This window comes from Pseudonocardia sp. KRD291, from assembly GCF_019263595.1.
Taxonomy (GTDB): domain Bacteria; phylum Actinomycetota; class Actinomycetes; order Mycobacteriales; family Pseudonocardiaceae; genus Pseudonocardia.
On sequence record NZ_JADQDD010000009.1, the window covers coordinates 1 to 52,798 of the forward strand.

The 52,798-nt window shown below is 73.3% G+C and carries 50 protein-coding genes, 1 tRNA gene and 2 pseudogenes; 24 read left to right on the forward strand and 29 right to left on the reverse strand.

What is annotated here, in order from left to right:
- From I4I78_RS02770 to I4I78_RS02780, 3 genes and pseudogenes are all read right to left on the reverse strand, one after another.
- A pseudogene (locus I4I78_RS02770) lies at positions 1 to 408 on the reverse strand (hypothetical protein); the annotation flags it as partial.
- Positions 409 to 575: 167 nt separating this feature from the next.
- The gene (locus I4I78_RS02775; RefSeq protein WP_218609574.1) at positions 576 to 1,493 is read right to left on the reverse strand and encodes a hypothetical protein; all 918 of its coding nucleotides are present in this window, start codon (positions 1,491 to 1,493) and stop codon (positions 576 to 578) included.
- Between the two features lie 165 nt (positions 1,494 to 1,658).
- The gene (locus I4I78_RS02780) at positions 1,659 to 2,756 is read right to left on the reverse strand and encodes a LytTR family DNA-binding domain-containing protein (RefSeq protein ID WP_308251864.1); all 1,098 of its coding nucleotides are present in this window, start codon (positions 2,754 to 2,756) and stop codon (positions 1,659 to 1,661) included.
- A gap of 268 nt (positions 2,757 to 3,024) precedes the next feature.
- Here I4I78_RS02780 and I4I78_RS02785 point away from each other — a divergent pair, with 268 nt between their 5' ends.
- The gene (locus I4I78_RS02785; RefSeq protein WP_218609575.1) at positions 3,025 to 4,128 is read left to right on the forward strand and encodes a CE1758 family FMN-dependent luciferase-like monooxygenase; all 1,104 of its coding nucleotides are present in this window, start codon (positions 3,025 to 3,027) and stop codon (positions 4,126 to 4,128) included.
- A 190-nt stretch (positions 4,129 to 4,318) separates the two neighbouring features.
- Entirely contained in the window at positions 4,319 to 5,536 is a 1,218-nt protein-coding gene (gene mftD, locus I4I78_RS02790) for a pre-mycofactocin synthase MftD (protein WP_218609576.1), read from the forward strand.
- A 6-nt stretch (positions 5,537 to 5,542) separates the two neighbouring features.
- On the opposite strand, the gene I4I78_RS02795 is transcribed toward mftD, so the two are convergent.
- On the reverse strand, positions 5,543 to 6,445 hold the full coding sequence (locus tag I4I78_RS02795) for an oxidoreductase (protein WP_218609577.1): 903 nt from the start codon (positions 6,443 to 6,445) through the stop codon (positions 5,543 to 5,545).
- A 146-nt stretch (positions 6,446 to 6,591) separates the two neighbouring features.
- Here I4I78_RS02795 and I4I78_RS02800 point away from each other — a divergent pair, with 146 nt between their 5' ends.
- Positions 6,592 to 7,794 carry a homogentisate 1,2-dioxygenase gene (locus I4I78_RS02800; RefSeq protein WP_218609578.1) on the forward strand — a complete coding sequence of 401 codons (1,203 nt, stop codon included), beginning with the start codon at positions 6,592 to 6,594 and terminating at the stop codon, positions 7,792 to 7,794.
- A 6-nt stretch (positions 7,795 to 7,800) separates the two neighbouring features.
- On the opposite strand, the gene I4I78_RS02805 is transcribed toward I4I78_RS02800, so the two are convergent.
- The 3 genes from I4I78_RS02805 to I4I78_RS02815 form a co-directional block, all read right to left on the reverse strand.
- Entirely contained in the window at positions 7,801 to 9,234 is a 1,434-nt protein-coding gene (locus I4I78_RS02805; protein WP_218609579.1) for a PepSY domain-containing protein, read from the reverse strand.
- Between the two features lie 120 nt (positions 9,235 to 9,354).
- Positions 9,355 to 10,128 carry a DUF5134 domain-containing protein gene (locus tag I4I78_RS02810; RefSeq protein WP_218609580.1) on the reverse strand — a complete coding sequence of 258 codons (774 nt, stop codon included), beginning with the start codon at positions 10,126 to 10,128 and terminating at the stop codon, positions 9,355 to 9,357.
- Positions 10,129 to 10,251: 123 nt separating this feature from the next.
- The gene (locus I4I78_RS02815) at positions 10,252 to 10,839 is read right to left on the reverse strand and encodes a sigma-70 family RNA polymerase sigma factor (RefSeq protein WP_218609581.1); all 588 of its coding nucleotides are present in this window, start codon (positions 10,837 to 10,839) and stop codon (positions 10,252 to 10,254) included.
- Between the two features lie 101 nt (positions 10,840 to 10,940).
- Between I4I78_RS02815 and I4I78_RS02820 the strand changes: the two genes are divergently transcribed.
- Positions 10,941 to 11,783 (forward strand): zf-HC2 domain-containing protein, encoded by an 843-nt coding sequence (locus I4I78_RS02820; RefSeq protein ID WP_218609582.1) that lies wholly within the window; start codon positions 10,941 to 10,943, stop codon positions 11,781 to 11,783.
- Positions 11,784 to 11,814: 31 nt separating this feature from the next.
- The gene (locus tag I4I78_RS02825; RefSeq protein WP_226378984.1) at positions 11,815 to 12,498 is read left to right on the forward strand and encodes an adenine nucleotide alpha hydrolase; all 684 of its coding nucleotides are present in this window, start codon (positions 11,815 to 11,817) and stop codon (positions 12,496 to 12,498) included.
- 40 nt (positions 12,499 to 12,538) lie between these two features.
- Here I4I78_RS02825 and I4I78_RS02830 read toward each other — a convergent pair whose 3' ends face one another.
- Positions 12,539 to 13,750, reverse strand: coding sequence for an aminotransferase class V-fold PLP-dependent enzyme (locus I4I78_RS02830; protein ID WP_218609583.1), 1,212 nt, complete (start codon positions 13,748 to 13,750; stop codon positions 12,539 to 12,541).
- A 63-nt stretch (positions 13,751 to 13,813) separates the two neighbouring features.
- Here I4I78_RS02830 and I4I78_RS02835 point away from each other — a divergent pair, with 63 nt between their 5' ends.
- The 3 genes and pseudogenes from I4I78_RS02835 (at position 13,814) to I4I78_RS32495 (ending at position 15,731) form a co-directional block, all read left to right on the forward strand.
- Positions 13,814 to 14,995, forward strand: coding sequence for an acyl-CoA dehydrogenase family protein (locus I4I78_RS02835; RefSeq protein WP_218609584.1), 1,182 nt, complete (start codon positions 13,814 to 13,816; stop codon positions 14,993 to 14,995).
- A 59-nt stretch (positions 14,996 to 15,054) separates the two neighbouring features.
- The gene (locus tag I4I78_RS02840) at positions 15,055 to 15,315 is read left to right on the forward strand and encodes a type II toxin-antitoxin system Phd/YefM family antitoxin (RefSeq protein ID WP_218609585.1); all 261 of its coding nucleotides are present in this window, start codon (positions 15,055 to 15,057) and stop codon (positions 15,313 to 15,315) included.
- 20 nt (positions 15,316 to 15,335) lie between these two features.
- A pseudogene (locus I4I78_RS32495) lies at positions 15,336 to 15,731 on the forward strand (type II toxin-antitoxin system VapC family toxin).
- Positions 15,732 to 15,776: 45 nt separating this feature from the next.
- On the opposite strand, the gene I4I78_RS02855 reads toward I4I78_RS32495, so the two are convergent.
- Entirely contained in the window at positions 15,777 to 16,904 is a 1,128-nt protein-coding gene (locus I4I78_RS02855) for a DegT/DnrJ/EryC1/StrS aminotransferase family protein (RefSeq protein ID WP_218609587.1), read from the reverse strand.
- Positions 16,905 to 17,092: 188 nt separating this feature from the next.
- On the opposite strand from I4I78_RS02855, the gene I4I78_RS02860 reads away from it, so the two are divergent.
- Complete coding sequence (locus I4I78_RS02860; RefSeq protein WP_218609588.1) at positions 17,093 to 18,748, forward strand: FAD-dependent oxidoreductase; 1,656 nt, start codon at positions 17,093 to 17,095, stop codon at positions 18,746 to 18,748.
- A gap of 36 nt (positions 18,749 to 18,784) precedes the next feature.
- On the opposite strand, the gene I4I78_RS02865 is transcribed toward I4I78_RS02860, so the two are convergent.
- The 3 genes from I4I78_RS02865 to I4I78_RS02875 form a co-directional block, all read right to left on the reverse strand.
- Entirely contained in the window at positions 18,785 to 19,036 is a 252-nt protein-coding gene (locus I4I78_RS02865) for a hypothetical protein (RefSeq protein WP_218609589.1), read from the reverse strand.
- 163 nt (positions 19,037 to 19,199) lie between these two features.
- Complete coding sequence (locus I4I78_RS02870) at positions 19,200 to 20,339, reverse strand: DICT sensory domain-containing protein (RefSeq protein ID WP_218609590.1); 1,140 nt, start codon at positions 20,337 to 20,339, stop codon at positions 19,200 to 19,202.
- Positions 20,340 to 20,456: 117 nt separating this feature from the next.
- On the reverse strand, positions 20,457 to 21,971 hold the full coding sequence (locus I4I78_RS02875) for a DHA2 family efflux MFS transporter permease subunit (protein ID WP_218609591.1): 1,515 nt from the start codon (positions 21,969 to 21,971) through the stop codon (positions 20,457 to 20,459).
- 180 nt (positions 21,972 to 22,151) lie between these two features.
- Between I4I78_RS02875 and I4I78_RS02880 the strand changes: the two genes are divergently transcribed.
- Entirely contained in the window at positions 22,152 to 23,636 is a 1,485-nt protein-coding gene (locus I4I78_RS02880) for a S10 family peptidase (protein ID WP_218609592.1), read from the forward strand.
- A gap of 52 nt (positions 23,637 to 23,688) precedes the next feature.
- Positions 23,689 to 25,233: a GMC family oxidoreductase gene (locus I4I78_RS02885; protein ID WP_226378985.1), complete on the forward strand. Its 1,545-nt coding sequence runs from the start codon at positions 23,689 to 23,691 to the stop codon at positions 25,231 to 25,233.
- A gap of 24 nt (positions 25,234 to 25,257) precedes the next feature.
- Here I4I78_RS02885 and I4I78_RS02890 read toward each other — a convergent pair whose 3' ends face one another.
- Positions 25,258 to 28,758, reverse strand: coding sequence for a bifunctional proline dehydrogenase/L-glutamate gamma-semialdehyde dehydrogenase (locus tag I4I78_RS02890; protein WP_218609593.1), 3,501 nt, complete (start codon positions 28,756 to 28,758; stop codon positions 25,258 to 25,260).
- A gap of 99 nt (positions 28,759 to 28,857) precedes the next feature.
- On the opposite strand from I4I78_RS02890, the gene I4I78_RS02895 reads away from it, so the two are divergent.
- Positions 28,858 to 29,574 (forward strand): AraC family transcriptional regulator, encoded by a 717-nt coding sequence (locus I4I78_RS02895; protein WP_308251865.1) that lies wholly within the window; start codon positions 28,858 to 28,860, stop codon positions 29,572 to 29,574.
- A gap of 19 nt (positions 29,575 to 29,593) precedes the next feature.
- On the opposite strand, the gene I4I78_RS02900 is transcribed toward I4I78_RS02895, so the two are convergent.
- The 3 genes from I4I78_RS02900 to I4I78_RS02910 form a co-directional block, all read right to left on the reverse strand.
- Positions 29,594 to 30,598 (reverse strand): YdcF family protein, encoded by a 1,005-nt coding sequence (locus I4I78_RS02900; protein ID WP_218609594.1) that lies wholly within the window; start codon positions 30,596 to 30,598, stop codon positions 29,594 to 29,596.
- Positions 30,599 to 30,602: 4 nt separating this feature from the next.
- Entirely contained in the window at positions 30,603 to 31,103 is a 501-nt protein-coding gene (locus I4I78_RS02905; protein WP_218609595.1) for a hypothetical protein, read from the reverse strand.
- Between the two features lie 172 nt (positions 31,104 to 31,275).
- Positions 31,276 to 32,127, reverse strand: a complete 852-nt coding sequence (locus I4I78_RS02910) for a DUF418 domain-containing protein (protein ID WP_218609596.1) — start codon at positions 32,125 to 32,127, stop codon at positions 31,276 to 31,278.
- Positions 32,128 to 32,615: 488 nt separating this feature from the next.
- On the opposite strand from I4I78_RS02910, the gene I4I78_RS02915 reads away from it, so the two are divergent.
- Positions 32,616 to 34,037, forward strand: a complete 1,422-nt coding sequence (locus tag I4I78_RS02915) for a substrate-binding protein (protein ID WP_226378986.1) — start codon at positions 32,616 to 32,618, stop codon at positions 34,035 to 34,037.
- Here the strand turns inward: I4I78_RS02915 and I4I78_RS02920 are convergent.
- The 11 genes from I4I78_RS02920 to I4I78_RS02970 form a co-directional block, all read right to left on the reverse strand.
- Positions 34,034 to 34,540, reverse strand: a complete 507-nt coding sequence (locus I4I78_RS02920; protein WP_218609597.1) for a nitrile hydratase accessory protein — start codon at positions 34,538 to 34,540, stop codon at positions 34,034 to 34,036. The genes I4I78_RS02915 and I4I78_RS02920 overlap by 4 nt on opposite strands.
- A complete protein-coding gene (gene nthA, locus I4I78_RS02925) occupies positions 34,540 to 35,160 on the reverse strand; it encodes a nitrile hydratase subunit alpha (protein WP_218609598.1) in 621 nt (206 codons plus the stop codon). Before nthA ends, I4I78_RS02920 begins: the two co-directional genes overlap by 1 nt.
- Before the next feature lie 24 nt (positions 35,161 to 35,184).
- Positions 35,185 to 35,877 carry a nitrile hydratase subunit beta gene (gene nthB / locus I4I78_RS02930; RefSeq protein WP_218609599.1) on the reverse strand — a complete coding sequence of 231 codons (693 nt, stop codon included), beginning with the start codon at positions 35,875 to 35,877 and terminating at the stop codon, positions 35,185 to 35,187.
- Positions 35,874 to 37,424 (reverse strand): amidase, encoded by a 1,551-nt coding sequence (locus I4I78_RS02935; protein ID WP_308251866.1) that lies wholly within the window; start codon positions 37,422 to 37,424, stop codon positions 35,874 to 35,876. Before I4I78_RS02935 ends, nthB begins: the two co-directional genes overlap by 4 nt.
- Positions 37,425 to 37,601: 177 nt before the next feature.
- On the reverse strand, positions 37,602 to 37,970 hold the full coding sequence (locus tag I4I78_RS02940; protein ID WP_218609601.1) for a helix-turn-helix transcriptional regulator: 369 nt from the start codon (positions 37,968 to 37,970) through the stop codon (positions 37,602 to 37,604).
- 153 nt (positions 37,971 to 38,123) lie between these two features.
- Positions 38,124 to 39,005, reverse strand: a complete 882-nt coding sequence (locus tag I4I78_RS02945; protein WP_308251867.1) for an ABC transporter ATP-binding protein — start codon at positions 39,003 to 39,005, stop codon at positions 38,124 to 38,126.
- Entirely contained in the window at positions 39,002 to 39,745 is a 744-nt protein-coding gene (cbiQ, locus tag I4I78_RS02950; RefSeq protein WP_218609602.1) for a cobalt ECF transporter T component CbiQ, read from the reverse strand. Before cbiQ ends, I4I78_RS02945 begins: the two co-directional genes overlap by 4 nt.
- A gap of 9 nt (positions 39,746 to 39,754) precedes the next feature.
- Entirely contained in the window at positions 39,755 to 40,099 is a 345-nt protein-coding gene (locus tag I4I78_RS02955) for an energy-coupling factor ABC transporter substrate-binding protein (RefSeq protein WP_218609603.1), read from the reverse strand.
- Positions 40,096 to 40,785 (reverse strand): energy-coupling factor ABC transporter permease, encoded by a 690-nt coding sequence (locus tag I4I78_RS02960; RefSeq protein WP_218609604.1) that lies wholly within the window; start codon positions 40,783 to 40,785, stop codon positions 40,096 to 40,098. The genes I4I78_RS02955 and I4I78_RS02960 overlap by 4 nt, the downstream gene beginning before the upstream one ends.
- 128 nt (positions 40,786 to 40,913) lie before the next feature.
- Positions 40,914 to 41,435: a sulfurtransferase gene (locus I4I78_RS02965; RefSeq protein ID WP_218609605.1), complete on the reverse strand. Its 522-nt coding sequence runs from the start codon at positions 41,433 to 41,435 to the stop codon at positions 40,914 to 40,916.
- A gap of 56 nt (positions 41,436 to 41,491) precedes the next feature.
- Positions 41,492 to 41,579 (reverse strand) — tRNA-Leu (locus tag I4I78_RS02970).
- 101 nt (positions 41,580 to 41,680) lie between these two features.
- Here I4I78_RS02970 and I4I78_RS02975 point away from each other — a divergent pair.
- From I4I78_RS02975 to I4I78_RS02985, 3 genes are read left to right on the forward strand one after another with little or no spacing between them, the layout of a single operon-like run.
- Positions 41,681 to 43,009 carry a M20/M25/M40 family metallo-hydrolase gene (locus I4I78_RS02975; RefSeq protein ID WP_218609606.1) on the forward strand — a complete coding sequence of 443 codons (1,329 nt, stop codon included), beginning with the start codon at positions 41,681 to 41,683 and terminating at the stop codon, positions 43,007 to 43,009.
- 48 nt (positions 43,010 to 43,057) lie between these two features.
- On the forward strand, positions 43,058 to 43,828 hold the full coding sequence (locus I4I78_RS02980; RefSeq protein WP_218609607.1) for an SDR family oxidoreductase: 771 nt from the start codon (positions 43,058 to 43,060) through the stop codon (positions 43,826 to 43,828).
- 45 nt (positions 43,829 to 43,873) lie between these two features.
- Positions 43,874 to 44,248, forward strand: coding sequence for a VOC family protein (locus I4I78_RS02985; protein WP_218609608.1), 375 nt, complete (start codon positions 43,874 to 43,876; stop codon positions 44,246 to 44,248).
- A gap of 35 nt (positions 44,249 to 44,283) precedes the next feature.
- On the opposite strand, the gene I4I78_RS02990 is transcribed toward I4I78_RS02985, so the two are convergent.
- Complete coding sequence (locus I4I78_RS02990) at positions 44,284 to 44,553, reverse strand: DUF5703 family protein (RefSeq protein WP_218609624.1); 270 nt, start codon at positions 44,551 to 44,553, stop codon at positions 44,284 to 44,286.
- A 169-nt stretch (positions 44,554 to 44,722) separates the two neighbouring features.
- Between I4I78_RS02990 and I4I78_RS02995 the strand changes: the two genes are divergently transcribed.
- Entirely contained in the window at positions 44,723 to 45,133 is a 411-nt protein-coding gene (locus I4I78_RS02995) for a hypothetical protein (protein WP_218609609.1), read from the forward strand.
- A gap of 41 nt (positions 45,134 to 45,174) precedes the next feature.
- Complete coding sequence (locus I4I78_RS03000; RefSeq protein ID WP_218609610.1) at positions 45,175 to 45,735, forward strand: DUF3558 family protein; 561 nt, start codon at positions 45,175 to 45,177, stop codon at positions 45,733 to 45,735.
- 245 nt (positions 45,736 to 45,980) lie between these two features.
- Here I4I78_RS03000 and I4I78_RS03005 read toward each other — a convergent pair whose 3' ends face one another.
- Entirely contained in the window at positions 45,981 to 46,925 is a 945-nt protein-coding gene (locus I4I78_RS03005; RefSeq protein WP_218609611.1) for an aldo/keto reductase, read from the reverse strand.
- A gap of 206 nt (positions 46,926 to 47,131) precedes the next feature.
- On the opposite strand from I4I78_RS03005, the gene I4I78_RS03010 reads away from it, so the two are divergent.
- The 6 genes from I4I78_RS03010 to gndA all read left to right on the forward strand — a co-directional run.
- Positions 47,132 to 47,953 (forward strand): undecaprenyl-diphosphate phosphatase, encoded by an 822-nt coding sequence (locus I4I78_RS03010; RefSeq protein ID WP_218609612.1) that lies wholly within the window; start codon positions 47,132 to 47,134, stop codon positions 47,951 to 47,953.
- A gap of 69 nt (positions 47,954 to 48,022) precedes the next feature.
- A complete protein-coding gene (locus tag I4I78_RS03015) occupies positions 48,023 to 48,763 on the forward strand; it encodes a histidine phosphatase family protein (protein WP_218609613.1) in 741 nt (246 codons plus the stop codon).
- Positions 48,764 to 48,871: 108 nt separating this feature from the next.
- Positions 48,872 to 49,450, forward strand: a complete 579-nt coding sequence (locus I4I78_RS03020) for a DUF3090 domain-containing protein (protein ID WP_218609614.1) — start codon at positions 48,872 to 48,874, stop codon at positions 49,448 to 49,450.
- 25 nt (positions 49,451 to 49,475) lie between these two features.
- On the forward strand, positions 49,476 to 50,351 hold the full coding sequence (locus tag I4I78_RS03025) for an SCO1664 family protein (protein WP_226378989.1): 876 nt from the start codon (positions 49,476 to 49,478) through the stop codon (positions 50,349 to 50,351).
- A 63-nt stretch (positions 50,352 to 50,414) separates the two neighbouring features.
- Complete coding sequence (locus tag I4I78_RS03030; protein WP_218609615.1) at positions 50,415 to 51,272, forward strand: alpha/beta fold hydrolase; 858 nt, start codon at positions 50,415 to 50,417, stop codon at positions 51,270 to 51,272.
- A 138-nt stretch (positions 51,273 to 51,410) separates the two neighbouring features.
- The coding region (gndA, locus tag I4I78_RS03035; protein WP_218609616.1) for an NADP-dependent phosphogluconate dehydrogenase at positions 51,411 to 52,798 on the forward strand (1,388 nt) is incomplete at its 3' end.

Here is a 52,798-nt window from a genome sequence, read left to right on the forward strand (position 1 = left end):
GCGCGGAGGTGGCTGCTCGGAGCGTGGATCGCCGTTCGGCCCGGACGGCCTGCGGTTCGGCTGCGGTCCGGGGGGCCCGGGCGGTCCGGAGGGCCCGGGCGGCGGGCCGTGCTGCGGCGCGCCGGTGGCCGGCGGGCCCGAGGGGCCCGGTCCGTCGGTGGGGCCCGCCCGCGGGGGGACGGGCCGCGGCGCCTGCCGCGGCCCGGTGTCGCGGCCCCGGTCCTGCTCGCGCCGGTCCTGCTCGCGCCGGTCGGGATCGCGCGGGTCCGGGGCGTCACGCACCTCGTCGTCCCGGTTGCGCGGCGGGCCCTGCTGTGATCCCTGCGGGGACCCCTGCTGCGGCCCCGGCGGGGGCTTCTGCGGCGGGCCGTTCGGGCGGTCGCCGCCACGTGGTCGATCGTCGTCCACCCGGGGCACCCCCTGTCGTTCTCGGCACGACGGCATCCCGGTGTCCGGGGCGTCGGAACCGCCGGGGGGTGCGTCGAATCAGTGCGCGGCCCCGTCGCCGGCGTCGGTCCTGTCGAGAGTACTGCCTGTGATCACGATCTCCGTGGGCCCCCACCCACCCGTGTGGGTCACTGGTAGGAGACGAATACCGGCGACGTGGGACCCACCGTGACCGTCTGCTTCGGGGTGAACATGGGGGTGTCCTCGTCGAGGAAGTTCTTCCATCCCCACCACAGCCCCTTCGGCCCCGGCGCGGTGTGCAGCGTGTTCCAGGTGCCCATCTTCACGTCCGGGGTGCCGAAGCCGTCCGCGTGCAGGACGGTCGCGAGCTCGGGGTGCGAGGTGACCAGCGTCTGCCGGTCGGAGATCATCGGCGCCCGGAACTGGTGGATCATGAAGACCTTCTGCGGGAGGTTCTTCTGCTTCGTCAGCGCGGCCAGCCAGGCCGACGTCTTGTTGATCTCGGCGGCGGTCACCGTCCCCACCTGGACGTTGTGCCGCTGGTTCGGTCCCAGGCGCCACTCCGGGTCCAGCGCCAGGCCGACGTTGGGGCGCGCGAGCAGCGGCGCGTAGAGCTTGGCCTGGCTCAGGAAGTCGGCCCGGCCGGGCTGCAGGTCCAGCACGACGTAGACGCCGTTGCGGGCCGCCTCGTCCACCCAGGGCGTGAGATCGGCCACCGTGGACTCCGCGGAGTAGTCGCCGTCGGCCCCCGCGACCGAGTCGGCGACCGTGGCGATCAGCTCGAACGCCGGGATCACCGGCTCGGTGCTGACCGGGTCGAAGTCGGCCGCGAGATCCTTGGCGCGCGCGATCGACTGCGCGATGCCCTGCTCGCCGAGCACTCCCATGCCGGGGGTGTCGGGGTGCCCGTAGAGCGCCACCATCCGGCGTCCCGGGAAGAGCTGGGTGCCGCCACCGGGTAGCTGCGGGACCGGCGGCGGGGCGGCCTTCGTCGTCGTGGGCGGCGGTGTCGCCGCGGCATCCGGACGCCGGGGCTGCGCCTGCGACGTCGAACACGCCGCGAGCAGCGCGAGGACGGCGATCACGGCGGCCGCCGCGACGCCGCGACGGGGGAGGTGACGGAGAGTGGACGCGCGAGGTAACCCGGAAGAATTCACCGGTCACCAGGCTAGGTGACGACCGTGCCCGCCGTCATCACGCCACGCGGGCGACAGGACGCGGACGGTGACCGCGGTGCCGGGTACTACGCGTCAGGGCCGGATCGGCCCGTCCGGCCCGTCCTCCGGGCCGCGCGGCGGGCGCTGTGGGCGTCCCCGCAGGATCCGCTTGAGCCCGGCGGTGTGCCGGCGGCTGACCGGGAGCTCGATCGCGGTCGCGCCCTGGCCGAGCCGTACCACGTACCCGGAGCCCGCCATCCGCAGCTCGGTGATCAGGTGCAGCGCGACCAGGTAGGCCCGGTGGATGCGAACGAACCCGGCCTCGCCCCAGCGGTCCTCGAGCACCGAGACCGGGATCCGGACGAGATGGCTTCCGTCGGTGGTGTGCAGACGGGCGTAGTCGCCCTGCGCCTCGACGAACCGGATCGACGACCGGGGCACGATCTTGGTGGTGCCGGCCAGCTCGACCGGGATCACCTCGTCGTCGCCCGTCTCCGGGGCGACGCGCTTCTGCTGCGCCGCGACCGCGGACGGCGTGACCGGCCCGCGCGCGCCGCGCAGGGCGATCGTGCGGTCCAGGGAGCCGGCCAGGCGCTCGCTGCGCAGCGGCTTGAGCAGGTAGTCGACGGCGCCCACCTCGTAGGCGTCGACGGCGCGGTCGTCGTGCGCGGTGACGAACACGATCGGCGGCGGGTCGGCCATCGCCGACAGGACGCGGGCCAGCTCCAGGCCGTCCAGTCCGGGCATCCGGATGTCGAGGAAGACCACATCCACCTTGACCGGGGCGCTGCCGTCGGCCGGGTTGCCGTGCAGGATCCGCAAAGCCTCGGTCGCGTTCGCGGCGGTGTGCACGGTGCCGACCCGGGGGTCCTCACCGAGCAGGTGGGCCAGCTCCAGCAGGGCCGGCTCCTCGTCGTCCACGGCCAGTGCCGTCAGCGCGCCGGAGGCGACCGGCGGCGCGGGAGGCGGTGACGCGGGCCGGTCGGCGGGCGCCAGCCCGATCGGGCGGTGGTTGCCCGGGTCGTAGCCGGGGGGCGCGTAGCCGCCGGGCGGGTACCCGCCCGGCGGGTATCCGCCCTGGCCGTACCCGGCCGGGCCCGGCCCGTCGGCCGCGACGCCGCTCGGCGCGAAGCCGCCCGAGGCGGACGACGACCCGCCGGAAGCGTGCCCACCCCGCACGTGGCTGTACACGGCTCCTCCTCGCCGCGGGCCCCTGCCCGCTGCCCGGTGACTGCCAGCACACCGTAGCGAGCGTGCGCGCCGTCACCTGCAGGCGGTCCTGGCTCGTCGATCAGCCTGACCGGGGTGCTCCGTTCGGGTGTGGACGAGCGCGGGCCGTGATCACCCGTACGGCCCGACGGGGACAGGGTCGCCCGATGGGAACAGGGTCGCGGATAAAGTTGTTGAGCGTGCACATACCTGGCGCAGAACCTGTGCCCCATCGAAGGAGGAGGCCCCCGTGCAGTTCGGGATCTTCAGCGTCGGCGACGTCACCCCGGACCCGACGACCGGGCGCGAGCCGACCGAGCACGAGCGGATCCGCTCGATGACCACGATCGCCGAGCACGCCGAGGCGGTCGGCCTGGACGTGTTCGCCACCGGCGAGCACCACAACCCGCCGTTCGTGCCGTCGTCGCCGACGACGCTGCTCGGCTACATCGCGGCCCGCACCGAGCGGCTGCTGCTGTCCACCTCGACGACGCTGATCACCACGAACGACCCGGTGAAGATCGCCGAGGACTTCGCGATGCTGCAGCACCTGGCCGAGGGCCGGGTGGACCTGATGCTCGGCCGCGGCAACACCGGCCCGGTCTACCCGTGGTTCGGGAAGAACCCGGCCGACTCGGTGCCGCTGACGGTGGAGAACTACCAGCTGCTCCGACGGCTCTGGGACGAGGACGTGGTGAGCTGGGAGGGGCGCTTCCGCACGCCGCTGTCGAACTTCACCTCCACCCCGCGCCCGCTCGACGGCGTCGCGCCGTTCGTCTGGCACGGCTCGATCCGCACGCCGGAGGTGGCCGAGGTCGCCGCCTACTTCGGGGACGGCTTCTTCGCCAACAACATCTTCTGGCCCGCTTCGCACTACGAGCGCCTGATCGGGCTCTACCGCGAGCGCTGGGAGCACCACGGGCACGGCCCGGGCGAGAGCGCCGTCGTCGGGCTGGGCGGGCAGTTCTTCATGCGTCGCAACTCCCAGGACGCGTGGAACGAGTTCCGGCCCTACTTCGACAACGCCCCGGTCTACGGGCACGGGCCGTCGATGGAGGACTTCACCTCGCAGACCCCGCTGACCGTGGGCAGCCCGCAGCAGGTGATCGACCGGACGCTCACCTTCCGTGAGCACTTCGGCGACTACCAGCGCCAGCTGTTCCTCGTCGACCACGCCGGTCTGCCGCTCAAGACGGTGCTCGAGCAGCTCGACCTGCTCGGCGAGATCCTCCCGGCGATGCGCGCGGAGTTCGAGTCCCGCCGTCCGCTCGGGGTGCCGTCGGACCCGCCGAGCCACGCCCACCGCGCGGCGGCCCGGACGGCCGTGTCGCAGGCCGACGTCGCCGTCGGCTGAGTCGCTCGCCCGTCCGCCCGGTCCATGGTCCCGGACCGGGCGGACGGGGCCGTCCCCTGCCTTCGGACGGGACCGCGCGCCTCCAGTAGTGGCACCGGGTGCCGAATCGCTAGTGTGCCGGGATCGAGGCCGACACACACTCCCGGGCGGAGCTCGCGGAGCGGGGTAGCAGAACTGCGAAGGGGCAGGCATGGCGAGCACGAAGGACTGGTTCGAAACCGTCGCGGAGGCCCAGCGGCGGGCCAAGAAGCGCCTGCCGAAGTCGGTCTACTACGCGCTGGTCGCCGGGGCCGAGCAGGGCATCACCCTGAGCGACAACGTGGGCGCGTTCGACGAGCTGGGGTTCCGCCCGCACATCGCGGACCTGCCCGCGGTGCGGGACCAGAAGACCACGGTGATGGGCCAGGAGATCGACTTCCCGGTCGTCATCTCGCCGACCGGCGTGCAGGCCGTGGACCCGGAGGGCGAGGTCGCGGTCGCGCGGGCGGCGGCGAGCTCGAACATCCAGAACCCGCTGAACCCGGAGCAGACGGTCTCCACGGCGATGGGGCTGTCCTCGTTCGCCTCGCGCTCCATCGAGGACGTGTGCGCGGTCAACGACAAGGTGTTCTTCCAGGTGTACTGGGCGGGCTCGCGCGAGGACATCCTGGCCCGCGCGATGCGCGCGAAGGCGGCCGGTGCGAAGGCGCTGATCGTCACGCTGGACTGGACGTTCGCCACCCGCCGGGACTGGGGCAGCCCGCCCATCCCGGAGAAGATGGACCTCAAGGCGATGCTCCAGTTCGGCCCGGAGGCGATCGTCCGGCCGAAGTACCTGCTGGACTGGGTGAAGACCGGCAAGCTGCCCGACCTGACCACCCCGAACATGGCCTCGCCCGGACAGGACCCGCCGACGTTCTTCGGCGCCTACGGCGTGTGGTGGACCTCCCCGCTGCCGACCTGGGAGGACATCGCCTGGCTGCGCGAGCAGTGGGGCGGACCGTTCATGCTCAAGGGGATCACGCACCCGGACGACGCGCGCCGCGCCGTCGACGCCGGCGCCACCGCGATCTCGGTGTCCAACCACGGCGGCAACAACCTCGACGGCACCCCGGGCTCGATCCGCGCGCTGCCGGCGATCGCGGACGCGGTCGGCCACGAGATCGAGGTGCTGCAGGACGGCGGCATCCGCCGCGGGGCCGACGTGGTCAAGGCGCTGTCGCTGGGCGCCCGGGCCTGCATGATCGGCCGCGCCTACCTGTGGGGGATGGCCGCGCAGGGTGAGCGCGGGGTGACCAACGTGATCTCGATCCTCTACAAGGGGATCGACGAGGCACTGCTGGGCCTGGGCAAGAACTCCATCCACGAGCTCTCCCGGGACGACCTGATCATCCCGGAGAACTTCGCCCGGAACAGCGCCAAGATCTAGCCGGGCTCAGGAGGGCAGCACCGGGAAACCGACCTTGGTCAGCTCCTCGGAGAGGTCCCAGAGCCTGCGCCGGACGTCGCGGTCGTGCGAGGCGGCGTTCGAGCCGACCGGGCGCGGGCTGCCCCGGACCTCGCCGGGCCCGTCCGGGCCGATGTACATCCCGCCGGGCAGGTCGGGGACCGTCGCCGCGTAGAGCGAGGGCAGCGCGCCGGCCTCGCCGGACTGCCCGAGCACCCGGGTCAGCAGCGCGACCGGGCCGTCCTGGAACGTCTCGGTGCGACCCTGCAGGTTCGTGGTGGCGAACCCCGGGTGCGCGGCCATCGACCGCAGCGGTGACCCGGCGGCGGTGAAGCGGTACTCCAGCTCGTAGGCGAACATCAGGCACGCCAGCTTGGACTGCCCGTAGGCGGTCCAGCGCTCGTAGCGGCCGTTGTCGAAGTTCGGGTCGTCGAGCCGGATCCTGCCGAACGTGTGCGCCAGGCTGGACAGGGTCACCACCCGGTCGGTGATCCGGTCCAGCAGCAGCCCGGTCAGCGCGAAGTGCCCGAGGTAGTTCGTACCCAGCTGCATCTCGAACCCGTCCGCGGTCCGCTGCTGCGGGATCGCCATCAGCCCGGCGTTGTTGACCAGCACGTCGATCGGGCCCTCGACGCCGGCCGCGAACTCGCGCACCGACGTCAGGTCGGCCAGGTCCAGACGGCGCACCGACGCGGCGCCGCCCAGCTCCGCGGCCACCGCCTCGCCCTTCTCGACGTTGCGCACGGCCAGCACGACGCGCGCGCCCGCGTGCACCAGGGCCCGGGCGGTGGCCAGGCCCAGCCCGCTGTTCGCCCCGGTCACCACGACCGTCCGGCCCTGCTGGGGCGCGATGTCGGCGACGGTCCAGGCGGTGCGGGAGGACGAGAACATGGTGCTCCTTCGACGGGGCGGGCGCGGACCGTGGGTGGCCGCGGGATCCCCCGGTGTACCCGAAGCCGGGCCGATCGACGCGCCGTCCGGGGTGCGTCACGGCCGGGCGGGGGGCACCCTCGTCAGCAGGATCGAGGAGGTCGCTCATGGCGTACTACCGGCGGTGCGGCGAGGTACCGCCCAAGCGGCACACCCAGCACCGGCGTCCGGACGGCGGGCTCTACCGCGAGGAGCTGATGGGCGAGGAGGGGTTCTCCTCGGACTCGTCGCTGCTCTACCACTGCGGTGTGCCGTCGGCGATCGTCGACGCGACGCCGTGGGAGCTGCCCGACGTCGGCACCACCGAGAACCGTCCGCTGCTGCCCCGCCACCTCAGGCTGCACGAGCTGTTCGGCGACGACGGCACCCGCACCGACGTCGTGTCCGGGCGGCGGCTGGTGCTGGGCAACGCCGACGTGCGGATCTCCTACGTCGTCGCGTCCGGCCCGTCGCCGCTCTACCGCAACGCCGTCGGCGACGAGTGCGTCTACCTGGAGTCCGGCGCCGCGACCGTCGAGACGGTGTTCGGCACGCTGGAGGCCGTGGCCGGGGACTACGTGCTGCTGCCGCGCTCGACCACGCACCGCTGGCTGCCGACCGGCGCGGAACCGGTCCGGGCCTACGCGATCGAGGCGAACTCGCACATCGCGCCGCCGGAGCGCTACCTGTCCCGGTTCGGCCAGCTCCTCGAGCACGCGCCGTACTGCGAGCGCGACCTGCACGGACCGCAGGGCCCGCTGCTCGTCGAGGGTCCGGAGGCGGACCGGGAGACGGAGGTGCTGGTCAAGCACCGCGGCAGCAGGGGGATCACCGGGACCCGCTACGTCTACCCGACACACCCGTTCGACGTCGTCGGCTGGGACGGGTGCCTCTACCCGTACACGTTCAACGTCGCCGACTTCGAGCCGATCACCGGGCGGGTGCACCAGCCGCCGCCGGTGCACCAGGTCTTTGCCGGACGCAACTTCGTGGTCTGCAACTTCGTGCCGCGCAAGGTCGACTACCACCCGCTGTCGGTGCCTGTGCCCTACTACCACTCCAACGTGGACTCCGACGAGGTGATGTTCTACTGCGGCGGGAACTACGAGGCGCGCAAGGGCTCCGGGATCGGGCAGGGCTCGGTCAGCCTGCACCCCGGCGGGCACTCGCACGGCCCGCAGCCCGGGGCGGTGGAGCGGTCGCTGGGCGCGGAGTACTTCGACGAGCTCGCCGTCATGGTGGACACGTTCGCCCCGTTGGAGCTGGGCGAGGGCGCTCGCGCCTGCGAGGACCCCGGCTACGCCTGGACCTGGGCCGCCGCCCGTTCCTGACCCCGCTCACCCGGCCGCGACGGGGTCCTCGCTGCGCAGGGACTGGACCACGGCGTCGACCAGCAGGAACACGATCAGCGACGCGCCCAGGACCGGCAGCGCCAGCCCGACCACGACGGCGACCGCCCCCACCGTGAGCACCGCCGAGAACGTCGGACGCGACCGCGCGCCCGGCGGCCCGGCGAACCCGCCGCGGGTCGGACGGCGCAGCCACCACATCCGGTAGCCCCACACGACCAGGCAGATGATCCCGAGCGCGAGCACGGCCAGCAGGATCTGGTTGGCCACCCCGAACAGCAGGCCCATGTGCGCGTCGATCCCCCAGCGGGCCAGCTTCGCTGCGACCGGCCAGTCCGCGAAGCGCAGCTGGTCGACGACGGCGCCCGAGGACGGGTCGACGGCCACCGAGTCCTGCTGGGTGGGCCAGCTCCGCGTGGTCTGGGTGACCGTCCAGGCCCCGCCCGGGTCGGCCGGGACGATCTCCACCGGCCCGGCCATCCCGGTGCCGCGCGCGGCGGCCAGCACCCGGTCGGACTGCACGGCGACGCTGTCGGCCGGGCTGGGGGCGACCGGACCGGTGGCGACCGGGCCGGCGCCGGGGTCGGCTGCGGCGGGCAGCGTGTCGCTCACCGACGGCGTCGTCCAGTCGAACGCGGAGCGCATCGTGTCCACGTTGGCCCCGGCGAACTGCGACCAGGTCAGGCCGGTCGCGGACAGGAACAGCATCCCGACCGCCGCCCACAGCCCGACCGAGCCGTGCCAGGACCGCAGCCGCGCCCGTCCCGGCCCGGTGTCGCGCGGCAGCAGCGTCCGGCGCACCCGGTGCGCCCTGCGCCTGCGCACCACCCAGATCACCAGACCGCTCAGCGTCAGCACCCACAGCCAGGACGCGGCGAGCTCGGAGTAGATCCGCCCGGGGTCCCCGAGCAGCAGCGAGCGGTGCAGGTTGTCGATCGTCGCCCGGAACGGCATCCACTCGGTGTAGGTGTCGACGGTGGCGCGCGCCCCGCCCGTCGACGGGTCGACGAACACGGTCCGCGCGTAGCTCGGCTCCAGGCCCGCGTCGAACGAGACACGCGTCGTCGCGCCCGGCTCGGGCGCCGGACGGACCGCGGTGACCGGCAGCCCCGGCTGTGCCGCCATCGCGGCGGCGACCTGGTCGCGCACCGGCACCGCGGGTCCGGTGACCGGGGCGGTGAGCACGTCGGCGTAGAGCGCGCGGTCGATCTGCGGGGTCAGCGTGTAGAGCAGGCCGGTGACGGCCGCGACCAGCAGGAACGGTCCGACGAACAGCCCGGCGTAGAAGTGCAGCCGCATCAGCAGCGGGCGCAGACCGGCCCACCAGGTCTCGACGCCCGACCGCGGCGGACGTGGCCCGGGGCCGGGGTCGGACGGCGGGTCCGGTTCGACCGGGGGCCGGGTACGCGTGGTCTCGGACATCGGGGTGCGGCGCTCCTCGAGTCGGCGGGATCGGCGGGCGTTCGGGCATGCGGACCCCGGCCCGGGACTCCGGGCCGGAGGGGTCTGACGTGGTACCGGGAGGTCAGGGCCGCCGGCGGGTCACCAGCCGGCGACCATCGCCAGCAGCATCGCGATCATGCCCAGCCCCATCAGGGCGTGACAGCCCGCGTCGGAGCGGGGCCCGAGCAGGCGGTGCGTCGCGAGCGCGGCGACGGTGGCGGTAGCGGCGGGTGCGGCGGTGGCGACGGCGGTCCCGCCACCGGTCGGGACCGGCTCGGCCGCCGCCTCGGTCGTCGTGACCTCGGGCAGCGGCGCCCCGGCGACGACGGTCCGCCCGCGCAGGCCGCGGACCGTCCAGAACACCGACGTGGCCAGCAACGCCGCGCACGCCCCGATCGTGACCACGACGGCCCACGCGGCCGGGCCGGCGTGCGCGCCCATGTCCATCGCGGCGCCGTCACCGCCACCGTGCCCGCTGTGTCCCCCGTGGCCACCGGCTCCGGCGACCACCGGCGTCGGCATGATCAGCGGCATCGCCGCGAGCATCCACACCATCGCCGCGGCCATCAGCGCGTGCGCCGACCCGCCTGCGCAGCCGTGCGATCCGGTCCGGTAGCGCCGCACCGCGTCCAGCACGAAGTAGCCGGTGAACACCGAGAACGCGACGATCTGCACCGTGACGCCGGTGGTGCCGGCCCACGACCAGGTCATCACGACCATCGCCACGCTCATCAGCAGGTGCGCCAACTCCGCCATCCGCCGCGACGGCGGCAGCGGCCCGGTCATCGCCGCCGACCAGCGCACCAGTGCGTAGGCGCCGGTCGCGGCGAAGACCACCGACAGGGCCAGGGCCAGGGGCAGGGATGTGATCACGTCGTCTCCTTCGTCGTGCACGGCAGTGGTCGTACGGAACCCGCGTCCGGTTCCTACGACTTGTCGCGCACGGTCGAGGTGATCGCCGTGGGCGCCGTCCTGCGTCGAGTGGTCGCGGAGCGTTCAGGCCCCGTCACGACATCGCCCGGGGGACGCGCCGCCGCTGCGGTCCGCGTCCAGCGCCTCGACCAGGTCCTCCCGGGCACGCGCCACCCGCGACCGGATCGTGCCCACCGGGCAGCCGCAGACCTGCGCCGCCTCGGCGTAGCTCAGGTCCAGCATCTGGGTCAGCACGAACGCCTCCCGGCGCTCGTCGCCCAGCCCGTCGACCAGGGCCCGGAGCAGGACCGCCTCCTGCGCGCCGGTGCGCGCGGGCGCGGCCCGGTCGAGCAGGCCCTCCCAGTCGTCGGCGCCCTGGGTGCGCGGCCGGCGCACGGCCGTGCGGACCGCGTCCACCGAGACCCGGCGGGCCACCGAGAGCAGCCAGGTGCGGGCGGACGCGCGGGCGGCGAACGTCGGCAGCGTGCGCAGGGCCCGCAGGTAGGTCTCCTGGGCGAGGTCCTCGGCGTCGGCGGGCCCGGACAGGTGCACCAGGAACCGGTGCACGTCGGCCTGCGTGGCCCGGACGAACGCGGCCAACGCCTCGGTGTCGCCCCGGCCCGCGGCGAGCGCCCACGCCGTCACCGTGGCGTCGTCGGGGCGCTGGGACATGGTCACCACCGTAAACGCACGCCCGGTATGCGCCGTAATCGGCGTGGTCACGATCACCGCCGGCCGGGAACTCCGGGCGCCCCGTCGGCGACCATAGGGACATGAAGGACGTCCCAGGCCCGAGCGGCCCCGGCTCGGACATCCCCGGATCGGACATCTCCGACGCGGGTGCCCCCGTCTCGTGCTCGCACTGCCGTGAACGGGTCTCCGCGCGTCTGGACGGCGAGGACGACGCGTCGTCCCCCGCGGTGGACGCCCACCTGCAGCGCTGCCCGGACTGCCGCGCCTTCGCCGACCGCGCGGCGGCCGTGACCCGGCTCGCCCGGACCGGAGCCGCGGAGTCCGGGCCCGACCTGGTGGCCTCGGTGCTCGAGGCCGCGGCCGGCCTGCGCCCGCTCGCGCGCCGCCGCCGGGCCGGGGTCGCGGTGCGGGCCGGACTGGGACTGGTCGGGGCCGGGCAGGTCGCGCTGGCCACCGCCGGGGTCCTGGGTGCCGCGATCGCCGGGACCGGCGAGATGCACATGGGCGGGGCGAGCGCCGAGCACTTCGCGCACGAGAGCGCCGCCTGGAACCTGGCGCTCGGGATCGGGTTCGCGGCCGTCGCGCTGGGCCGGTCCCGGCTCGTCGCGGGACTGCTGCCGGTCCTCGGGGCGTTCGTCGGGGTGCTGGCCGTGCTCAGCGTCGTCGACCTGGTGGCCGGCCGGGTGGACCCGGCCCGCCTGCTCTCGCACGGCCTGCTGGTTCTCGGCCTGGTGCTGCTGCTCCTGCACCGGCGGGTGCTGCGCGACGGCGGCGGTCGCGCGGTCGCGCCGCCGCGGGCGGGCCCGGTGCGCCCGGAGGAGCCGCTGCCCTGGCCCGGGACGGTGGCGGGGCCGGGAGCGGTCGCCCACGCCTCCCACGTCGCGCCCGCCGACCGGCCGGGCGCGGGCCGCGAGGCCGCCTGAGCCCGGCCGTCGTCGAGGTACCGTCCCCGCGATGGGGACACCCAAGGCGTGGCTGAGCTGGTCCTCGGGCAAGGACGCGACGTTCGCGCTGCACGCGCTCCGGTCGGCCGGCGAGGTCGAGGTGACCGGCCTGCTCACCACCGTCGCCCGCCCGGCGAGCGGTGACGGCCGGTCGCGGGTCCCGGTGCACGACGTCGCCCAGCCGCTCGTGCAGGCCCAGGCCGACGCGCTCGGGCTGGCGCTGCACGCGGTCGAGCTGCCGTCGCCGTGCCCGAACGATGCCTACCGCGAGCGCACCGGCGCGGCGCTGCAGCGGGCCCGCGCCGACGGCGTCGCGCACGTCGCGTTCGGGGACCTGTTCCTGGCCGACGTCCGGGAGTTCCGCGAGCAGTCGTTGCGGGGGACCGGCGTCGGTCCGCTGTTCCCGCTGTGGGGCCGCGACACCGCCGCACTGGCCGCCTCGATGGTCGCCTGCGGGCTCCGCGCCGTCGTGACCTGCGTGGACCCCGCCCGGGCGCCCGCGTCGCTGGCCGGGCGCTGGTTCGACGAGTCGTTCCTCGACGACCTGCCCGACGGGGTCGACCCGTGCGGGGAGAACGGCGAGTTCCACACGTTCGTCACCGACGGGCCGGGCTTCGCGCGTCCGGTACCGGTCGAGGTCGTCTCGACGGGCGAGCGGGACGGCTTCGTACAGGCCGAGATCCGCGCGGCCTGACGCCCGCCCCTGTCTGCGCCCCTGTCTGGGCCCGGGCCGCTCAGCCGATCAGGTCCCGCAACGCCGAGAGCCCCGCGTGCACCTCGGCGAAGCTCGTGGACAGCGGGGACAGCCCGATCCGCAGGCCGTCCGGCGCGCGGAAGTCGGGGATCACGCCGCGGTCCCACAGCGGGGCGAGCAGCTCGGCGAAGCCGGGGCGGACCAGCGTCACGTGTCCGCCGCGACGGGCGTGCTCGCGCGGGGAGGCGACCGTGACACCGCGCGGCACCAGCCAGGCGTCGGTCAGGGCCAGGGCGTAGTCGGTCAGGCGCAGCGACTTCTCCCGCACCGCGTCGATACCGGCCTCGGCGAGCATGTCCAGCGACACCGTCAGCGGCAGCATCGCGAGCACCGGCGGCGTCCCGGACAGCAGGCGCCGCACACCCGGCTCCGGCTCGTAGCCCGCGGCCATCGCGAACGGGTCCCGGCGACCCGTCCAGCCCTGGATCGGCTGGTCCAGGTCCGGGAGCAGGTCCCGGCGGGCGTAGCCGAACGCGGGGGAGCCGGGCCCGCCGCACAGGTACTTGTAGGTGCAGCCCACGGCCAGGTCGACGCCCCACGCGTCCAGCTGCAACGGCACCGACCCGGCGGAGTGGCTCAGGTCCCACAGCGCCAGGGCGCCGGCGTCGTGCGCGACCGCGGTGATCGCCGCCGCGTCGGCGACCCAGCCGGAGCGGTAGGCGACGTGGCTGAACGTCACCAACGCGGTGTCCGGCCCGACCGCGTCGGCGACCTGCTCCGGGGTGATGCCGGTGGCCGGGTCGGTCTCCACCCAGCGCAGCGTGAGTCCGCGTTCGGCGGCGATCCCCTCGACGACGTAGCGGTCGGTGGGGAAGTTGTCGGTGTCGAGCACGATCTCGCGCCGGCCCGGGCGTGCGGTGACGGCGGCGCGGGCCAGCTTGTAGAACAGCACCGTCGTCGAGTCGGCGACCACCGTCTGCCCGGGGGCCGCGCCGAGGGCCAGGGCGCCGATCCGGTCGCCGAGCGTGCCGGGCTGCTCCCACCATCCCTCGTCCCAGCCGCGGATCAGCCGGGTGCCCCAGTCCTCGCGCACGAAGCGCTCGATCCGCTCCGCGGTCAGCGCGGGCGGGCGGCCCAGCGAGTTGCCGTCGAGATAGGCGACGACGTCCGGTGCGGGCACGAAACGGTCCCGGAACGACGCCAGCGGGTCGGCCGCGTCCCGGCGGTCGGGAGCGAGATCGGTGTCGGTCACCGGGCCATCATGGGCCCGGTGAGGCCGGCGACCACACCCCGGCCCACGTGCGACGATCGGCGCATGGACTTCGAGCTCTCCGAGACCGCGGCCGCCGTGCAGAAGGGTATGCGCGAGCTGTGCGCGGACTTCGGCACCGACTACTGGTCGCGCTGCGACGCGCAGGAGCGCTGGCCCGAGGAGCTGTGGACCGAGCTCGGCCGCGGCGGCTGGCTCGGGCTAGCCGTGCCCGAGTCCTACGGCGGCGGCGGGCTGGGTCTGATGGAGCTGGCCGTCGCGATGGAGGAGCTCGCCGCGTCCGGCGCCGGGACCGCGGGCGCGTTCCTCTACCTGCTCACCCCCGGCTTCGGCGGGGTGACGGTCTCCCGGCACGGCACGGAGGCCCAGAAGCGCGACCTGCTGCCCGGGATCGCCGCCGGCACCACCCAGACCTGCTTCGCGCTCACCGAGCCCGACGCCGGCAGCAACGCCCTCGCGATCTCCACCACGGCCCGCCGCGACGGCGACGACCTGGTGCTGCGCGGCCAGAAGATCTGGATCTCCGGCGTGCAGCGCGCCGACTGGATGCTGGTGGTCTGCCGGACCACACCGGCAGCCGAGGCCGGCGGGCGCACGTCCGGCTTCTCGGTGCTGCTCGTCGACGTCCCGGAGGCCGAGGCCGCCGGAACCCTGCAGTACACGCCCATCCACAAGGCCGGGAACCGGATCGTCAAGTCCAACCAGGTGCACTTCGACGACGTCCGGGTGCCCGCCGACCGCGTCCTCGGCGAGATCGACGCCGGGTTCGCCGTGCTCTGGGACATCCTCAACCCGGAACGGGTGCTGGCCGCCGCCGGCGGCGTCGGCACCGCCGAGCTGGCGCTGCGCCTGGCCGTCGGCTACGCCCGAGAGCGGGAGGTCTTCGGACGCCCGATCGGCGCCAACCAGGGTCTCGCCTTCCCGCTGGCCCGGGTGAAGGCCCAGACCGAACTGGCCCGGCTGATGACGCACAAGGCGGCGTGGCTGTACGACCACGGCCGCCCGTCCGGCGACGAGGCCAACATCGCGAAGCTGACCGCGGCCAACGCCGCCTGGGACGCGGCGGACAGGGCCTACCAGACCTACGGCGGAATGGCGTTCTCCGAGGAGTACCCGATCGCCCGCCTGCACCGCGACGCGCGGATCGCGAAGAACATCCCGGTCGCCGAGGAGCTCGTCCTGGCCCACATCGCCACCCAGGGCCTGGGCCTGCCGCGCAGCTACTGAACCCAGCGGCCACCGTGCGTCCGGCCGAGGCGATGCTACAAATGTGCGACACTCGTCGCATGCCCGAGATTCCCTCGCGTGAGCTGCGCAACGACACGGCGGGCGTGCTGCGCCGGGTCGAGAGCGGTGACGAGTTCGTCGTCACCCACCGGGGGAGGCCGATCGCGTCGCTCGTCCCGTTCCAGCGGTCCCGTCGGGGCTGGCTGCCCCGAGCCGAGTTGGTACGCCGCCTCGGTATCGCCCAGAGCGATCCCGGGCTCCGTTCGGACCTGGATGCGATCGCCGGGGACACGACCGACGATCTCGGTCCCGTCCGTTGACGGGGGCCGGGACCGGGACCGTGCGCCGCGGGGTCCTCGACACGAGCGTCTTCATCGCGGTGGAGGGCGGCCGTCCGCTGAACGAGGACGAGCTGCCGGACGAGTCCGCGGTCTCCGTCGTCACCCTGGCCGAGCTGCAGGCCGGGGTGCTCGTGGCCGCCGACACCGACACCAGGGCACGCCGGATGGCGACGCTCGACGCGTTGTCCGACGTGGAGGTCCTGCCGGTGGACGAGCAGGCCGCGATGGTCTGGGCGCGCATGCGCGTGCACCTGGTCGAAGCCGGTTGACGGGTCAACGTCAACGACCTGTGGATCGCCGCATCCGCGGCCGCACACGGTCTGCCCGTCGTCACCCAGGACGAGGACTTCGCGCCCCTCGACGGTGTGGCGGGACTCGTGGTCGTCCGGGTGTAGCGCTGCCGCGGACGACCGGCGGCCGTCACGGCGGACGGGCGTCGATCAGGCCTGCCCCGCCGTGCGGGAGGCCAGCAGGCGAAACGCGGGGGTCGGGAGCTCCGGAGCGAGGTCGACCGCGCACGTGCGGTCGAGGATCCGCAGTGTCTCCGGGCAGGCCTTCGGGCTGTGGTCGACGTCGCGGGCGGCCCAGCCGTACGGGTCCATCCCCGGGTGCCACGGGTTGCGCGAGCGCACCGAGCGCCAGTTCGTGTAGACGTGCCGGCCGGTGTCGGCGAGGCGGTGCACCCCGCGGCGGGCACCGAACGTCACCGCGTCGGACTCCTCGGTGAACGCGACGGCCAGGCCGGTCGCGGTCTCGGGGTCGTGGTGCGGGACCAGGTGCGAGCGGCCTGCGCCGAGCGTGCCGCGCAGCGCGTCGACCATGATCCGGCGGTGCCGCCTGCGGCGGGCCAGCTGGGCGTCGAGCCCGGCGAGCTGCGGGCGGAGCACGGCCGCGGACAGCTCGGGCATCCGCAGGTTCACCCCGACGATCAGGGCGCTGTCGTCGCCGGTGAAGCCGGGGCGCTCGTAGCTGCCCACGTCGTGGTACATCGAGGCCCGCTCGGCGAGCGTACGGTCGTTGGTCAGGACCGCACCGCCCTCACCACTGCGGATGTTCTTGTGCTGGTTGAAGCTGAAACACCCGGCATGCCCGATCGAGCCGACCCGGCGGCCCCGGTAGGTCACGCCCACCGCCTGGCACGCGTCCTCGATCACGGTCAGCCCGTACTCACCGGCGACGGCCATGATCGCGTCCATGTCGCAGACCAGGTTCTGCATGTGCACCGGGATGACGGCGCGGGTGTGCGCGGTGACCTTCCGCTTGAGGTCGATCGGGTCCAGGGTCAGCGTCTCGTCGACCTCGACCAGCACCGGCACGGCGCCGACGGCCAGCGGCGCGGCGGCGGTCGAGACCCAGGTGTAGGCGGGGACCAGGACCTCGTCGCCGGGTCCGATCCCGGCGCCGACGAGGGCGGCGATCAGGGCGCTGGTCCCGCTGTTCACCGCGAGCGCGTGCTCCACGCCGATCACGCTGCGCAACTCGTCCTCGAACCGGGTGACCTCGGACCGTCCCCCACCGGTGTACCGCCCCAGCTCGCCGCGCCCCAGTACACGGACGGTGGCGGCCATACCCCGCGCGGTCGTGGCCATCGCCGCGAGACCCATACTCGAGCACTCTCCCTGGACCGGCACGCTGCCGGAGTCAAACGCCCATACCACCTGAATCAGACAGCAATAAGGTTAGCTACCGTCTCCCGGGCGCCCCGAACCGGCCACCCCGGTCAGGGTCACAGCGAGCCGGAAGGACGTGTCAGGCGATGTTGATGGACGCGCGTCGGGCGCTGCCCGGCTCCTCGTTCGATGCCGAGGTCTGCGTGATCGGCAGCGGCCCGGCGGGGGCGACCGTGGCGGCCGAGCTGGCCGACCGCGGGCTGCGGGTCATCGTGCTGGAGGGCGGCGGCGCGGGCCGGGACCGCACCGCGGAGGACACGTACCGCGGGGTGGCCGGCGAGGGCGCGCACGACCCGCTCGAGACGGTCCGCCAGAAGCGCCTCGGCGGGACGAGCGCGGTGTGGGGTGGACGCTGCGCCCCGCTCGACGACGTCGACTTCACCGAGCGCGAGTGGCTCCCGGACACCCGCTGGCCGATCCCGCACGATGAGCTGCGCCGCTACTACGGCCGGGCCCAGCGTCACCTCGACGCCGGGGACTGCGAGTACTCCGCGGCCGCGTCCGGTTTCCCGGAGGTCCCGTCCGACGTCGCGGCGGACGCCGCGGGGACCGAGGTGCTCCGCTGGGACGACCTGTGGCGCTGGAGCCCCCCGACGGCGTTCGCCCCGCGGATGCGCGCGCTCGCCGGGACCGGCCGGATCCGGTTGTTCACCCACGCCACCGTCGCGCGGCTCGATCGCGACCCGGTCAGCGGGGCGGCCACCGAGGCCGTCGTCGTGCCCCGCCGCGGCCAGGAGGTCCGCGTCCGTGCGCGCGAGTTCGTGCTGGCCGCAGGCGGTCTGGAGTCGACCCGGATCCTGCTGGCCTCGGACGGCTACGGCGGCAGCGGGCTGGGCGCGGGCATCGGCAACGCCTACGACCAGGTCGGACGGCACTACATGACGCACCCGGTCGGTGAGGTCGGGCGCCTGGGGCTCACCGCAGCCGGACGGGCGCTCGGCCTGGGCTACGCGGTCACCCCGGAGGGCGTCTACGCCCGGCGGATGCTCTCGCTGGCTCCGTCGGTGCAGGCCGAGCAGGGCCTGGGCAACCTCAAGGCGGCGGTCTGGTTCGCCGACCCGAAGGACCCCTCGCACCACGACGCGCTGCTCTCGACGTTCGCGCTCACCTACTGGGGCATGGGCCGGGCCCGGGCCGGGTTCAAGTCGGCCGGCACGCACGCCCAGTACACGTCCACGACCGGGATCTCCCGGCACGTCCGCAACGTGGCAGGCGACCCCGCCCGGGTCGTCCGGTTCGCCCGGGGCTGGGCCCGGCCCCGGCTGACCGGCGCGCGGCACCTGCCCTCGTTCATGCCGCTCGACTCGAGCCGCTGCCGGCTGCGCTTCGACGCCGAGCAGACCCCGTCCGCGGCCAACCGGGTCACCCTGGACCGCGAACGCGACGCGCTGGGGCAGTGCCGGCTGCGGGTGGACTACGCGGTGTCCCCCGGCGACCGGCAGAGCATCGCCACGTCGCTGACACTGATCGGCAAGGAGCTCGAGCGCACCGGCCTGGCCACCGTCGACCTCTCCGACGTCGAGCGGGTCGGGGACGCGCCGATGACCGACGGCACCCATCAGATGGGCCTGCTGCGGATGTCGGACTCGCCGCGCGAGGGCGTCGTCGACGCCCAGTGCCGGGTGCACGGCAGCCCCAACGTGCACGTCGCGAGCAGTGCGGTGTTCCCGTCGTCCGGGGCGGTCGGGCCGACGCTGGCCTTGGTCGCGATGGCCTGCCGCACCGCCGACGGGATCAGCTGAGCGCTCGTCCCGTCGGGGGTGCCCCGCGAGGCAGCGTCAGGCCCCGACGTTGTCCGGGGCGGACTTGCGACCCACCGCGCGGCCGACGAAGAACCCGATCGCGAGCCCGACCAGCGCTCCGACGATGAAGATCCCGGCCAGGAAGCCGAAGACGGCCTTGCCCAGCTTCTGCAGGAACCCGGCCGCCTCGGTGTGCTGGGCGGCGTCCGCGAGCACCGCGTGCGAGGCGTGCGCGTCGGCGTACTGGGCGAGCAGCGGGCCGTGGTCGGCGACGAGCGTCATCAACATGGCCGACACCCTCGCACAGCTCCCGGCACCCTGCGCTCCGGTGTCCGTGCTGGTCAGGAGGCCGACCCGGACGGATGACCCAGGTCCGGACGATCCGGACAGCGGATCTCCACAGCGGATCTCCACAGGGGATCTTCACAGCGGATCGGTACGGGGGTCGGGCTCACTGCCGGGCGCGCAGCACCGTGACCGGGATGCCGGCCTCGGTCGCCCGGTCCAGCGCGGCCCAGAGCTCCCCGAGCGGCAGCGGCCGCGTGCGGGTGCGGGTGATCACGGCGGTGGCCGGGGTCGGGACGAACGGGTAGGTGCCCGACAGCGCACTGACCGTGGCCTGCATGCGTGCCGCCTCCTCGGCGAGGCGTTCGACGTCGCGCGAGGGCAGCACGAGCAGGAACTCCTCGCGTCCCACCCGCACCGCCCGGTCGGCCGGGCCGGTGCGCTGGCGCAGGATCCGCGCGACCGACTGCAGGATCGCCAGCTCGGCGCGGAACCCGAAGCGGTGCCGGACGCCCGCCAGTTCGTGCACGCGCAGCAGCACCAGGCCCAGCGGCAGGGTCCCGGTGGCCGACCGGTCGGTCCAGCGGTCCAGGAACGCCCGGGTCGCCAGCCCGCTGCGCGGGTCGCGCTCGGCGCCGGGGGAGACGTCGTCGAGCTGGTCGGCGATGTGGTCGGCGCGCCGGCGCTCCTCCGAGAGGAGGGTCAGCAGCACGGTCGTCGCCGCGTCGTGGCGGGTGTCGGTCTCGGTCCCCGGGATCGCGACGACGCGGCCGAGCACCTCGTCGAGCGCGCCGTTCTGCCCGGCGGTCATCCGCGAGCCCATCGTGGTGCGCAGCCGCATCAGCTCGGTGTAGGCGTCGCCGCGACGGAACGACCACCGCCCGGAGAACAGCCGCCCGCGCTCGAGCGACCGTGCCGCGCCGTCGACCTGCTCCAGGTCGCGGGCGACGAGCGTGGCCCCGGAACGGGGGGAGAGCACGGTGACGCTCCACTCCCGCGCCAGCGGGTCGTCCTCGCCCAGCAACACGTGCGAGACGCCCGGTGGCAGGCGCGGCGGTACGTCCCCGACGAGACCGATCACCGTCACCTCCGCCACCCGGGCGATCCGGGCGTAGAGATCGGCCTCCCGCTCGAAGTAGGACGGGCGCTGGAACATCGCGACCACGGCCAGCGGGGCGTCCCGGGCGGAGGCGAGAGCGAACTCCTCGATCGCGTGCGACGTCGCGACGAGGAGCGGCTTGGTCACTGTGCGTAGCGAGGTGCCGGACGGGGCGAGACCGCGCGCCGGGTCACAGTCACGCAGCATGTGGGCCCCCTCGGCGGTCGGCGCCCCCTCGTGCTGCTCACCTGGGTGGCGGTACGGATCTCCCTGTTGAACACAGAGTGTGCCCGACGGGCGTCCGCTGCGCCCACCTACGGGTGGTCATCGGGTCCTCCGGTGTCCGCGCGGGACCGGCCGTGGACCGGAGACCCCGCAGTGCCTGCCCTCCTCGACCGGAGCGGCGGCGCGAGGCGCCCGCGGTGTGCGCAGCAAGGTCGCCGAGAGCGCGGCGCCGCCGAGGAGCAGGCCCGCGGCCACCGTCATCGCGGTCCGGAACCCGGCGCCGAACGCGACCGGGTCGGTGTAGTCGTCGCCGGCGATCCCGGCCAGCGCCGGGACCAGGGCCACGGCGAGCAGCCCGGCGGCGCGGGCGACGGCGTTGTTCACCCCGGAGGCGACGCCGGCGTGCCGGTCGTCCGCGGCGTCGAGGACGGCGGTGGTCAGCGGGGCCACCGCCCCGGACAGCCCGAGGCCGAACACGACCACGGCCGGCAGCACGTCGAGCAGGTAGGAGGAACCCGGGCCGATCCGGGTCATCAGCCCGATCCCGGCCGCGGCCACGAGCAACCCGACGGTCATCGGGATCCGCGGCCCGATCCGGGCGCCGAGCGCGCCCATCCGGGCCGAGAGCAGCAGCATCAGCGCCGTGACCGGCAGCAGCGCGGTCCCGGCGGCGAGCGGGCTGAACCCGGACACCACCTGCAGCTGCAGCACCAGCAGCACGAACAGCAGCCCGAGCGCGGCGTACATCAGCAGCGTGATCACGTTCGCGGCGGTGAACCGTGGGTTCGCGAACAGGTCACCCGGCACCAGCGGCGCCGGTGCGCGCCGCTCGACGAGAGCGAACGCCACCAGCGCGGCGACACCGGCCAGCCCCGACACGAGCACCCCCACGCTCGCGCCGTCGGTCCCGGCCGCGGTCAGCGACCAGGTCAGCGCACCCAGCCCGGCGACCGCGAGCACGGTGCCGGGGACGTCGAGGTGGGTCGCGGCGCTCTCGTCGCGCGACTCCGGGACGTGGCGCAGCGCGACCAGGACCACGACCGCGGCCAGTGGCAGGTTGATCAGGAACACCGCCCGCCAGTTCCACTCCACCAGCCAGCCGCCGACGAACGGCCCGAGCGCCCCGGCCACCCCGCCGAGGCCGGACCAGGCCCCGATTGCGGCCGCCCGGTCGCGCCCGTGGAACGACGCCGAGATCAGCGCCAGGCTCCCCGGGGTCAGCAGCGCCCCGCCGACACCCTGCAGCGCCCGCGCCGCCACGAGCACCTCGATCGAGGGGGCCAGCCCGCAGAGCAGCGACGCGACGGCGAACCACACGGCCCCGGTCAGGAACACCCGCCGCCGCCCGAACCGGTCGCCCAGCGAGCCGCCGAGCAGGATCAGCCCGGCCAGCGTCAGGGTGTAGGCGTTGATCGTCCACTGCAGACCGGCGAACGAGGCGTCGAAGTCGGCGCCGATCCGGGACAGGGCGATGTTGACCACGGTCGAGTCCAGCATCGCCATCCCGGACCCGAGCACGCAGGCGAGCAGCACCCACCGTCCGGCGGGCGTACCCAGGCGCATGCCCGCGCTGCCCGCGGGGCCGTCACCGGACGGTTCGGTCACATCGGCCATGGCGAGAGTCTCCTCGCCCGGGGTGCCCGACACACGACCGAGGCCGGCTCCGCATCCCGGCAGGCCGGAATGTCGTGTACGTCACAATCATGTTGAGTGTGCCGTGACGGCACGGTCTCTGCTGCTCCTACCGCCGGAGTACCCCGCCCCGGAACCGACCAGGGAGCTCGAGAACACGACATGAGTGACGAACAGCAGGGCAACGCCGACCACCAGCCGCCGTCCGGTGCCTCGACGACGGGCACGTGGAACGGCGTCGACTACACCGCGACGGCGGCGTGGGCGGTGCTGCGGAAGAAGGAGAAGCCGGCGGCGGAGATGTTCTCGGTCTCCTACGTCGCGAGCTCGCCCGGTACGGACCGGCCGGTGACCTTCGTGTTCAACGGCGGTCCGGGGGCGTCGTCGGCGTACCTGCACATCGGACTGGTCGGCCCGCAGCGCGTCGAGCTGCCCGCGGACGGGACGGTCCCGCCGATGCCGCCGCGGATGGTGCACAACGAGGAGTCGTGGCTCGGGTTCACCGATCTCGTGTTCATCGACCCGATCGGCACCGGCTTCAGCCGGGTGATCGAAACGGCCGACACGGCCGACGACAAGACCGACAAGACCGACCCGGGGGAGTACTTCGGCGTCACCCGCGACCTCGAGGCGATCTGCGAGTTCATGGGCCGCTGGCTCTCGGACAACGGCCGCTGGGGCTCGGCGGTGTTCATCGCCGGTGAGAGCTACGGCGGCTACCGCACCGCGCGCCTGACCCGGATGCTGCACGAGACGACCGGGATCGGCCTGAGCGGTGCGCTGCTCATCTCGCCGGCACTGGAGTTCGGCGGGCTCACCGCGCTGATGGGCCGGGGGGACTACGAGGTGCTGCCGTGGGTCGACATCCTGCCGACGATGGCGCTCACGGCCGTGCACCACGGGCGCTCGCGGGCGTTCGCGCCCGGCACCGCGGTGGCCGACGTCCGGCGCGGGGCGGAGGAGTTCGCGACGGGCGACTACGCGGTGTTCCTGACCCGCGGCGCCGCGATGCCGGCCGACGAGCGTGAGCGCGTGCTCGCCCGGCTGGCGGACCTGATCGGTCTCGAGCCGGAGTTCGTGGCGCGCGCCGAGGGCCGTGTCCGCGTCGACCAGTTCGCCCGGGAGCTGCTGCGCGACGAGCGGAAGGTGCTGGGGCGTTACGACGGGACGGTCACGACCGCGGACCCGTACCCGGACCGCTCGATGTTCGAGGGCGCCGACCCGACGCTGAGCTCGATCAAGTCCGCGTACACGATGGCGGTCAACCAGCACCTGCGCTCGACGATCGGGGTCGAGACCGACCGCGAGTACTCGCTGCTCAACCTCGACGTCGTGCTGGGGTGGAAGGACGACGCGAGCGTCATCTACAACCTGCCGGTGCAGGGCGCCACCGACGACCTCCGGTACGGGATGGCGGTGAACCCGCACATGCGGACGTTCATCACGCACGGCCGCTACGACCTCGTCACCCCCTACTACACCTCCGACCGGCTGCGGAACCTGATGCGCCTCGACCCGGGCGTCGCGGACCGGTTGACCGTCCGCCACTTCGAGGGCGGGCACATGTTCTACGCGTGGCAGGAGAGCCGGCGGGCCTTCACCTCCGCGGTGGCCGGGTTCGTGGCCGAGGCCGCGGGACCGCGCTGACCGGGCGCTGCGCCCGAGGCCCATCATCACGACTGCGGCAGGGAGACTTCAGTTGTACGACACGATCGTGATCGGGGCGGGGTCCGCGGGTGCGGCCGTCGCCTCCCGGCTCACCGAGGACGAGCACCGACGCGTGCTGGTGCTCGAGGCGGGGCCCGACTACCGCTCCGCCGACGCGTCCGAGGGCCTGCGGAGCATCGAGCCGGGCAGGATCAGGCTGGCGATCGAGCTGGCGAACTCGCACACCTTCCCGAACCTGCAGGCCACGAGGTCGAGAGTGCAGGGCCCGATGACCTACGTCCGGGGACGCGGAGTGGGCGGGAGCTCGGCGATCAACGGGCTGTTCGCGATCCGTCCGACCGTGGACGACCTCGACGGCTGGGCGGCCCGCGGCTGCACCGGGTGGGGCTACGACGACGTGCTGCCCCTGCTGAACACGCTCGAGAACGACCAGGACTTCGCCGGCGAGGCCTACCACGGCGCCGATGGCCCGACACCGGTGATCCGGCCGCGCCGCGAGGACTTCGCGACGGTCGAGTCGGCCCTCGACGGCATCACCGAGCGCATGGGCCACCCGTGGGCGCCGGACCACAACGCGCCCGGCTCGACCGGCGTCTCGCCGTACGCGTTCACCAGCTTCGGGCGGTACCGGGTCTCGACCAACGACGCGTACCTCGAACCGGCCCGCGACCGTCCCGGCCTGGAGGTCGTGGGCGACGCGCTGGTCGACCGGATCCTGTTCTCCGGCCACCGGGCGGTCGGGGTGAGCGCGGTCGTCGGCGGGGAGCGGACCGAGTTCCGGGCGGCCGAGATCGTGCTCTGCGCCGGAGCGATCCACTCACCGGCGGTCCTGCAGCGCTCCGGCGTCGGCCCGGCTGCGGACCTGCGGGAGCTGGGCATCGACCCGGTCGCCGACCTCCCGGTCGGGCACGGTCTGCAGGACCACCCCGGGATCACGATGGTGCTCGCGATGGACGAGCCGCCGGACTTCGGGACCCGGCCGCAACGCGGGCAGCTGTGCCTGCGCTTCACCACCGGCGTCGGCGACGAGACCAACGACGCGATGATCGCGACGCCGGGCGCGCTCGGCATCGGCGTCCCGGCCGCCGGGATCATCGGCTGGGGCAACCGGGTCACCTCGACCGGGCGGGTCCGGCTGGCCGGCACCGATCCCACCCTCGACCCGAGGGTCGACTTCAACATGCTCTCCGACCCCGACGACATGCGCCGCTTCCGCGCCGTCGTCGACGAGCTGCGCTCCTTCGCCGCACAGCCGGAGCTGCGCAAGATCGCCGCCGCGATCATGCTCGGCGGGGACATGGTCGATCCCGCCACGACGATGTCGGACCGCGAGTTCGCCGAGTTCGCCCTGGCCAACGTCATCGACACGGTGCACGCGAGCGGGTCCTGCCGGATGGGTGACCCGGGCGACCCGGACGTCGTCGTCGACCCGCACGGCCGCGTCCTGGGCCTCGACGGGCTGCGGGTCGCCGACGCGAGCGTCTTCCCGTGGGTGACGCGGGCGAACACCAACCTCACCGCGATCCTCGTCGGCGAGAAGATCGCGCAGTCGATACGTCAGGGGGACGACGCCTGACGTATCGGCCCGGGGACGCCGCGGTCAGCGTGGTTCGAGGTGCCCGAACCGGTGCCGGGTGCGGCTGATCGCCTGCTCGCGCAGCACGGTCAGCAGCTCGCGGCGTCCGTCGAGAAGGACGGCGGAGTCCAGGACGGACGCCCCGGCCCCGGCCGCGGCCACCCGCAGCTCGTCCGGCACCGCGCCCAGCGCCCGGATCCGCTCACCCGGCTCAGGGGTCAGGTCCGGTCCGCGGTGCACGGCACCGGGCAGTGCCCCGTCCGGGACACCGGGCCCGTGCAGGCGCACCGGGACCCCGGCGCTCGCCGCGGCGAGCAGCACCCGCAGCACGTCCGCCCGGCGCGCCCCGTCCCCGGCCCACAGGGTCAGCGACGGCAACGGCCGGTAGCGGAACACGTTGCTCTCCGCGGCCAGCCCGGTCGGGTCGTGCTCGACGGAGAACTCGGCGCGCCAGGCGGCGGCGTCGGACGCGGCGGCCCGGCGCAGCCGGTCCCGGTCCGCCGGGTCCAGGTCGGCGGCCGCGGCGAGCACCCGGTCGGCTGCCGGGCCGGACGCGGCTTCCTCTCCGGCCGGTGCGGCCGGGGCGTCGTGCCAGGTGCCGAACTGGGCCACGTAGTTGGGCCCGCCGGGCTTCGCGCCCGGGCCCAGCACCGAGCCGTTCCAGCCGCCGAACGACTGGCGCGCCACGATCGCGCCGGTGATGTGCCGGTTGACGTAGGCATTGCCGACCTCGACCCGGTCGAGCCAGTGGGCGATCTCGTCCTCGTCGAGGGATGCGATGCCGCCGGTGAGGCCGTAGCCGGTGCCGTTCTGCCAGTCGATGGCCTGGTCGAGGTCGCGGGCGGCCATCAGCCCGACTACCGGCCCGAAGCACTCCGTGCGGTGGAACCAGGACCCCGGCGAGACCCACGCGCGCACTCCCGGGCTCCACAGCCGCTCGCCGAGCCGCCGCGGGCGCACCAGCCACCGCTCACCCGGCTCCAGGGTGGTCAGCGCGCGGTGCAGCTTCTCCGGCGGCTCGTCGATCAGCGGGCCCATCGTGGCCGCCAGGTCGGTGCCGGGGCCGACCTGCAGCGACCGGACGGCGTCGACGAGCTGGCGCCGCAGCCGCCGTCCGGTCGCGGAGCCGGTCGCGGCCGGCCCGACCAGGATCGCCAGTGACGCCGCCGAGCACTTCTGGCCGGCGTGCCCGAACGCGGAGCGGACGAGGTCGGCGACGGCCAGGTCCGGGTCGGCGGCCGGGGTGATCACCAGCGCGTTCTTGCCGCTGGTCTCGGCGACCAGGTTCAGGTCGGGGCGCCAGGACCGGAACAGCGCCGCCGTCTCCGACGCCCCGGTCAGCACCACCCGGTCGATCTCCGGGTGGGTGACGAGCCGGCGTCCGGCGTCGGCCTCGTCGGTGGGCAGCAGCTGCAGCGCGTCGCGGGGGATCCCGCCGCGGTGCAGCGCCGCCACCCCGGCCTCGGCGCAGGCCTGCACCTGGGGCGCGGGCTTGAGCAGCACCGGCGCGCCGGCCGCGAGCGCGGCCAGGGCGCCACCCAGCGGGATCGCGACCGGGAAGTTCCACGGCGGCGCGACCGCGACGACCCGGCCCGGGGTGAACGGGGCGCCGTCGAGCTCGGTCGCGCGCTCGGCGTAGTACGCGGCGAAGTCGATCGCCTCGGAGATCTCCGGGTCGGCCTCGGCGACCGTCTTGCCGCCCTCGGCGATCATCACCGCGAGCAGGGTGCCGCGGGCGGCGGCCAGCGCACGGGCGGCCCGGCGCAGGACCGCGGCCCGCTCCGCGGCCGGGACGTCGCGCCAGCCGGACCCGGCCGCCCGGCGCACGGCCGCGTCGACCTCGGCCGGGTCGGTGACGACCGCGGTCCGACGGACGGCCACGCCCGGCCCGCTCCCTCCGGTCGCCACCGCGGCCTCGGCCGCCCGGCGCGCCCACACCCGGTTGGCCGGCAGCGACGGGTCGGTGTCGGGCTCGTTGCCGAACCCCGGCGGGACCGGGCCCTCGGGCATCGGCCCGTCCGCGCCGACCGGCGCCTGCACCGTCCGGTCCTGGGTGCGGTGCGGGGTGTCGGCGACGGCGTCGCGGTCCCGGACCGAGGCCAGGAACCGGTCCAGGTAGGACGACGGCCCGGCGTCCGGCGCGAACAGCGTGTAGAGGTAGCCCTCCGGTGACGCGTTCTCCTCCAGCCGCCGGACCAGGTAGGACACCGCGGTGTCGAAGTCGCCGCGGTGCACGACCGGGGTGTAGAGCACCAGCTTCGAGCCCGGCCCGGACTCCGGGAGGTCCCCGGCGACGGCCCGGGCGAACGCGGGCGCCATGCCCTGCAGCATCTCCAGGTCGAGCTGCCCGCGCGCGCCGCGTGCCTGCGCCAGCTCCAGCGCGAGCGCGACGTGGTGCAGGTGGTGCGAGGCGACACCGAGCCGCAGCGCGTGCCGCCCGTCGACCGCGGCGCCGCCAGGAACCCGGTGCCCGCCGATCGCGCGGTCGAGCAGCCGGACGTAGTTGGCGTCGACCTCGGCCTTCGTCGCGTACGGAGCCTGCGGCCAGTCGTGCACACCCGCGTCGACCCGCTCCATCGCCAGGTTGGCGCCCTTGACCAGTCGGACCTTGACCGGCGCGCCACCGTCGGCGGCGCGGCGCGCGGCGAACCGGCCGAGCTCGTCCAGGGCGGCGACCGAGTCCGGCAGGTAGGCCTGCAGCACGATCCCGGCCGGGAGGTCGCGGAACTCCGGACGCGAGAGCAGCGCGGTGAACAGCGCGACGGTCAGGTGCAGGTCCTTGTACTCCTCCATGTCCAGGTTCACGAAGACGCCGTGCTCGCGGGCCGCGCGGTAGAGCGGCAGCAGACGCTCCACGAGCCGGTCCCGGTTCCCCTCCAGGTCCCACGGCACCAGCTGCGACGCCACCGAGGAGGCCTTCACCGACACGTGGTCGACGCCCGGGCGGCGCAGCAGCGCGATCGTGCGCGCCAGGCGGCGGTCCGCCTCGCCCTCGCCGAGCACCGCCTCACCGAGCAGGTTGAGGTTGAGCCGGTGCCCCTGCGCCGCGGCGGCGTCGAGGCGCCGCGCCAGTGCGCGCCCGCCGGCGTCGACGATCAGGTGGCCGACCAGGCTGCGCAGCCGGGCCCTCGCCGCCGGGACGACGACGTGCGGCAGCATCGGCGCGAGACGGCCCCCGGCCCGCAGGAGCAGCCGATCGAGGCCGCCGACGAACGACGGCAGGTCCGCGCCGGCACCGGCGAGGCGGGCCAGCTCGCGGGCGGCGACCCGGTCGTCGGCGGGCCGGGCGACCCGGTCGACGAACCGCATCGTGAAGTCCACCCCGGCCGGGTCGTGCATCAGCGCCGCGAGCCGCGCCGTCGGGTCCCGGTCCGCGCGGCCCGCGTCGCCTGCGGGATCGGAGCCGGTCTGCTCGGTCCACCGGCGCACGCGCTCGACGACGGAGGGGACGAGGTCGTCGGGCACAGTGCTCCCTGCGGTGGCGGAGCTCCCGGCGGTGGCGGACGACGTGGCGCGCTCGGTCATGAAGCAAGCATCCTCACCCACGCGGGGTCCGTCTTGTCTTCGTCCGACGCGCCCCCCGTGGCCGTGTTACCAGGCCCGGCCGTGCGGCAGGCTCACGGTGTGGATGCCTTCTCGGACCGGGGCGCGGCGGTGCTGGTCGATCTGTTCGGTGAGCTGACCGGCGTCATGTTCTGCGCCAAGGACCTCAGCGGCTGCTACACCGCCGTCAACGACGCGTTCGCCCGGCGGGCCGGTGAGCGCAGCAGCAGCGGCGTCGTGGGCAAGCGGGCGGTCGACCTGTTCGTCCCCGCACTGGCCCAGCGCTACGAGGAGCAGGACGCCGCGGTCATCGCGCACGGCAGGCCGCTGCGGCACGAGCTCGAGCTCATCCGCCGTTTCAACGGCACCCCCGGCTGGTACCTGACGGCGAAGTTCCCGCTGCACGACTCCGCCGGTGCGGTCGCCGGGGTGGTGAGCGTGTCCGAGGACATGCGCAGCGCGCTCGAGTCCGACCCGGCGATGCCGGCACTCAACCGCGTGGTCGACCTCGTCGGCGCGCGCGTGTCCAGCCCGCCCCGGCTCCCGGAGATGGCGGCGGCCGCGGGGTGCTCACCGACCGTCCTGGAGCGGCGCATGCGCCGGGTCTTCGGCCTGGCCCCGAGCCAGTTCGTCCTGAAGACGCGCATCGACCACGCCCGCACGCTGCTCGCGGAGTCGGCCATGACCCTGGCCGAGATCGCCCAGGAGTGCGGCTTCCACGACCAGCCTGCGTTCACCCGCCAGTTCGCCCGCCTGGCCGGTGAGACCCCGGGCCAGTACCGCCGCCGTCTGCGGTGAGCCACCGGATCCTCCGGTGTCAGCGTCCGGCGCCGAGCAGGACTCCCGTGACCAGCAGCAGTGCGCAGATCACCAGATGGACGGCACGGTGTTCGGCGAGGATCGCGATGAACTCGCGGATCGTGGCGCTGGGCCAGTAGTAGCGGGCCGTGGCCGCCCCGAGGACCTGGCCGTTCAGTCCGGCTCGTCGCGCCATGAGTGCGGCGCGGAAGACGTGGTAGTCGTTCGTGACCACCACGCAGCGGTGGTCGGGCGCGTGCCGGGCCATGATCGTCCTGCTGTAGCGGAGGTTCTCCAGTGTCGTGGTGGACAGCGTCTCCCGGAGGATCGATTCCGGTGGCACGCCGTGCGCGGCGAGGTAGTCGGCCATGGCCTCGGCTTCGGCGACCGGCTCGTCGGCTCCCTTGCCGCCGGAGGTGAGCAGGACGGGGGCGCCGCCCTCGCGGATCGCCTCGTCCCGTAGCGACATCGCCTTGTGCAGCCGTGCGGCGAGCAGGGGCGGGACCTGTCCCCTGATCAGCCCGGATCCGAGTACGACGACGAAGTCGATGCCGGGCCGGGCGGCGATCCGGGCGTACACGACGGCGTAGAGCAGGAAGCTGCAGAACAGGAACCCGAGGTAGACCGCGACGAGCAGGACGGCGATCGTGATCGGCCCGATGATGCGGTCGTTCGTGGAGTAGACGAACACCAGGAGGGACAGGACGACGAGACAGGCGAGCCCGGCGAGCAACGACAGGAGGTTCGCCGGGCGCCTGCCCTCTCTGCGGATCATCGTGACGCCGTTGACCAGGAGGAAGCCCGTGAGCACGATCACCGCGAGCAGCGCGGTGAGAGCACCGAGGACCGTGACGACATCGAGCACCCCGACCTCGAAGCGTGACACGTCGCCGAGCAGCCCGAGACCGAGGCACACGAGCGCCAGCCCGAGCAGTACCGCGTTGCGGAAGCGCCGACGCTCACGGACCGTGCCGATCACGAAGGCCAGGACGAACAGTGCGGAGAAGGCGTAGAGGAGATGCATGCGCTCACCCGGAGCCGACGGCGCGGTGCAGGGACCGGGAGCGGAACATCCAACCCGCCGCCGCGGCGAGGACGAGGTACACGACGACGTAGACGACGTTCGCCACCGAGGCGCCGGTGTCGAGCGGGCCTTCCGCGGCGCTGCCGGCGGATGCGATCGACGGGATCGCGTTCCAGGTCGTGTGGAACGCACACGACGCCCACAACCCGCCCCCGGACAGCGCGATGAACGCCAGCAGTAGCCCGAGCGCGACCGCGGTCGCCACACCGGCCACGACGCCGAGCGCGGGGCGGCGTACCCGGAAACCGAGGTCGGCGACGCCGTGTGCGGTCCGCAGCCGTAGCCACACCGCCGGCGCGACCGCCGGGGGTGCGAAGGCCACGACGTTCGACAGGGCCAGCGCCGGCCAGCCCGCATCCGGCAGGCCGAGCACCGCGTTCACGCCGAGCCACAGGCCCTGGCCGGTGGCGAGGAGCGCGACGACGAGAACGGTCGCGCCCGACACCCGTGGCCACCGACCCGCGGCGCGATCCTGCGAACCGGACTGCACCGGCGCACCTCCCCGATCCGTCCGAGTCGACCGTCCGAACCGGACAGTCCTGTCTAGGCGATCTTTGGGAACATAGCCGGGACCGACGCCCGGGCCGGGCGGACGACACCTGGACGAGGGACAGGGCTCACCCGGTCCAGCGCTCGCGCACAGCGTCCGGGCCCCGAGCCCGGCGCGCTCGGGCCGGCTGCCGCATCGGCGCGGGCGACCACCAGCTGACGGTGCGCAACACCCACTCCGCCGGGCCGTAGCGGAACCGGGTCGTCCACCATCGGCCGGCCAGGACCTGCCCCACCACGATCACGCAGGCCAGGACCAGTGCCACCCCGTAGCTGTCACCGTCGGCGAGCCCGAGCGGGCCGGTGGCGGCGGCGACCACGAGCGTCGCGGACAGGTAGTTGGTCAGGGACAGTCGTCCCAGCGGTGCGAGCACACCGGACAGAACGGCCCCGAGACGGCCGTGGAGCAGCAGGACCAGACCCGCACAGTAGGTGACGGCGAGCGCTAGGCCTGCGATCGCGGAGACGCGGCTGAACCCGCTGTTCGCGATGTCGCCCACCTGCAGGACGAGCAGCGGGACGGTGAGCGCCACCGCGCCGACGAGCACGAGCGTCCACCGCCACCGGACCGGCCGGTCCAGCGCAGCGGGTAGCCCGTAGCGCGCCGACGCCAGGCCCAGCAGAAACAGTCCGGGAACGAGCCCGAGTCCCGCGATGCCCGCGACGAGCGGCACCGCGGTACCGGCCAGCCCGCCGAGCAGGACCACCACGCGCGGCAGCCAGGTTGCCGGGAGCAGTACCACGAGACCGACGAGTGCGTAGGGCAGCAATGCTTCCCCGGGCTGCAGCAGCTGGTGTGCTGCTCCGATCACCCCGAGGGTCAGCAGCCGCCTGAGCAGGACCACCCTCGGACGCTCCGTGCGCCCGACCGCCCGATCGACGATCAGCGCGGTGCTCAGGCCGAACAGGAACGAGAACAACGGGAAGAAGCGCTCCTGGACCAGGAGGTCGAGCCACTGGTCGGCGGCTCCCCGCCGTGGGCGTCATCGCGGCGATCGACGGGAGGTTGACCAGCAGGATCCCGCACAGTGCGACACCGCGCAGGGCGTCCAGCGTGTCGATGCGCCCGGGGCCGGGGTGGGTGTGACGGGCGACCGTTGTCGGCGAGAGGGTGGGCACGAGATCATGATGCGTACCCGGGGACGTCCAGGGCTTCGGCTCGGAGACCGATCTCGTGGGCCGACGGCTCGTCCTTCCGGCCGAGGTCGTACCGCCGCCGGCCGGTGTCGGTGCCGATCGCCTCGTGCACGGGTGCTCCGCCCTGCCGGAGGCCGGCCTACGCGCTCATCCGGTCGTCAGGACGTGACCGTGATCGGTCGTCGGCGGTAACTCCGGCGGGCCGGAGGTGGAACACTCGGGGAGGGATTGGCGTCCACCTCTGACATGGCACAGGGAGACTGCGATCGGCATGGTGACCCTGACAGCGCAGGAAGAGGTGACCGCGTCCCCGAGCGTCGTCTTCGGGCTGTTCGGCGCCGGCACCGGCGCCGGGTGGATCTTCGATGCCCATTGCGACGACGTCGTCCCGGGCGCACCGGTCACTCTCCGAGTGCCGCTCGAACGATCCGACGGACGCGTCGAGCTCCTCGGTCGCATCGGATGTGTGGAGCAGAACAGACTGATCGAGATCGTCCACACGCAACCGTGGCAAGGACGAACAGTTCTCCGTTTCTCCGGCATCGGACCGAACCGCACACAGGTCCGTCTGCAGGCAGAACTCGACGACCAGGGCCTGGCCTGGTTGATGCGCCGCCGTGGCCATCCGGTCGCCATCGAGCGCTCAGGAAACCCACGCCTCGGCCTACTGACATCAAAATCGGGGCCGGGCAACCTGTTCGCAATGGCGTCGGACCACATGGCGACGCTGGCACTCGAGGAGGTCAACGCCGAGGGAGGTCTGCGGGGGCGGCCGGTCGAGCTTCAGGTCGGCGACGACCGGACTGATCCGGAAGAGGGAGCTGCTGAAGCGCGTCGGCTGATGGCAGAGGGCTGCCGGACGATCCTCGTCGCGACCACTTCGGCCACCTACGTAGCGGTGTCGCAACGCTTGGCCGACGACGAGGTCCTCCTCGTCCAGACCGTGATGAACGAGGGTGGCGACTCCGGCAGGCTGCGAGTTCAGCTGGGGGAGCGGCACGTCGACCAGATCCGCGGCGCCGCAGGACCCATGATGCGGGCAGCAGGCGGGCGGCGCTGGTTCCTGGCAGGGAACGACTACTGCTGGCCGCGCAGCACGAACGCCGTAGCCCGCGACGTTCTTCCGCCGGTCGGTGGGCAGATCGTGGGGGAGCGGTTGGCCTCGCTCGGTACGACCGACTTCGCATCGCTGATCGAGGCGATCGACCGCTCGAAGGCGGACATCACCCTGTCCACGTTCGTCGGCGCGGACGCGGCGGCCTTCCAGCGCCAACTCCACGAGTACGGACTGCACGATCGCTGCCTGACACTGGCGCCGGCGATGGATGAGTCGACGATCGCTCGAATCGGCGCTGCGGGTACCGCCGGCCTGCACACCGTCTCGGGCTACATCGAGTCCCTGGACAACGTCGGCAACACGGGGTTGCTCGAACGCTACCGCGAGCGGTTCGGCCGGTGGGCCCCGCCGTTGTCGACGCTGAGCGAGTCGGTGTTCGAGGCTGTCCACATCTGGTGGACGGCTGCGAGGCGGGCTCGCACGGACGAGCCGGCCGCCGTCGCGGCGGCCATGCACAACGGCAACTTCGAGCTACCACGTGGCACGGTCAGGCTCGACGGAGACGGCGACGTCCATCAGCAGCTCTACGTGGCCGAAGCGGTGGGCACGGATCTTCGTATGGTCGCCCGGTGCTAGGTGCCGAGCACCGCCGGTGACACCGCGACCGGCTCACGCCGTGGTCGGTGGTGGTCGGCGTTGCGCGGGGTGGCGAGCACCTCGCTGGTGCGGTCCTCGAGCGCGACCGGGTCGGACAGCGCGCCGTTGGAGGCGAGCACGGTCTCCAGCGCGTTGAGCCAGTGCTCGTAGTAGTTCCACGGCTCGCCGCCGGAGCCGTCCTCCCACTGCCGGATCGAATCGATCAGCGAGAGCTGGAACTCGCTCCACCCGTAGTGGCCCTCGTGGTACGCGGCGACGGCCATCGCGAACGCGCGCAGCTCCCACGGCTCGTCGAAGCCCTTGTCCGCCTGCGGCATGTCGCAGAGCAGCGTCTGCACCCGACGACGCGCGTCCCCGAGCTCGGTGCCGTCCTGCCGGTAGCCGGTCCGGCCCTGTCCCACCTCGGTGGCGTCGAGGTCCTCGTAGGGTTCCCCGTCGGCGAACGGGAGGTGCCCGTGGCCGTGCCCGTGGTCGGCCGCCATCAGGGCTGCTCCGGGTCGCCGACGCCGATCATCGACTCGCGGGTGACCAGCGCGGCGAGCTGCTCTTCGGACCAGCCGTCGGTGCCGGCCGGGCGCTGCGGCAGCACCCAGTAGCGCATCTCCGAGCTGGTGTCCCAGACGCGGATCTCGACCGAGTCCGGCACGTCGAGGCCGAACTCGTCGCGCAGCACCGTGCGCGGCTCGCGCACCATCCGTGCGCGGTAGGCGGGCTCCTTGTACCAGTTCGGCGGCAGGCCCAGGACCGGCCACGGGTAGCAGGAGCACAGCGTGCAGACGATGGCGTGGCGGACCTGGTCGGTGTTCTCGACGGCGACCATGTCCTCACCCTGCAGGCCGCTGATCCCGAGCTCGGCGCAGGCGGTGGAGGCGTTGTCCAGCAGGCGCTCCCTGAACTGCGGGTCGGTCCAGGCATTGGCGACGACCTTCGCGCCGAGCTGGGGGCCGACCTCGTTCTCGTAGATCTCGGCGAACCGGTCCACCGCGGCGGTGGTCATCAGGCCCTTCTCGATCATCAGGGACTCGATCGCCTTCACCCGCGCGGCGATCTGCGCCTGATGGTCGGCGGCCGGAACACTCTGCGCCGTGTTCGGTGCATTCATGATGTGCGTTTCCTTCGTTCGTGGTCAGGAAGCGGCCGGGACGATGTAGGGCTCCCAGACGTCGAAGGTGCTCGTCCCGTTCGGTTCGGCCGCCTCGGCGCCCCAGAGGTCCTCGGCCGTGAACTGCACGGTGTAGACGTGCTCGGACGTCTCGTCGAGGCTGTTGCCGGCCGTGTCCGGGTAGACCATCTCGCCGTGCGCCATGACGATGACGCCGGTCTTGCCGCGCACGTAGCCCGCCTTGCGGGTGTGCCCGCGCGGCGCGTCGGAGACGACGGTGACCCGGTCGCCCACCGAGAACGTCGCCGCCTTGCCGGTGTCGCGGGAGGCGGGCGCCCCGGCCGGGACGACGGCCTCGATGAACGCGACCAGCTCGCCGTCCGGGTCCTTGTCCTCGGGCAGCGGAGCGTCCGGGTTCTCCAGGTAGTACCGCGTGCGCTCATCGACCTCCGCGAGATCCCAGTGACCGGTGCGGATGCCGTGGTGCTGGACCGAGTGCAGCCAGTGCTCGTAGTAGGGCGAGGTCAGGTACTCGACCGGGTCCATCTGCTCCATGCCGTAGCGGAACGCGTCGACGCCGAACATGCCGGCGCGGAACGCCATCGGGAACAGCGTGTGGGCGTGCTTCTCCCACTCCGCCTTCCAGACCGGCTCCTCCGGCGGGGGTGCCACGGCCCCGAGGCCGTCTCGCCCGCCGAGATCGTGGATGCCGTTCACGCGTGTCCTCCCGATGTGGACGCGGCGAGGGCCGGCGGTGCGGGGAACCCACCGACCGCCTGCTCGTAGGCGTGCGCCGCGCGGAGCACGGTCGCGTCGTCGAACTGCCGCCCGACCAGCATCAGTCCGGCCGGAAGCCCGTTGACCAGGTCGGCCGGGACCGAACAGGCCGGGTGGCCGGTGACGTTGAAGGGGGCCGTGTTCCCGATCATCGACAGGGCCGTCGGCAGATAGGTTTCCAGTGGCGCGTCGTAACCGACGATCTCCTGCGCCGTGAACGGCAGGGTCGGCATGACGAGGATGTCGTACGCGGAGAGCGCGTCGTCGTAGGCCTTGCGCAGCTCGAAGGCCAGGTTGCGGGCCATCGCGTAGTACTTGCCGCCGCCGAGCTGGAACGTGTACGTGCCGGACAGCCCGACCAGCTTGACCGTCTTGGACAGCTCGGCGCCGCGGGTGATCCGCTGGGCCGCGTAGTGCGCGATCAGCTCCGGGTCGTAGAGACCCTGCGAGTTCATGCCGTAGCCGTTTCCCGCGATCATCTGGAACGCGGCGCCCTCGGTGGCGATCACGTTCCAGAGTGCCATGGCGTCGGTGTGCCACGGGATCGAGACGTCGTCGACGGTGGCACCGGCTCCGCGAAGCGCGTCGATCGCGGCGCGCACCGACTGGTCCACGCCGGCCTCGCTCTCCGGACGCCCGAACCCCTCGGCCACGACGCCGACGCGCAGTCCTTCGGCTCCTCGACCGAGCGCAGTCGCGTAACCCACCGGTTCGATCGAGGTGGGCTGACGCGGGTCCTGGCCGTCCACGCCGGCGAGTACCTCGAGCATCGTCGCGGCGTCGGCGACGGTGCGGGTCATCGGTCCGAGGTGGTCGATCGTCTGCTCGATCGGGAACGCGCCGGTGTAGGGAACCAGGCCGTGCGTGGGCTTGTGCCCGACGCCGCCGGAGAACGACGCCGGGATCCGCACCGATCCGCCCTGGTCGCCACCGAGCGCGAGATCGACGGCACCGGTCACGACGAGCGCGACGCTGCCGCTCGACGAGCCACCGGAGTTGCGCGTCGGGTCCCACGGGTTGCGCACCGGCGCCGGCCGCGACGTGAAGCTGCCGCCGGAGAAGCACAGGTCCTCGCACACGGACTTACCGGCGATCGTCGCACCCGCTTCGAGCAGCCGGGTGACCACGGTGGCGTCGCGGCGCGGGACGAAACCCTCGACCGTGGCGGAGCCGTTGGCCATCGGTACGCCCGCGACACTGACGTTGTCCTTGATCACCACGGTCTTACCGGCCAGCGGACCGTCGGCGGCGCCGGAGATCGACGTCGTCACCGCCCAGGCGCCGAGCGGGTTGTCCACGGGCGCTGACCATGGCCTGTCCGGGGTGGCCGGAGCAGTCGCCTCGTACAGCTCCTCGACGCGTTCCGAGGCGGCCAGCGTCCCGGCGACCGCGGGCCCGTACTCCTCGATCTCGGTGGGCGTGAGCCCGAAACGGAAACTCTCGTTCAGCGCCGTCAGGCGCGCCGAGTCTGGGGGAGGGATCGCCACGGGCACTCCTCGGACTAGCTGGGCGGACAGGAGTGAAAGCTAGAAGGCCCGGTCGGTCATGTCAATGCGCCGTGACGCGTTGTCACGAGATCGTCTGCGGAACCCGGTCGAGCCGGCTCAGTCTCGCGGCAGCCTGCCGTCCGCCCGAAGGCACGTCCGGACGGCGGGCCGGTTCGGCTATCCGGTCTTCGCGACGTGTCCCTCGCCCCGCGTCTCGACCGCGGACCGCGCCTCGTCCAACGACTCGCGGAACAGTCCGTGCAGCAGGCGTATGACGTCGGCCGCCGCACCGGAGGGGTCGATCGCGTAGAAGCGGAATCGGCCGGCTCTGCGCTCGGTCACGAGACCGGCGATCCGCAGTACCCGCAGGTGGGTGGACACGGCGGTGCGCCCGACGGTGTGGATCTGCTCGGCGAGCGCTCCCGCGCTGAGCTCATCGTGCTCGGCGAGCACGCTGAGGATCTCACGGCGCACGGGATCGGCGAGGGCGTCGAACGCCAGGTCGGCGCCGAAGCTCGTGCCCGACCTGTCACGCCCTGCCGACATAAGCCCACGATAGCCCAACCGGGCCCTATCGGTGAGGTGACCCGGCACCCCCCACGTGGGTCGGCGTGGCTCGAACGCACCGGGCGCTCGGCGGCGGCTCGGGCGGGCCTGCGGTACCGGCGCGACGGCGACCGTGGCCCGCGGAGCCGGCGCTCACGGCGGGGAAACCTGGTCGGGTGCGAGCCCGAGGGCCGCCTGAGGGCGGAGGGTTCGGCGCAGGTCCAGAAGGTCCTGCAGCTCGGCCGCGGTGCGCGGCACGGCGTCCGAACCCGCCTCGCGCAGCAGGCTGCGGACCCCCGGCCCCCACGCCGGACCGAGCCGCGAGGCCGCCAGCAGGTCGGCGTCCGCGAGCACGTCCTCGGCGGCCGCGAGGTGCACCCGCCCGGCACCGACGACGGCGACCTCGTCGGCCCAGCGGTAGGCGAGATCGACGTCGTGGGTGGAGAGCACGATCGTCGTGCCCGCGTCGTGCAGCACGGCGACCGTCTCCATCAGGGCCTCGACGCCCGCGGGGTCGAGGCCGGCGGTCGGCTCGTCGAGCACCAGCAGCCGCGGCCGCATCGCCACCGCCCCGGCGATCGCGACGCGCTTGCGTTGCCCGAACGACAACAGGTGGGTGGGTTTCGCGGCCAGGTCGGTGATCTCGAGTGCGGCCAGCGCGGCGGACACCCGCTCGCGCACCTGCTGGGCGTCGAGTCCCAGGTTGAGCGGACCGAACGACACGTCCTGGGTGACGTCCGCGGCGAACAGCTGGTCGTCGGGGTCCTGCAGGACGAGCTGCACCTGTTCGCGCAGGCGGGCCAGGCCCCGGCGGCTGCGCCGCAGCGGGTGTCCGTCCAGGAGGACCTCGCCGGCCGTCGGCTCGACCAGCCCGACGAGCAGGCGGAACAGCGTGGTCTTACCGCCGCCGTTCGGGCCGAGCACCGCGATCCGGCGACCGGCGTGCACGGCGATGTCGGCGCCGTCGAGCACCGGGTGCCCACGCTCGTAGGCGAAGCCGAGCCCGCGTGCCTGCAGGACCGGGACCCCGCTCACAGCACGCTCCTCAGCTCGAGCACCACCGCGGTCACCGCGACCAGCAGGGCGGCCGTCGCCGCGACGAACGGCCGTGACACCGGACGGGACACGACCTGCACCCGCAACTGCCCGTCGTAACCCCGCGACGCCAGCCCCTGCTCGAGACGACGCGCCCGGTCGAACGCCCGCAGGAACACCGACGCGCCCTGCCCGGCCAGGGACCGGTACGTCGTGCGCCAGGTGCGGAACCCGAGGCGCAACGCCTGTGCCTCCCGCACCACCCGCAGCGACTCCAGCAGCAGGAACAGCAACCGGTAGATCAGGCTCGCGATCTCGATGACGGCCGCCGGGACACCCACCCGCTGCAGCCGCGGCAGCAACTCGGCCAGCGGCGTGGTCGCCGCGAACAGCAGCAGGCACAGCAGGGCCGCGACCGCCCGCGCGGTCAGCTCGGCGGCCGGGACCAGTCCGCCCGGGTTCCAGGCCGGCCACGGCGTCCCGCCGACCGTCACCAGCAACGGGGCGGCGCCGACGAGCACGAACCCGAGCGGCACCCGGGCCGCCCGCCACACCACGCGCCCGGCGACGCCGGCCGGTCCGAGCAGCAGCCCCAGCGCGACCGGCGCGCAGACCGCCGCGCCCGGCCACGGGGGCAGGGCGACGGCGAGCACGAGCAGGCCGAGCGAGAGGAACGCCTTCTCCCCGGGATGGCGCGCGCGCCAGCGGTTCGTGTACGCGGCGACGTCCAGCGGCAGCATCTGTCTCGATCAGTCGTCGGCGGTCTCGGGCCCGACGCCGTCCGCGCTCCGACCGGCCTCCGCAGGGCGGTCGGCGCCCAGGCGCCGCTTCGTGCGCACCACGCCGAAGTAGTAGCCGACCACGCCGGCGCCGAGCGCGGCCTGCAGGGCGAACAGGCCGGACTCGATCTCCCCGGACGGGGGCTCGTAGAGCGGTGCGAACCACGGCTCGTAGTCCGGGTGCGACTCGGTGATCGCCTCCTCGGCCTGCCCGTCCGAGCCGGCGAACTCGCCGTCGACGAACACCACCGGGAACGCCACGAGGACCACGACGGCCACCAGGAGCAGCCAGTTCAGCAGCGTCGAACGCGTCATGCCGTGACCTCCGTCGGCTCGGACGGGCGCTTGAGCAGCCCCAGACGTTCCAGCTCGGCCGGGCTGACCCGCACCAGCAACCGCACCACGAGCACGGTCAGCAGCCCTTCGCTGACCGCCAGCGGGATCTGGGTCACCGCGAAGATCGACCCGAACTTCAGCACCGAGCCGAGCACGCCGGACGTCGCGTCCGGGAACGCGAGCGCCAGCTGCGCGCTGGTCACGCAGTACGTCGCCAGGTCGCCGAGCGCGGCGGCGAAGAACACCCCGAGCCCGAGCCCGCCGCCGACCGAGCGGACCAGCCGGTAGACCCCGTACGCGACCCACGGCCCGACGACCGCCATCGAGAACGCGTTCGCCCCGAGCGTGGTGAGCCCGCCGTGGGCCAGCAACGTGGCCTGGAAGAACAGGACGATCGTGCCCAGCAGGGCCATCACGGGTGGTCGGAACAGGACGGCCCCGAGACCGGTCCCGGTCGGGTGCGAGCACGACCCGGTGACCGACGGGATCTTCAGGGCGGACAGCACGAACGTGAACGCGCCCGCCGCACCGAGCAGCAGCTTGGACTCCGGGTTGTCCCGGACCTGCCGCACGACCGCCCGCGCCCCGTGCACGACGAACGGGGCCGCCACGACCGTCCAGGCCGCCGCGTGAAGCGGCGGAAGATAGCCCTCCGCGATGTGCACGAACCCTCCACCGGTCGATGACAGCCGCCGAAGCATAGGTTCGACCGAGCTGAATACTCAACACATGAACTGCTCATCAGGTGGTGACGTGGTGAAGCCCGTCGGCCGCGTCGCCGGCGCGAATCGGCTCAGCCGACGACGACGGGCAGGTCGGCGTCGGCGGTCCACTCCGAGAGCGAGCCGTCGTAGACGGCGACCTCGGTGCCGGTCACGAGGTAGGCGGCGAAGGCGGGCAGGGTGGCCGCGATCCCGCCGCCGCAGTAGGTGACGGCGCGCTCGGTGTCTGTGAGCCCGGACCCGCGGAGATTGTCCGCGAGTGCGTCCCGGTCCAGGAACCGCCCGGTCGTCCGATCGACGCTGTCGCCGGTCTCGACGGTGAGCCCGGCCTCCCGCCAGGCCTGCAGCCCGCCGTCGAGCACGGAGACCCGGTCGTGGCCGAAGACCCGCAGCAACCACCAGACACGGGTCGCCCACGCCGCGAACCGCGCGCCGGGGAGGTGCTCGGCGAGGAACTCGTCACGGTGCGGGTGGACGGTGTAGGGGACCCCGTCGGACGTGGTGCTCAGGTGGGTTGACGCATCGAGGACCACGACGTCGTCTTTCAGAGCGGCCAGGTCGTCGGCGGAGAGCAGCGACGGTATGGAGGGCACGGCGCGGATGCTAAACCGCCGAGATCAGTCTCGACCCGCGCTCGTGGGGTCATCGTTGGTGTCCGAGGGGGGACTTGAACCCCCACGCCCGTTAAAGGGCACTAGCACCTCAAGCTAGCGCGTCTGCCATTCCGCCACTCGGACATCCACGGCGCATCGTGCCGCCGTGGATCACAGCGTACCGGAGGCCCGTCGGGGGGTTGACGACCGGTGGCACCCGAGGGGCCGGTGGTAGGAAGACGGGCATGACGGCCACGCACGACGACCCCAGCTCCGCCGAGGCCGAGGTCGTCGACCTCTGCTCCGAACTGATCCGCATCGACACCACCAACACCGCCGACCCGGAGACCCTGGCCGGCGAGGCCGAGGCCGCCGAGTACGTGGCGGGCAAGCTGCGCGAGGTCGGCTACGAGGTCGAGGTGCTCGAGTCCGGGGCGCCCAAGCGGATGAACGTCATCGCCCGGCTGGAGGGCTCCGACCGCTCGCGCGGCGCGCTGCTGCTGCACGGGCACCTCGACGTCGTCCCGGCCGACCCGTCCGAGTGGTCGGTGCACCCGTTCTCCGGCGCAGTGCAGGACGGCTACGTGTGGGGCCGCGGCGCGATCGACATGAAGGACATGGACGCGATGATGCTGGCGGTCGCCCGCCGCTTCAAGCGCGAGGGCGTGGTGCCCCCGCGCGACATCGTGTTCGCCTTCGTCGCCGACGAGGAGGCAGGCGGGAAGTTCGGCGCGCAGTGGCTCGTCGAGCACCGCCCGGACCTGTTCGAGGGGTGCACCGAGGCGGTCGGCGAGGTCGGTGGGTTCTCCCTGACCTACGGCGAGGACCAGCGCGTCTACCTGATCGAGTCGGCCGAGAAGGGCATGGCCTGGATGCGGCTGCACGCGCGTGGCAAGCCCGGGCACGGCTCGTTCCTGCACGACGAGAACGCCGTCACCCGCGTCGCCGAGGCGGTAGCGCGGCTGGGCAACCACACGTTCCCGCTGGTCGTGACGGACACGGTGGCGGCGTTCGTCGAGCGGATGCGCGAGCTCACCGGGCAGGACTTCCCGTCCGACGACCTGGAGGGCGCGCTGGCCAAGCTCGGCCCGATAGCCCGGATGGTCGGCGCGACGGCCCGCGACACCGCGAACCCCACCATGCTCCACGCCGGATACAAGGCCAACGTCATCCCGTCCACGGCCGAGGCGGTGATCGACTGCCGGGTGCTGCCCGGCCGGCGCGAGGCGTTCCTGCGCGAGGTCGACGAGCTGCTCGGCCCGGACGTGACGCGGGAGTGGGTGATGGACCTGCCGGCGGTGGAGACCCCGTTCGAGGGCGCCCTGACCGAGGCGATGCAGGCCGCGCTGCGTACCGAGGACCCGACCGCGGAGATCGTCCCGTACATGCTCTCCGGCGGCACCGACGCGAAGTCCTTCGCGAGCCTGGGCATGAACTGCTACGGCTTCGCGCCACTGCGCCTGCCCCCGGACCTGGACTTCTCGAGCCTGTTCCACGGCATCGACGAGCGGGTCCCGGTCAGCTCCCTGACTTTCGGAACCAGAGTCCTGGACCGGTTCCTGCGCACCTCCTGACCCGGGCACGGGGAGACGGACCGGGGCCTCTGGTGACAAGGTGGGGGCATGGATCTTTCGGGGAAGGTCGCGCTGGTCACCGGCGGAGCGTCCGGGATCGGCGCGGCGGCGGTGGAACGGCTCGTCGCGGCCGGCGCGCAGGTCGCGGTCGCGGACCGCGACGCAGACGGTGCCGCGGCGGTGGCCGGCAGGCACGGCGGCCTGGCGCTGCCCGGTGACGTCACCGACCCGGCCGCGATGCCGGCCGCGGTGGCCGCGACCGAGGAGCGGTTCGGGCGCCTGGACGTGGTGCTGCTCAACGCCGGGGTCACCTCCGGGCAGTCCGGCATCACCGACCTCGACGTCGAGGCCTACCGGCGGATCGTGGGCGTCAACCTCGACCACGTCGTGTTCGGCCTGAACGCGGCCGTGCCGGCGCTGCGCCGGGCCGGCGGCGGGCACGTCGTCGCGACGGCGTCGCTGGCCGGTCTCGTCGCGCTGCCCGGCGACGCGCTCTACACCGCGACCAAGCATGCCGTCGTCGGCTACGTCCGGGCCGCGGCACCGACCCTGGCGCCGGAGGGGATCCGGGTGAACGCGGTGTGCCCCGGGTTCGCCGACACCCCGCTGATCGCCAACGCGAAGCCGCAGTTCGGCGAGTTCCCGCTGCTGACCGCGGACGACGTGGCCGGCGCCGTGGCCGACATCATCGAGCGCGCAGAGCCGGGGGAGTGCTGGTTCGTCCAGCCCGGCCGCGAGCCCGCGCCGTACGGGTTCCGCGGCGTGCCGGGACCCAAGAATGCCGCGAAGCCGCCCGAGGTCACCTGGGCCGACCACTAGAAACCTCTTGACCTCGAGTGCGGTTCAGCTCGCATCCTCGACGGCATGGCTGAGCTGAACCACACCATCGTCCATTCCCACGACAAGCGGGCCGGCGCTACGTACCTGGCCGAGATCCTCGATCTGAAGGCGCCGGCCGAGTTCGGGCCGTTCCTGGCGGTCGAGGTCGCCAACGGCGTCACCCTCGACTACGCCCAGTTCGGCGGCGACGTCGCGGCCCAGCACTACGCGTTCCTGGTCACCGACGACGAGTTCGACGCCGCGTTCGCCCGGATCGTCGCCCACGGCCAGACCTACTGGGCCGGGCCCGGTCACCAGGGTGAGAACGAGATCAACACCAATGACGGCGGGCGCGGGGTCTACTTCGACGACCCGTCCGGGCACGTGATGGAGATCCTCACGGTGCCCTACGGCGGCTGACCGCCCGCCCCGCCTGCCAGCAGGGACCCGGGAGCCTAGAAGGACAGCTCCGGCTGCAGCGGGTGCGTGCGCCTGCGCCGTAGCACGACCTTGCGCACGTTGCCCGGGTAGAGCCGCACCCGCGAGAGCTCCCAGCCGGAGAACTCGGCCTGGACGGCCAGACGGACGGCGGCGGTGAGACGGGAGACGTCCCCGTCGATCCGCACCGGGCGGTACTCCCACCGGTCGTCGGTCCAGCCCTCGCCGTCCCGCCTCCCGGCCGAGGGATTCCCCTCGCCTGCGTCCTCCGGCTCTGCTCCGCTCACGGCGCCTCCTGGTCGTACGGGTGGTGCTCGCTCCGGTGGCACTCGGGTGAACACCGGGTGTCGAGGTCCACCATAGGTGCGCGGCCGGTCCCCGGCCAGGCACCGGCGGGCACACCCGGTTCCGCTGAACCGTCCCCGGGACGCCACCGCGTCGGTAGTCTCCCCGGCCATGACCGGTGCGGTGCCGCGGATCGCCAACACCCATCTCCAGTCGTCGGTGGACGACGTCATCATGCGAGTCGACCGGGACTCGGTCCTCGGCGCGCGGAAGGTGCTGTTGGAGGAGGCGGAGGAGCTGCACCGGGCGATGACGGACGCCACTCGCTATCAGCCGACGATGCCCGCGCCGGGCCGGATGGGTGCCCCGGGGCAAGGGGTATGGGTCGGCCGGTGCAGCGACGATCCGATCTCGGCCCCGGCGCAGATCTCGTTCAATCACAAGATCGCAGCCGCACTGGAACCCTGCTGGCGGTACATCGAGGACCTGCGCCTGGCCGGAGCGCAGCTGGCCGAGGTCGCCGAGCGCTACGGACACACCGAGCAGGAGATCGAGGATCACTTCAGGTCTGTCACCCGATGATGTTGCTCCGGGCGCTTGTGACCTCGTGTGTGTTGGTCTCGATGCTGTTGCTCTCCTCCTGCGGAGATCTGCAGGGACGTGGTGACGGAGCGCCGTCAGAGCGAGGCTTCCCCCCGCGGCCGTCGGACCTGGCGATCGCGAACGTGGATCCGTGCGAATCTCTCGACGACAAGCAGATCGCGGAGCTCGATGTGACGGCTCCCCGGCCGAACGCGAGCACGCCTGGTGCGCCTGCTTGTGACTTCCTCGCCGCCGATCTCCGGTTCTGGGGGATTCGCGTCACCTCGGGTGTTCCCGCCAACGCCTACCTCCCGGGGGACCCCGGCTATCAGGGCGATCAGCTCGGGTACGTCGGACCCAGAATGACGACCGTGGACGGCTTCGGCGCCGTCGAGTTCGTGAACGGAGTGACTGCATCCAGTTCCGACTGTGTGCTCGCCGTCGACGCTGCTCCGAACGTGACGTTGCTGATCGACTACCTCGACACGTCGAGCAGGGCGACTCTGGACCGCTCCGTCGGTAGCCGCGCCGAAGGGTGCGCCCAGGCGTCCCGGGTGGCGGCGATGGTCATCGAGACGGCTCGGGCCCGCGTAGGGGCTTGACCCCACCCTCGACCGGCCCCACCGCGGTGGGCGTCACGAAATGGCTCGTAGGACCGCCAGAACGTGACGCTCGTTCGGCCGCACGCCCCGGGGTGGGGTCGGGCGTCACGAAATGGCTGGTAGAGGCGCTAGAAACGTGACGCTCGCCGCCCGGATCGGGCTCGACGGGCCGATCGTTGCGGCACGGCGGCACGGCGGCACGGCGGCACGGCGGCACGGCGGCACGGCCGGGGAGGACGTACCGCTCAGACGGGCTCGCTGACGTCGTCGAGGGCGGTACGGATCTCGGCCGGGAGCACCAGCCGCTCGGCAGCCATCGACGCGCGCAGCTGCGCCGCGTCCCGGGCCCCCACGACGGCGGCGGCCACCCCGGGGCGGTCCCGCACCCAGGCCAGGGCCACCGACAGCGGTGAGGTCCCCAGGCCGTCCGCGGCGGTGAGCACGGCCTGCACGATCCGCGTCGAGCGCTCGGTGCGCCGGGCCTCCACGTACCCGGCCAGTACGGCCGATGCGGCGCGGGAGTCGGCGGGCGTGCCGTCGGTGTACTTCCCGGTCAGCACGCCGCGCCCGAGCGGCGCCCAGGCGATGAGGCCCAGCCCGTGGTGCTCGGCGGCCGGGAGCAGCTCGATCTCCGGGCGCCGCGCCAGCAGCGAGTACTCGACCTGCGCCGAGACCGGCCGGGCGACGTTGCCCAGCGGTGTCGACCGTTCGACGACGGTGGCGAGCTGCCAGCCGCGCGGCGCGACCAGCCCGGCGTAGCGGACCCGCCCGGAGTAGACGGCGATCTGGACCGCGGACAGCGTCTCCTCCAGCGGTACCCGGGTGTCCCACCCGGGGATCTGCCACAGGTCGAGGTGGTCGGTGCCCAGCCGGCGCAGGGTCGCGTCCAGGCAGCTCAGCAGCGTGGCCCGGGAGGCGTGCTCACCGAGCGGCCCGGGCGGCGGGGAACCACGCCCGGCGACGACCAGGTCGTCGCGGCGCACCACGTCGCCGAGCAGGCCGCCCAACACCTGCTGCGCGGTGCCGCCGCCGTAGTCGTCTGCGGTCTCGACGAGCGTGCCGCCCTCCTCGACGAACGCGCGCAGCTGCTCACCGGCCGCCTCGACGTCGGTGTCGTCCCCCCAGGTCATGGTGCCGAGGCCGATGCGGGACACCTGGAGCCCGCTGGCGCCGACCGGTCTGCGTTGCACGGGGCGGAGCGTAGGCATCCCGGTCCCGCTCGCGCCGGTCGGACGCGCCGGTGCGGCGACGGCGGACCGCCGGCGGGCGGCGGAGGTGCGGGCTGGTGCGCCGAGCGGAGCGGCCACGGACCGCGCATCCGCCCACCGGTACCGTGACCGCCCGTGATCGACCGCCGCCCCGACGCCCGCAGCGTCCAGCCCCGAACGGGCCGCCGATGAGCTGGCTCGAGGTGATCGTCCTCGGGCTCCTGCAGGGGCTCACGGAGTTCCTGCCGATCTCGTCGTCGGCGCACCTGCGGATCGCCTCCGGGGCGTTCTTCGGCAACGACCCGGGAGCCGCGTTCACCGCCGTCTCCCAGATCGGCACCGAGGCCGCCGTGATCGTCTACTTCGCGCGCGACATCTGGCGGTTGGTCGTCGCCTGGTTCCGGGGCCTGGCGAACCGGGACGCCCGCGACGACCCGGACTACCGGATGGCCTGGCTGGTGATCATCGGCTCGGTGCCGATCGCCGTGCTGGGTGTGCTGTTCAAGGACCAGGTCGAGACGGTCGCGCGGAACCTCTGGCTGGTCGCGACCACACTGATCGTGTTCGGCGTGCTGCTCGGCCTGGCCGAGCGGTTCGGGCGCCAGGAGCGGGAGATCTCGCAGATCACCCTCAAGGACGGCATCCTGCTCGGGCTGGCGCAGGCGATGGCGCTGATCCCCGGCGTGTCCCGTTCCGGCGGGACGATCACGGCCGGTCTCGCGCTGGGCCTGACCCGCCCGGCGATCGTGCGCTACTCGTTCCTGCTGGCCATCCCGTCGGTGTTCGGCGCCGGGATCTTCCAGCTCCCCGACATCGCCGCGGGCGACGGGCCGAGCGCGGTGCAGATGGTGGTCGCGGTCGTGATCGCGTTCGTCGTCGGCTACGCGGTGATCGCCTGGTTGCTCAGGTTCGTCGAGAACAACACCGTGTACGTGTTCGTGGCCTACCGGATCGCGCTCGGTGTCGCGCTACTCGCCGCGCTGGCGATCGGAGCCGTCGCGGCAACATGACGCCCGCGCCGAGGCGACCTGACCGCCTCCGCGGACCCGCCGACCACCCGGCACGTAGGCTCGGCGGCCGTGACCACGCTGATCCTGCTCCGGCACGGACGCTCGACGGCGAACGTCTCCGGCGTCCTCGCCGGACGCACCCCCGGTGTCGAGCTCGACGAGCGGGGACGCGAACAGGCCGACAAGGTCGTCGAGCGCCTCGCCACGCTGCCGATCTCCGCGGTCGTCACCTCGCCGATGACCCGCTGCCGCCAGACCGTGGCCCCGCTGGCCGCGGCGCGGGAGCTGGAACCGGTCGTCGAGGACGACCTGGCCGAGGTCGACTACGGCTCCTGGACCGGCCGGGCGATCAAGGACCTCGTCTCCGAGCCGCTGTGGAAGGTCGTGCAGGGGCACCCCTCGGCGGCGGTGTTCCCCGAGGGCGAGGGACTGGCCGGGATGCAGGCCCGCGCCGTCGCGGCGGTCCGCCGCCAGGCCAAGCGGATCGCGGACGAGCACGGCGAGAACGCGATCTGGGTCGCCTGCAGCCACGGCGACGTCATCAAGGCCGTCCTGGCCGACGCGCTGGCCACCCACCTGGACAACTTCCAGCGGATCATGGTCGACACCTGCTCGGTCAGCGTCGTGCTCTACACCGAGCTGCGCCCGTTCGTGGCCCGCGTCAACGAGCAGTCCGGTGACGTGGCGAGCCTGATCCCGCCGGAGCCCAAGGCCGACGAGGCCACGGACGACGCGGACACGGCCGCCGACGGCGGGGCGGCGGCGCCCTCGGCCTCGGACGCCGTCATCGGGGGCTCCACGAACGCGTGACCCCGGCGTGATCCTGCTCGCACGGTCGCGGGGGAAGGCGCTGGTCCCGGGACCGCCACCGACCGCGGGGATGCCGCCGGACCGGGCGTGAACTATCGTGGAGTGGTCATGTCACGCGTCATCCACGTCTTCCGCCAGCCCGACCGTTTCGTGGCCGGGACCGTCGGCGAGCCCGGCGACCGCTCCTTCTACCTGCAGGCGATGGAGAGTTCCCGGACGATCAGCGTGCTGCTGGAGAAACAGCAGGTCTCGGTCCTGGCCGAGCGCATCACGGCGCTGCTCGGCGAGGTCGGCAAGCGCTTCGGCGACGACGTGGCCGCGGAACCCGCCACCGGTGGGTCGGACTCGGACCCGCTGACGGTGCCGCTGGAGGAGGAGTTCCGGGTCGGGACGATGGGCCTGGGCTGGGACGCGGACTCGAGCTCGATCGTCGTGGAGCTCCTGGCGGTGAGCGAGGAGGAGATCGACGAGTCGGTCGTCCTCGACGACACCGAGGAGGGTCCGGACGCGCTGCGGGTGTTCCTGTCGCCGTCGGCGGCCCGGGCGTTCGCCGACCGCGCGGAGAAGGTCGTCTCGGCCGGGCGCGCGCCCTGCCCGCTGTGCGCGGAGCCGCTGGACCCGGAGGGTCACGTGTGCGTGCGCCTCAACGGCTACCACGAGCGCAACCCCGTGACCGAGGCCGAATGACGCCGCTGCGCACGAGATCGCCGCGTTGAGCGTTCCCGACCTGCGTGACCCCGCCGTGCACACGGTGCTGGCGAAGGGGCGCATCGAGATCACCGGGCGCCTCGTCGACGCCTCGAACGCCACCCTGTTCGGCACCGTGAGCGCCGACGGCGTGGACATGCGCTGCGTCTACAAGCCGGTCCGCGGCGAGCGTCCGCTCTGGGACTTCCCGGACGGCACGCTGGCCGGGCGCGAGGTGGCCAGCTACCTGATCTCCGAAGCGTCCGGGCTGCAGGTGGTCCCGCCGACCCTGCTGCGCGACGGGCCGTTCGGACCGGGCATGGTCCAGGCGTGGGTCTCCGCCGGTGACGACACCGCGATCAGCGACCCGGACGACGACGACCTCGACGGTGACCTGGACGGCGAGACGATCACCCTCGCCGCGGCGTCGCTGGTCGAGCTGTGCGGGCCGGCCGACGTCCCGGACGGCTGGCTGCCCGTGCTGCGGGCCCGCGACGGCGCCGGGGACCCGGTCGTCCTGGTGCACGCCGACGACCCCCAGCTGCGCCGGATGGCGCTGTTCGACGTCGTGGTGAACAACGCCGACCGCAAGGGCGGGCACGTCCTGGTCGGTGGCGACGAGCGCGTCTACGGCGTGGACCACGGCCTGACCCTGCACACCGAGGACAAGCTCCGCACGGTCCTGTGGGGCTGGGTCGGCGACGAGCTGCGCGGCGAGCTGATCGAGCCGTTGAGGACCCTGCGTCGCAAGCTGGCCGGCGACTTCGGCGACGAGATCGGCGAGCACGTGACCCGCCGCGAGGTCGCTGCGCTGCGCTCCCGGGTGGACCGGCTGATCAACGAGCCCCGGTTCCCGGAGCCGAACGGGTACGGGCCCGCGATCCCGTGGCCGGCGTTCTGAGGTTCCAGCGTCCGAGGGTGCAGGGTCCGAGGTTGCAGGGCCCGACGTTCTAGGGTCGCGGGCGTGGATGCCCTGACACCGACCCGCGTCACCCTTCCCGACGTCACCCTCTCGGTCCTGGACGAGGGCTCCGGACCGGCGGTGCTCCTGCTGCACGGCTGGCCGGACCGGGCGCTGATGTGGGAGCACCAGATCCGCGCGCTGGCCGCGGCCGGGTACCGCGTGATCGCCCCCGACCTGCGCGGGTTCGGCGACAGCGACCGGCCCGAGGGCGTCGAGCAGTACACCCTGCGCCGCACCGCCGGCGACGTCCTCGCGCTCGCCGACGCACTCGGCGTCGAGGAGTTCGCGCTGGCCGGGCACGACTGGGGCGCCTCGCTCGGGTGGGCGGTCGCGACGTTCTCCGAGCGGGTCAGCCGCTACGCCGCATTCTCGGTCGGGCACCCCGGCGCGTTCCGGAGCGCGGGCCTGGAACAGAAGTCGCTGTCCTGGTACATGCTCTGGTTCCAGTTCCCGGGCGTCGCCGAGTCGGTCCTTCCGGCCGACGACTGGGCGTTGCTGCGCAGCTGGGCGCACCCGGGCGCGGCCCCCGACGACCCCGCCGCTGCGCGCCAGGTCGCCGACCTGTCGCGGCCGGGCGCGCTGACCGCGTCGCTGAACTGGTATCGCGCCAACATCGACCCGGCGACGTTCGTCGGCGTCGAGCCGCCGCCGTTGCCGCGGATCTCCCGCCCGGTGTTCGGGGTGTGGAGCAGCGCCGACATGGCCCTGACCGAGGAGCAGATGACCCGGTCGGCCGAGTTCGTCGACGGCCCGTTCACCTACCGGCGGGTCGACGACGTCGGGCACTGGATCCCGGTCGAGGCCCCCGAGCGCACCGCGGAGCTGCTCACCGAGTTCCTCGCCGCACCCGGACGGTGACGAACCGAACTCCGAACGGGTCGGCACCTGCTCGCGCATGCGCCCCCGCGCCGGGCCAGGATGGACGGTGGACGTGGGGGCGCCCGTCGAACCGGGTGGTCGTCCCTCGCGAGAGCACCGAGCACAGGGAGGAACGCGATGGCGGAGAAGAGCCGGATCGGCGTCACCGGGCTGGCGGTCATGGGGGCCAACCTGGCCCGCAACATGGCCCGCCGAGGGTTCCCGGTGGCCGTGCACAACCGCACCACCTCGAAGACGACCGAGTTCATGAAGGACTTCGGCGACGAGGGCCCGTTCACCGGCGCGGAGACGCTGCAGGAGTTCGTGGACGCCCTCGAGACGCCGCGCAAGATCGTCGTCATGGTCAAGGCCGGTAAGCCGGTGGACGCGGTGATCGACGAGCTCGCCCCGTTGCTCGACGCCGGCGACATCATCATCGACGCCGGCAACTCGCACTTCCCGGACACCGACCGCCGGACCGCGTACTGCGCCGAGCGCAACCTGCGCTTCATGGGGATCGGCGTCTCCGGCGGCGAGGAGGGCGCCCTGCTCGGGCCGAGCATCATGCCCGGCGGCGACACCGCGGCCTACTCCGAGGTCGAGGAGATCCTGACGGCGATCGCCGCGCAGGTCGACGGCACCCCGTGCTGCACGCACGTCGGGCCCGGCGGGGCCGGGCACTACGTGAAGATGGTGCACAACGGCATCGAGTACGCCGACATCCAGCTCATCGCCGAGGCCTACGACCTGCTCACGCACGTCGCGGGGCTCTCCGCGCCGGAGATCGGGAAGATCTTCGAGGAGTGGAACTCCGGTGACCTGGAGTCGTTCCTCTGCGAGATCACCGCCAAGGTGCTGGCCAAGACCGACGACACCACCGGCGGTCCGCTGGTCGACGTGATCGCCGATCAGGCCGAGCAGAAGGGCACCGGCCGCTGGACGGCGATGAACGCGCTCGAGCTGGGGGTGCCGCTGACCGGCATCACCGAGGCCGTGTTCGCCCGCACCCTGTCGTCACTGGCCGACGAGCGCAGGCACGCGTCGACGACGCTGGCCGGGCCGACCCCGGGCGGCGGCGCGAACCGCGACGACCTGGTCGAGGACATCCGCCAGGCGCTCTACGCGTCCAAGGTGGTCGCCTACGCGCAGGGCTTCGCGCAGATGCGGGCCGCCTCGTTGGAGAACGACTGGGACCTCGACCTGGGCTCGATGGCCACGATCTGGCGCGGCGGGTGCATCATCCGGGCACAGTTCCTCAACCGGATCCGCGACGCCTACGCCGAGCACCCGGACCTGGACAACCTGCTGATGGTCCCCTACTTCACCGAGGCCGTCGCGAACGCGCAGGACGCGTGGCGACGGGTGGTGACCACGGCGACCGAGCAGGGCGTCGCGATCCCGGCGTTCTCGAGCAGCCTGTCCTACTACGACGGCTACCGTCGCGAGCGCGGCCCGGCGAACCTGATCCAGGGCCTGCGCGACTACTTCGGCGCGCACACCTACCGCCGCACCGACACCGACGGAAC

Bases quoted from the DNA above. Each gene is read 5' to 3' on its own strand.
- mftD (WP_218609576.1), top strand. From the start codon at position 4,319: ATGGCGAGCACGAAGGACTGGTTCGAAACCGTCGCGGAGGCCCAGCGG.
- I4I78_RS02795 (WP_218609577.1), bottom strand. From the start codon at position 6,445: ATGTTCTCGTCCTCCCGCACCGCCTGGACCGTCGCCGACATCGCGCCC.
- I4I78_RS02800 (WP_218609578.1), top strand. From the start codon at position 6,592: ATGGCGTACTACCGGCGGTGCGGCGAGGTACCGCCCAAGCGGCACACC.
- I4I78_RS02805 (WP_218609579.1), bottom strand. From the start codon at position 9,234: ATGTCCGAGACCACGCGTACCCGGCCCCCGGTCGAACCGGACCCGCCG.
- I4I78_RS02815 (WP_218609581.1), bottom strand. From the start codon at position 10,839: ATGTCCCAGCGCCCCGACGACGCCACGGTGACGGCGTGGGCGCTCGCC.
- I4I78_RS02820 (WP_218609582.1), top strand. From the start codon at position 10,941: ATGAAGGACGTCCCAGGCCCGAGCGGCCCCGGCTCGGACATCCCCGGA.
- I4I78_RS02825 (WP_226378984.1), top strand. From the start codon at position 11,815: ATGGGGACACCCAAGGCGTGGCTGAGCTGGTCCTCGGGCAAGGACGCG.
- I4I78_RS02835 (WP_218609584.1), top strand. From the start codon at position 13,814: ATGGACTTCGAGCTCTCCGAGACCGCGGCCGCCGTGCAGAAGGGTATG.
- I4I78_RS02840 (WP_218609585.1), top strand. From the start codon at position 15,055: ATGCCCGAGATTCCCTCGCGTGAGCTGCGCAACGACACGGCGGGCGTG.
- I4I78_RS02855 (WP_218609587.1), bottom strand. From the start codon at position 16,904: ATGGCCGCCACCGTCCGTGTACTGGGGCGCGGCGAGCTGGGGCGGTAC.
- I4I78_RS02860 (WP_218609588.1), top strand. From the start codon at position 17,093: ATGTTGATGGACGCGCGTCGGGCGCTGCCCGGCTCCTCGTTCGATGCC.
- I4I78_RS02865 (WP_218609589.1), bottom strand. From the start codon at position 19,036: ATGTTGATGACGCTCGTCGCCGACCACGGCCCGCTGCTCGCCCAGTAC.
- I4I78_RS02870 (WP_218609590.1), bottom strand. From the start codon at position 20,339: ATGCTGCGTGACTGTGACCCGGCGCGCGGTCTCGCCCCGTCCGGCACC.
- I4I78_RS02875 (WP_218609591.1), bottom strand. From the start codon at position 21,971: ATGGCCGATGTGACCGAACCGTCCGGTGACGGCCCCGCGGGCAGCGCG.
- I4I78_RS02880 (WP_218609592.1), top strand. From the start codon at position 22,152: ATGAGTGACGAACAGCAGGGCAACGCCGACCACCAGCCGCCGTCCGGT.
- I4I78_RS02890 (WP_218609593.1), bottom strand. From the start codon at position 28,758: ATGACCGAGCGCGCCACGTCGTCCGCCACCGCCGGGAGCTCCGCCACC.
- I4I78_RS02900 (WP_218609594.1), bottom strand. From the start codon at position 30,598: ATGCATCTCCTCTACGCCTTCTCCGCACTGTTCGTCCTGGCCTTCGTG.
- I4I78_RS02915 (WP_226378986.1), top strand. From the start codon at position 32,616: ATGGTGACCCTGACAGCGCAGGAAGAGGTGACCGCGTCCCCGAGCGTC.
- I4I78_RS02920 (WP_218609597.1), bottom strand. From the start codon at position 34,540: ATGGCGGCCGACCACGGGCACGGCCACGGGCACCTCCCGTTCGCCGAC.
- nthA (WP_218609598.1), bottom strand. From the start codon at position 35,160: ATGAATGCACCGAACACGGCGCAGAGTGTTCCGGCCGCCGACCATCAG.
- I4I78_RS02940 (WP_218609601.1), bottom strand. From the start codon at position 37,970: ATGTCGGCAGGGCGTGACAGGTCGGGCACGAGCTTCGGCGCCGACCTG.
- cbiQ (WP_218609602.1), bottom strand. From the start codon at position 39,745: ATGCTGCCGCTGGACGTCGCCGCGTACACGAACCGCTGGCGCGCGCGC.
- I4I78_RS02955 (WP_218609603.1), bottom strand. From the start codon at position 40,099: ATGACGCGTTCGACGCTGCTGAACTGGCTGCTCCTGGTGGCCGTCGTG.
- I4I78_RS02975 (WP_218609606.1), top strand. From the start codon at position 41,681: ATGACGGCCACGCACGACGACCCCAGCTCCGCCGAGGCCGAGGTCGTC.
- I4I78_RS02980 (WP_218609607.1), top strand. From the start codon at position 43,058: ATGGATCTTTCGGGGAAGGTCGCGCTGGTCACCGGCGGAGCGTCCGGG.
- I4I78_RS02985 (WP_218609608.1), top strand. From the start codon at position 43,874: ATGGCTGAGCTGAACCACACCATCGTCCATTCCCACGACAAGCGGGCC.
- I4I78_RS02995 (WP_218609609.1), top strand. From the start codon at position 44,723: ATGACCGGTGCGGTGCCGCGGATCGCCAACACCCATCTCCAGTCGTCG.
- I4I78_RS03000 (WP_218609610.1), top strand. From the start codon at position 45,175: ATGCTGTTGCTCTCCTCCTGCGGAGATCTGCAGGGACGTGGTGACGGA.
- I4I78_RS03010 (WP_218609612.1), top strand. From the start codon at position 47,132: ATGAGCTGGCTCGAGGTGATCGTCCTCGGGCTCCTGCAGGGGCTCACG.
- I4I78_RS03020 (WP_218609614.1), top strand. From the start codon at position 48,872: ATGTCACGCGTCATCCACGTCTTCCGCCAGCCCGACCGTTTCGTGGCC.